This is a genomic window from Rhizobium sp. 01N48 (genome assembly GCF_056399145.1).
Window position 1 is genome coordinate 1 of record NZ_JBFTQT010000007.1, and the last position, 55,620, is coordinate 55,620.

Below are 55,620 nucleotides of genomic sequence, written 5' to 3' on the forward strand. Positions count from 1 at the left end.
AAGACCGAGCCTAGCAAGACCGAGCCTAGCCGCTGCTTCAGTGTATCAAGCTCCTGCTGCCAAGCCACCATTGATCCAGACCAACCCGAAACCGACATCGAATTCCCTCCCGTCAAACACCAGAAGTGAATCACGATTTCGAGGCAAACGCAACTGTAGTACTACTATATCGCGCATCAGACCGTGATCGTCGTTGCGGCCTACTACATTGCGAAGGCAGGCCTCCTCGACATCCGTTCCTTCATACCGCTCGTGGCCATCACGGCGCTCGTCTGCGCGCTTATTGCGGAGACGAAGGGTTTGGCGACCGCGCGCCTCGTGCCCTTCCTTGCCGGCATCGTGGCAATGAGAAAAGGTCTGCGGAAGCCGCTACCCCAGGAACCAGCCTGAGCGATTTTCAGATTGATCTGCCGGTCAGAGCGCTGGCATCTGGTGCGGGCGGCGGGGATCGAACCCGCACAGCCAAAGGCCGAGAGATTTTAAGTCTCTTGCGTCTACCAGTTTCGCCACGCCCGCGCAGGCTTCTCATTCAACGACTGCGGCGATTCAGTCAAGGGCATGCGTGCGCCGGGCAGGCGTCAAGATGCATTCGCCCTGCCGGCGCGAACCCTGTTGAACAGCGATCCGATAGCGACGCCAACCGTGGCGCCCACGGCTTTCACCGCCGCGTCGTGAAGGCGCGCGTGGCGGGTGGGCGACAGATATTGCAGATATTCGATGAATACCGCACCTGCGATGAGCAGCACGGCCACCGTGAGCCAGTGCCTGGGATAAGCCACGGCAAAGGCGAGGCCGACGACCAGATAGGCAAGCGCCCGGTCGATATTGACTGATGTAATCGTATGAGGGCGAAGGCCGATCGGCGAGACCGTTACGAAAATGATGGCGGCGAGGAGGAGCCAGGCGACCGGCTTTGAAAATTTGTCTGCTGTCATAAAACTCACAATATTGATGTCACCGGGCGGTTTAACTGCACGATTGCGTTATCTCCGTGGCGCGGTGCGCGACACGCTGGTGCTTTTTCCAATACGCGCATCACTGGGCGCGACCGAACCGTTGTGGTTGAAAATGGGCTTCTTTCGAGGGTCTGCCTATGGCATAGCGTGGGGCGCAATAACAAGGGATTGAGACCGTGACCAGACAGAATGTCGAAGCTGCCGAGGAGGCTCTGCGCAGCCTATTTCCGGCAACGCCGCTGCAACTCAACGAACATTTGTCCGCCCGCTATGGCGCCGACATCTGGTTGAAGCGCGAAGACCTGTCGCCCGTCCGCTCCTACAAGATCCGTGGTGCCTTTAATTTTTTCCGCAAGCGCATCGAGGAAGGCGCTTCAGGCAAGACCTTCGTCTGCGCGTCGGCCGGCAATCATGCGCAGGGCTTTGCCTTCGTCTGCCGCCATTTCGGCGTTCCGGGCGTTGTCTTCATGCCGGTGACGACACCGCAGCAGAAGATCGACAAGACTCGCATCTTCGGCGGCGAATTCATCACCATCAAGCTGACCGGCGACTTCTTCGACCAGTGCTACAAGGCAGCCCGCGACCACGTCGAGATGATCGACGGCGTCATGGTGCCGCCCTTCGATCATGAGGATATCATCGAGGGCCAGTCGACGGTGGCTTCCGAGATCATGCAGCAGCTGCCCGAGGGCACGGTGCCCGATCTCGTCGTCATGCCTGTCGGCGGCGGCGGTCTGGCGGCCGGCATCAGCGGCTATCTCAAGGACACGGTGCCGAGCACGGGCTTCTTCTTCGTCGAGCCGCAGGGCGCGCCGAGCCTCAAGCGCAGCATCGAGGCCGGTGAGGTCGTGACGCTCTCCAAGGTCGACAACTTCGTCGATGGTGCGGCGGTTGCCCGCATCGGCGACCTCAATTTCGCTGCGCTGAAAGGCTTCCCGAGCAATCAGGTGATGCTGATGCCGGAGAACGCCATCTGCGTCACGATCAACGAGATGCTGAACGTCGAGGGCGTGGTGCTGGAACCGGCAGGCGCCCTGTCGCTGACCGCAATCGCCACGATGGATCCCGAAACGATCCGCGGCAAGACGGTGGTTGCGATCGTTTCCGGCGGCAATTTCGATTTCGAGCGGCTTCCGGATGTGAAGGAAAGGGCCATGCGCTATGCGGGCCTGAAGAAATACTTCATTCTCCGCCTTCCGCAGCGCCCAGGCGCGCTCCGCGACTTCCTCAACCTGCTCGGCCCCGATGACGACATCGCCCGCTTCGAATATTTGAAGAAGACCGCCCGCAACTTCGGTTCCGTCCTGATCGGCATCGAAACCAAGGCGCCGGAAAACTTCGCGGCGCTGTTCGCGAAATTCGAGACATCGGGTATCAGTTTCGAGGACATCACCGAAAACGAGATCCTCGCGAACCTCATCATTTAACTTTCACGGCAACGGCCCTATTTAACCTTGATGGCATCCGCCCTCACGACAAAGGCGTATCATGGCTTCGATTTTTTCCAGCATTTTCTCCATGTTCTCGGGCGGCGAAAAGCAGCCGGGCGCGGCGTCCTCCAGCGCTGCTTCCGATCCGCAACCCTATGCCGACTGCACGATTTACGCCGAGCCGATGAAGGAAGGCGGCCAGTATCGTCTGGCCGGCCGTATCGAGAAGACTGTTGGCGACGAGGTGCTGGTGCGCAATTTCATCCGCGCCGACATGTTTTCGTCGACGGATGACGCGATCGAATGCACCGTGCGCAAGGCGCAGCAGATCATCGATCAGAACGGACCATCCTTGTTCAGCGACGGAGCTAAGGTTCGTCAGGTCTGATCACGGAAGGCTGGCGCGCCCTTGCGTGTTGAGCGGTCGCGCCGCCATTCCCTCATGCTATTTTAAAACATTGCGGCGATCCTGCGCTCAGCAGACATCGCAGGAATATCCAGTGCCTCAGAATGCCCGCCGCACATTCGCTGCCGATACCGCCGACAAAGCGTTCGAGGTGCCGTGGCATGGCAATATTGGCGGGAGGTCGCTGCGTTGATCGCAAACGTCAATCTCATCCTCTTCGTCGTCGAGGCCATCGGCTATTTCGCGCTGATGGTGACGCTGCTACATTTTCGCGCGCGCATAGGCCTCGGCATATTCCTGACGGCGCTCGGCGTCATGCACTTCATGGAGACCTACCTCGCGGCGGTCTTTTATGTCGAATTGCCGTTCGGGATCGTCTCGCCGGGATCATCGGTGTTTTTCACCGGCAAGCTGATGATGATCCTGATGCTCTATCTTCAGGAAGACGCCGCCGTCGTCCGCCAGCCGATCTACGGCCTCTTCATCGGCAATATTCTGACGGTCGCGATCGCCTGGATAGTCCAATGGCATGCGCCGCTTGAGCTTTCGTCCGGCAACGTTCCGAGTGACGAGTTTCTGAAGGAAATGGGCTGGCTGATGCTCTGGGGCACGGCCATCCTCTATCTCGACGCGATCGGCATCATCCTCCTCTACGAGCGGCTCGGCCGCTATCTCCGGCAACGGCCAGTGGTCCGCTTCATGATCTGCGGTTTCGTGCTTTTGACCTTCGACCAGATCGCCTTCTTCGGCGCGCTGCACTATTCGGTCGGCGTCCCGCTCGCCGCCTTTTGGGGTGGGTGGAAGGCGAAGATGTTTGCCGTCTGCATCTACACCGTCCTCTTCGCGATCTACGAGAAATGGATCGGCCGGGCAGTTACTACATCAAGTGCGCGCCCGATCGGCGATATCTTCAGCGACCTGACCTTCCGCGAGCGTTACAACGATCTCCTGAGCCGCACCGGCCGGGACGTCCTGACCGGGCTTTACGACCGCACGCGAATGGAGCTCGAAGCGCCGGTCATGATCCGCGAATCGCTGCGCCAGGGGCAGTCCGCGACGGTAATGATCCTCGACGCCGATCACTTCAAGAACGTCAACGACGTGTTCGGCCACCTGCAGGGCGACGATGTCCTGCGCGCGATCTCAGCGCGCCTGGGCTCGATCCTGCGCGCCGGCGACCGGGTCTTCCGCTTCGGCGGCGAGGAATTCGTGGCGATCTGCCCGGTGACCGATCACGCCGAGGGCCTGCGTCTGGCCGAGAGGCTGCGCTGGACGATCGAGAACAGCGTCGCCACGCCCGATGGCAAGCCGGTAACGATCAGCATCGGCGTCGCGACGGCCAGCGAAGATGGCGACGCCTTCACCGCGATCCTGTCGGCAGCCGACGAGCGGCTTTATTGCGCCAAGAAGAACGGCCGAAACTGCGTCTTCGGCCAGAACGGCGTCCATGGCCTCACGGTCGCCGGCTAACAGTAAGTCTCCACAAACAAAAAGACGGCCGGCAAGCCGACCGTCCTCCTGAACTGACTACCCTTTGAATTAGGCAGCGAGCGCGAGTTCTTCAGCGCGTGCCTTGGCAGCGCCGACAGCCTTCTCGGCTGCTTCAGGACCAAAGGCTAGGCCTTCGACATAGATGGTCTCGACGTCGGTGATGCCCATGAAGCCCAGCACGGTCTTCAGATAAGGCACGGCATGGTTCATGCCGGCAGCCGGGCCCTGCGAGTAGACACCGCCGGAAGCGAGAACGACGTAGACCTTTTTGCCGGTGGCAAGGCCAACCGGGCCATTTTCGGTGTACTTGAAGGTCAGGCCGGCGCGGGCGACGTTGTCGATCCAGCTCTTCAGCGACGAATAGATGTTGAAGTTGATGAGGCCGGTGCCGATGACGATGGTGTCTGCTGCGAGCAGCTCGTTGACCAGTTCGTCGGAGATCTTCGCGGCTTCGTTTTCTTCGGCCGTGCGGGCGTCAGCCGGCTTGCGGATCGCGCCGGTGAAGAGGTCGTTGATATGAGCCAGCGGGTTCGCGGCGAGGTCACGGCGAACGACGACGCTGCCGGCCTTCTGCGACTGGAGCTTGCCAGCGAGGTCTACGGCGATATCGGTCGAAAGCGACTCAGCGCGCGGGCTGGAGGTCAGAAGCAAAATGGACGACATGATTGATAATCCTTTGGTCTTTGCGTTTGCGGCGCGATCGGGGGAAGGTCGAACCGCGTCTTCGAGTGAAGAAATAGGTCTAGCGGCCTATCGAAAAAACTGTGATAATGTCGATCAAGACTATCGATCGATTGGATGGATGTAATGTTGCCCAACCCGACACTGGACCAGCTGCAGGTTTTCCTGACCGTTGCCGAGACCGGCAGCTTTTCGGCCGCCTCGCGCGTGCTCAATCGTGCCCAGTCGGTGGTGAGCTACACCATCGCCAATCTCGAAGCGCAGCTGGAAATGCAGCTGTTCGAACGCTCCGGCGCCCGTCAGCCGAAGCTTACCGAAGCGGGCAAGGCCATGCTCGAGGATGCCCGCCGGCTGATGACCGATCTGCAGGTGATGCGGGCGAGGGTGAAGAGCCTGAAGGAAGGGCTGGAAGCCGAGGTCGATGTGGCGATCAGCGTCATGGTGCCGTCTCAGGCGGTCGTCACCGTGCTGCGTGAATTCCGCGATCGCTTTCCCTCCGTCTCGCTCAATCTCAGCGCCGGCGAGCTCGGCATGGTCATGGAGTCCGTCTTGTCGGGCAAGGCCACGATCGGCATCGGCGGAGCGTTGCTGAAGCAGGACGATTCGATCGCCGTCGAAAAGATCGGCCATTCCTTCATGATTCCGGTCGCCGCGCGTTGCCACCCGCTGGCCAATATCGACAGGCCGCTGACGCTTAGCGATGTTCGCGAGGAGGTACAGCTCGTCGTCACCGACGCCTCGGGGCTGACTAAGGGGCGAGACTTCAACGTGCTGTCCTACAAGACCTGGCGCGTCAGCGACATCGCCACCAAGCATGCGTTGATCCGGGGCGGCCTGGGGTGGGGCGGCCTGCCGGCGTCGATTATCCGCGAGGATCTGGCCAACGGCACGCTCGTCCATCTCGACCTGCCGGCCTACGAGCAGGGGGAGTATCCGATCTATGCGATACGACGCATCGCCAACCCGCCAGGCCCGGCTGCGACATGGCTGATCGAAGCCTTCCATTCGAAACTGTCGTTCTGCCCGAACCACGCCGATTTCACCGCGGCGCTGAACGAGATCAAGGCTCCCGATCTGCCGCTTGCGGCGGAGTAGGCGAGGCTCTAAGCCCCGCCTGTAGCCTGTCTTAGAGAACCAGCCGGAACTTGGCGAAACCATCCGTTCCTTCGCCGGCATCCTCGATCTTCGCGCCCTTGACGTCGGCGATGAACTGCTTCGCCTTCGGCCCGCTCTGGAACGTCGCGGTTGCACCCGTCACCGGCTTGAACGTCCAGTTGCCATCGGCAGCCGGATTGATCGTTCCCTGCTCGTGCACATAGCGTACGATCACGTCGCGGTTCGTGTCGGGCGCCTGGAACACCACCTTGTCGGCCGCGATCTCGGGAAACTTGCCGCCACCGCCGGCGCGGTAGTTGTTGGTCACGACAACGAACTTCTGGCTCGGATCGATCGGCTTGCCGTCAAACGCAAGGTTCTGGATGCGGTTGGATCCGGCGTTGATGGCGTTGCCGTCATTGTCGTATTTGCGCGGCTGCGCCAGATCGATCTGGTAAGTGACGCCGTCGATCACGTCGAAATTGTAGGAAGGGAAGTCGGCGTTCAGAAGCTCGGCGTCCTTCGTGCCTTCCTTGATCTCGTTGAACATCCCCGCAGACATTTCCAGCCAGTTCTTCACCTGCTCGCCGGTGATGACGACGGCCTGCACGGTGTTCGGATAGAGATAGAGGTCGGCGATGTTCTTGATGGCGAGATCGCCGGCCGGAACATCCGTATAGTAATCGGCGCCGCCACGGCCACCCGACTTGAAGGGAGCCGCCGCCGAGAGCACCGGCAAGTCCTTGTATTCGGTATCGGCAAGCATCTGCTTGATGTACCAGGTCTGCGCCTGGCTGACGATCTGCACCGAGGGATCGTCGGCGACCAGAGCGAAGTAGGAGTAGAGCGGCGCCGACGTCTTGCCGACGGGAGTGCGGACATAGGCGAGCGTCGCCTCGTGCTCCGCCTTTGCGGCTTCGACGACTTCCTTCTTGTCGGCGACATCGGCCACGACCTTCTTCTTGTCGTCGCGGTGATAGATCGGCCGCGCCTCGGACGTGAAGTCGACGATCTTCCAGCTCTTGCCGTCCTTTTCGAGCAGCAGATCGATCAGGCCGAGATGCGAACCCCAGAAGCCGGCCATGACGGCGGGCTTGCCATGCAGCGTTCCCTTGACCGGATCGGCGTTCTGAATGCCGTCCCAGGTCTTCGGGCCGGGGAAGACGAGGTGCTGGTGGCCGGTAAAAATCGCGTCGATCCCGTCGACGGCGGCGAGATGAAGCGAGGCATTCTCCATCTTGTCCGTGGGCGCGCTGCCATCGATGCCCGAATGCGAAAGTGCGATCACGATATCCGCGCCCGCTTCCTTCATCGCGGGCACCCAGGCCTTGGCGGCTTCGACGATATCGCGCGTCTGCGCCTTGCCCTCGAGGTTCTTGATATCCCAGAGCATGATCTGCGGCGGAACGAAACCGATGAAGCCGATCTTCACCGGGCTCTCATTGCCGGCCCCGTCCTTGATCATCTTTTCGACGATGATGTAGGGCTTGAAGAACAGCTCGTCGTTTTTCGGATCGGAGGCGAGCTGGCCCTTGGTCAGGTTGGCGCAGACGAGCGGAAAGTTCGCGCCACCAAGCACCTTGAACATGAAATCGAGGCCGTAATTGAACTCGTGATTGCCGAGCGTGCCGACCGTGTAGCCGAGCGTGTTCATCGCCTTGATCACTGGATGGACATCGCCATCCTTCAAGCCACGCTGATAGGCCATGTAATCGCCCATCGGATTGCCCTGCAGAACGTCGCCATTGTCGATCAGCAGCGAGTTTGCCGCCTCGGCGCGGATCGTGTCGATGATCGTCGCGGTGCGCGCCAGTCCCATCGTGTCGTTCGGCTTGTCGGCGTAATAGTCGTAAGGGAAAACGTTGACGTGAATATCCGTCGTTTCCATCAGCCTCAGATGCGCCTGGTTGGCGGCGGCACGCGCGGTGAATGGATGCAGCAGAACGAGCGCTGATGTGGCGGCAATGCCGGAGAGAAGAGAACGACGGCTCATGGATGAAAGATCAAGGTTGGAAGACATGAAAACTCCTTCGAAACATCACGCGACACCCGCCCGGCGGCGAGAGTAGGGTGATTTTCGAAGGAGTAAACCCTGTAAATGACAGGGGAATATCGCTTTTCGCTTTATGCGTGTCGGACGCGACCTACCGCGCCAGAACCGGCTTCACATCCTTGTGGAAGAACCGGAAGTACGAAGCCACCTGCGCGCGGGCGTTGGAGTTCGGGTCGAACTGAATGCCGACGCGGCCATTGTGGCTCCAGCGGATGACGCCGTGCAGAACGCCGAGATCGTCGGCAAGAATCTGCACACGGCTGCCGGAAGCCGCATGTAGAGGCGAGCGCACTTCAAGCGCAATGCCCGAGATGGACATGTTCAGAATGCGCGCATCGACTTCCTTGGTCAGGTAACGAACCTTGCCAAACAGACGGCACGGTTTGCGCTCGGCCTTTCGGGTAATAATGTTGAGATTATGCATGACGCGTCTCCCAAATTGAACTGGAGACAGCATACTTCGCGTAGATTGAAATGAATTTATGCAATTCGCTAAAATTGCACGGTCGATTTTTACTCCCGGGTTGCTTCCCGGCGGCCGACGACATGCTCGCGCCAGATCGTGAAAATGCCGGAGGCGACGACGATCACAGAGCCGATGATCGTGTTGAGGCTTAGTGTCTCTCCGTAGATTGTCACGCCGATGATCGAGGCATAGACGAGCTGCAGATAGGTCAGCGGCTGAACGGCTGCGGCATCGAGCATGTCATAGGCGCGGATCAGGAAATAGTGGCTTGATATGCTGGTCATGCAGACAAGCGCCATCCACACCCAGTCCGTCGGCGCCATCCAGGTCCAGTAGAACGGCCCGACCAGCGTCATCGCGATGGCGCCAACGACACCGGTATAAAAGAAGCTGGTCATCGACGAATCGTCGCGGCTGACCAGCCGGGTGGCGATGACGTAGAAAGCGAAGAGGAAGCAGGAGAGGACGGCCAGCAGCAGTGTGACGTCGAAGAAGCCGCTATCGGGCTTGAGGATCAGAAGCACGCCGACCAACCCCGCGCCGATCGCCGTCCACCGCCGCCAGCCCACCCGCTCGCCGAGCAGCGGCATGGCCAGCAGCGCAATCAGGATCGGCGTCGCCGAGAAGATTGCCTGCGAGTGCGCGAGCCCGATCACCGCGAAGCAACTGATCACGACAACCACCTGAGCGGCGAGAAGCAGTCCGCGGATTACCTGCAGGACGGGCCGCTTGGTGCGAGCCGTGGCGACAATCCCGCCGCGCATCTTCGCGGCCAGAAGGATGGTGAAGAGCCCAAAGGCCCAATAGCGGATCATCGTCACGAAAACGGGCGGGTAGGCGCCGCCCAGATGCTTCGAGATGCCGTCCTGAATGGAAAAGATGGTGATCGCCAGAAGAACGAAAATATAGCCCCGGGTCTTCGATCTCATGGCGTCTTCTTAATGCACCGGCCTCGGCCGTATTCCGGAAACACCCGCGCAGGCAAGTGATTCCGCTCCTCCGTCACAAGCCCACATTGGGCCGGTCCATCACCTCGCGCAAGGCAAAGCTGGAGTTGATCTTGACGACATGGGGCAGGGCCGAGAGCCAGTCGCGATGGATGCGCTCATAGTCCTCCAGATCGCGAGCGGCCACGCGCAGGATATAGTCGTATTCGCCCGACATCAGGTAGCAGACGAGCACATTGGGACAGCGCTTCACCGCGGTCTCGAACTCCGACAGCGTCTTGGCGAACTGGCCTGATAGTGAGATGTGCACGATGGCGATCATCTTGTAGTCGAGCGCCTTGGGCGAGACATGCGCGTGATAGCCGAGAATGACGCCGCTGCGGTCGAGGATATCGAGCCGCCTGGAACAGGCCGACGCGGATAGCCCCACCTTGGCGGCAAGATCGGCATTGGTGATGCGCGCGTTCGATTGCAGCGCTTTCAAAATGGCATGATCGATGGCATCGAGTTCCGACATTCGAAGAACTTTCGACTATTGCGTCAAAAACGCATCTTTCTTCGAAAAATGCTGTATATGCAAATCCTCTTTGCAAGGACATTTCGTGCACGCGGTGATTGGATTCCCCTTGTGAACGCTTCGCTCGACGAGGCTGAAAAAAGCAAATGAGGAGGAGCGCCCCGATGCGCGTCGGTTGTCCGAAGGAAATCAAGAATCACGAATATCGCGTCGGCCTGACGCCTGCAGCCGTTCGCGAGTATATCGCGCATGGCCACGAGGTCTGGATCGAGACAAAGGCGGGTTCCGGCATTGGTGCCGATGACGCGGCCTATGCCGCCGCGGGCGCGAAGATCGCGTCCTCCGCCAAGGACATCTTCGAAAAGTGCGACATGATCGTAAAGGTCAAGGAGCCGCAGCCGTCCGAATGGGCGCAACTGCGCGACGGCCAGATCCTCTACACCTATTTGCACTTGGCGCCGGATCCCGAGCAGACCAAGGGCCTGCTGTCTTCGGGCGTGACCGGCGTGGCCTATGAGACGGTGACCGATGACCGTGGCGGCCTGCCGCTCCTGGCGCCGATGTCCGAGGTTGCCGGTCGTCTGTCGATCCAGGCTGGCGCAACGGCACTGCAGAAGGCCAATGGTGGCCTCGGAATTCTGTTGGGTGGCGTGCCCGGCGTCCTGCCGGCCAAGGTCACCATCATCGGCGGTGGCGTGGTCGGCCTGCATGCGGCCCGCATGGCCGCCGGCCTCGGCGCCGATGTCACCATCCTCGACAAGTCGCTGCCGCGCCTGCGCCAGCTCGACGATCTCTTCTCCGGCCGCATCCATACCCGCTATTCCAGCATCCAGGCGCTGGAAGACGAAGTCTTCTCCGCCGATCTCGTCATCGGCGCGGTGCTGATCCCCGGTGCTGCAGCGCCCAAGCTCGTAACCCGCGAAATGCTCTCGGGCATGAAGAAGGGCTCGGTCATCGTCGACGTCGCCATCGACCAGGGCGGCTGCTTCGAGACATCGCACGCGACGACCCATTCGGACCCGACCTACGAGGTCGACGGCGTCGTGCACTACTGCGTTGCCAACATGCCGGGCGCGGTTCCGGTCACCTCCGCACATGCGCTTAACAACGCCACGCTGGTCCATGGCCTGGCGCTCGCCGATCGCGGCCTGCGCGCCATCGCTGAAGACAGGCATCTCAGAAACGGTCTCAACGTCCACAAGGGACGGGTTACCAACAAAGCCGTTGCCGAGGCGCTGGGCTACGAGCCTTACGCTGCGGAAGCTGTGCTCAACGTAGCGTAAAGTCCATCGCGCTACGTCAACTGAAGCCGGTTGCACTCTCCGCAACCGGCTTTTTTCCGTGATTTAACCGTCGATCCGGCATTGATAGCAATTGTTACGCGCCGAGCGCACATGCACATAGGCGACCTCGGGCTTGCGCAGGAGCTCTGCCGCATAGGCCGGGATATCGGCAACCTCGGTCACCGCGCCGGTGCCGTAGACGATGCGGTTGTTGGTGCCATAGCCGCGCAGGATGAAGGCGGGGCTCGTCATCAGGACAGGCGGCAGCACTTCCTCGGCGGCATAGCGGTCGCAGCGCTTTTGATGCAGGAACACCGGTCCTGTCTCCGCATAAGGCTGCATTTCCGGGAAGGGGCGGTAGGCGAAGACGTAAAGCGTATCGCCTGCGTCTATGTTCTTCAGGCAGTGGCGGCAGGGGTGTCCCGGCCCATCGGAAATCATTGTCTCCGGCAGGTGGCCATAGGCGTCGTTCCCGCCGTTCCAGATCGTCTCGGCGTCGGCAGCGGGCATCGCAGTGAAAGATAGAGCATTCATGGCAAGTCTCCTTTTCGAGCTTGCCTTGAATGCGCTCCAACCCAGGTGGAAGCCACCCGATCCTTGCGCCTCTATGCTCTTGCCAGAAGAAACAGCCGAAACGCGCCGCTAGCTTCTCTTCGCCAGCTCAAGCAACTCCTTGTCGCTGAGCGGCCGCACGATCGCGGTGCCCGTCGAAACCGGAGAAAAGCCGAACATCTGGTAGAGCTGCAACGCCCGGGGATGGTCGAGATTGTTGGTCGTGGTCGTCACGCGCAAAGGGTTCTGCGTCCAGATCGCATAGAGCGCCTGCAGCAGGAACCACTTGCCGATCCCGAGACCCAGCGCGTGCTCCATCAGCCCGAAATGGCTGAGCTCGATCGTATCCTCGTCAATCGTCAGATACTCGTAAAACCCGGCAGGCGCACCGTTCACGTAGAGCACGCAGATCGTGTTGCGCTTGTCATAGAGCGTGGCGGCCAGTTCCTCGTCGCTCATCCTCAGACGATCCACCCACTGCCACCGCGCGCCGACCTGGCGATAGAGATAGCGGTAGAACGGCAGCGGAATTTCCGGCGCGCGCATGATGGCGGTCTGGATATTGACCGGCACCGGCAGGCTCGTCTTCGGCGCCGCCGTCATTTCGAGGCGGGTCACATGGGCCTTCAGCGAGGAGGGAGCTTTTGCCATGGTCAAGCTTTGATCGCTTCTGCGGGGCCGGTAACGATGGGCGTATCCTCACGGCTGCCCCACTCGCTCCAGGAGCCATCGTAAAGTGCGTTGTCGTCGTGCCCCACGCTTTCCAGCGCCAGCATGATCACCGCGGCGGTCACGCCCGAGCCGCAACTCGTCACCACAGGCTTGGAGAGATCGATGCCGGCATCCGATATCATCGTCTTCAGCGTTGCCACATCCTTGAAGCGGCCATTGGCCGAGAGCGAGGTTGCCGGAAGGCTGCGGGCGCCGGGCATGTGACCCGAGCGCATGCCGGCGCGCGGCTCTGCTTCCTCACCGGTAAAGCGGCCAGCGCCGCGAGCGTCGGCGATCTGCGCCGAACCGTCATCGACGATCTCGCGCATGGTCTCGAAGGGGATAACCTTGTCGGCGCGGAACTTGGGCGTGAATACCGCTGGCGCCGGAGCCGCTGTCCCGGTCTCCAGAGCGCGCCCCTCGGCCTTCCAGCCATCGAGGCCGCCATCCAGAACGTAGACGTCCTTGGCGCCCATGGTCCGCAGCATCCACCAGACGCGCGGCGCCGAGAAGAAGCCAATGCCGTCATAGACGACGATCGTGTCCGTCTCTGAAATGCCGAGCTTGCCGACTTCGGCAGCGAAGAACTCCGGCGAGGGGAGCGAATGCGGCAGGCCGGTCGAGTGATCGGCAATCACGTCCTGATCGAAGAACACGGCGCCGGGAAGGTGGCCCGCCACATACTCGTCCTTGGCGACGCGCTTGTGGGCCGGCAGATACCAGGAGGCGTCCACCACCTTGAAACCTGAAGTCCCCAGCTGCTTTTCGACCCAATCGGCCGAAACGACGAAGCGGCTCGTGGTCTCGCTCATACTGCTCTCTCCAATCAATGCTTATGCGTCGTCGCCAGGAGCGCCGAAACGGATACGGAAGCGGCGGTTTTCCTTGCCCTTCTTCTCGATCTTGGCGATGTGAATCTGTCCGACTTCTCGTGTTGTCGCAACATGTGTGCCGCCGCAGGGCTGGCTGTCAATCGCCGAGTTCTCGCCAATGCAGACGAGGCTGACGCGACCGAGCCCCATCGGCGGCCGCACGTTCTTCGATTTGACGATGCCAGGATTGGCCGCTAGTTCCTCGTCGGTAATCCACTGCAGGTAAACCGGATGGTCCTGGTCGACCAGAGCCATCAGCTTGGCCGTCACCTCGTCCTTGTCGATCGTGTCCGTCATGTCGAAATCGACCCGGCTCTCCTCTTCGCCGACAGCCGCCCCGGTGATCGGATAGGAGCAGACGACGGAAAGCAGGTGGCAGGCCGTGTGCATGCGCATCAGCTTGTGGCGGCGCTCCCAATCGACATGCAGCACCACTTTCTCGCCGACCGCAGGGCTTGCCTGTCCCTCTAGCGGAACATGGATGATGATGTCCTTGGCGGCGCCATGCTTGGTCTGCCCCAGCGTGATCTTGCTGCCATCGGCGCGCTCGAGAAAGCCGGTATCGCCCGGCTGGCCGCCCGAGGTCGCGTAGAGGCAGGTCTGATCGAGCTCGATGCCCCCGTCTTCGTGAATGGCGGTGACGATGGCCTCGCAGGTCGAGAGATAGAAGTCGTCACGATAGAGGGCATTAACGGGCATTGGGCCTCACGCTGCGGGTTCGTATGGGATCTTGATATCGACAGGCGAGGTCAGCCATGCCGGCAGCGGCAGCGACTTCGATGTCAGGAAATCAGGATTGAAGAGCTTCGACTGGTAGCGGTTGCCGTAGTCGCACAGAATGGTCACGACCGTGTGGCCCGGGCCGAGGTCCTTGGCGAGACGCACCGCGCCCGCGATGTTGATCGCCGACGAGCCGCCGAGGCAAAGCCCCTCATGCTCGACGAGGTCGAAGACATAGGGCAGGGCTTCCGCATCCGAGATGTTGTAGGCGAAGTCAGGCGTGAAGCCTTCGAGATTGGCGGTGATGCGGCCTTGGCCGATACCCTCTGTGATCGAGGAACCCGCGGACTTCAGCTCGCCGTTCTTGTAGAATTCATAGAGCGCCGCGCCATCCGGATCGGCGATGCCGATCTTGATGTCCTTGTTGAAGCCCTTCAGCCCCATCGCGGTACCGGCGAGCGTACCGCCCGAGCCGACGGAGCAAATGAAGCCGTCGACCTTGCCTGACGTATCCGCCCAGATTTCCTTTGCCGTCGTCTCGACATGCGCCTGCCGGTTGGCGACGTTGTCGAACTGGTTGGCCCAGATCGCGCCATTCGGCTCGGTCTTTGCGAGCTGCTCGGCAAGACGTCCGGAAACCTTCACGTAATTGTTGGGGTTCTTGTAGGGGACGGCAGGCACTTCGACGAGTTCGGCGCCAAGCAGCTTCAGCGCGTCCTTCTTTTCCTGGCTCTGCGTCTCGGGAATGACGATCACCGTGCGGTAGCCGAGCGCCTTGGCGACCAACGTCAGGCCTATGCCGGTGTTGCCGGCGGTCCCTTCGACGATCACGCCGCCCGGCCGCAGCAGGCCCTTCTTCTCGGCGTCGCGAATGATGTAGAGCGCCGCGCGATCCTTGACCGACTGTCCCGGGTTGAGGAATTCCGCCTTGCCGAGAATGGTGCAACCGGTCGCCTCCGACGCTCCCTTGAGCTTGATCAGGGGAGTGTTGCCAATGGCTTCTAGGACGGAGGGATGAACGGTCATGGAATCTGCCTCTTTGAAACACTTAGTTTAGGAACGGTCTTTTCCCTTCACAAGGCTGGGTTGGCAAGAAATCCTATTCCTCGCCTCCAACCAACACGGTAAAATTAGACTTCCCGTCCCAGATTGGCTCGCCACGTGCTGATCCGGGTCGCTATGTGATCCGGAGATTGACATTCATCGTATGGATGATGACAAAGCAATCACTGAAAGCGGAAACGACCGAAACCATCATGGTTCACGAGCATATCGACACGGTCGATGCATTGATGGCGTATTATGTTGCGGGCTCCCTTCCGGAGCCGGCGCGCGTTCTTGTCGAATCGCATCTGGAAATGAAGCCGGATCGTCGGATGCTGGTGCAGGACCTTGAGTTTCTGGCCGGCCAGGAGCTTGAGCAGACCTCCGAAGCAAGTCTCGATGACCGCGATGCCAGATTGGCGCGGATCTTCGCATCCGCCGCGCCGGTCGAGCCCAAGCCATTCATCGCGACTGACAAACCAAGCATCTTCCCGCGCGCCCTGCGCCGCCTTGTCGGCTTCGATGTCGATACGGTGCCGTGGAAGACCAAGCTCCCCGGCTTCAAGGAATATTCGGTCGATATCGACGGCTGCGAAGTCAGCGTCATGTGGATCAAGCCGGGCCGCGCCATGCCGGCTCATACCCACAAGGGCATGGAGCTGACGCTCATCCTCGACGGCGCCTTCAACGACAATCGCGGCCGCTTTGGCCCCGGCGACATCTCCGTTGCCGACGAGACGATCGATCACCGCCCGGTGGCCGAAAAAGATCGTCCCTGCATTGCATTTTCCGTTCTTGATGCCCCCATCAAACTGACCGGGTCCTTCCGCCAGCTGATTGGCGACCTGATCGGCTGAAAGCAGCCACAATAGCGTGATAGAGCCATTATCCCGGAAGGTTGAGAGGAACTTCCGGGCGCGTTTCGACGTTCTTCGATACAACCTAAGGAGTCGCGCCATGAACGATTTTGTAGCCCGCCCCGAACATGGAATTGCCTGGATATCAGGCGCAAGCTCCGGCATCGGCCGGGCATTGGCGCTGAAATTGGCAAGCGAAGGCTACAAGGTCGCCGTGACCGCCCGCGACCACGAAAAGCTCGCCGAACTGCAATCGGAAGCGAATGGTTTGCCCGGCAGCATCATCGTGCTGGATGGCGACGTCACCAATCCCGAAGACATGGAGCATGTGCTCGCATCGATCGAATACGAGCACGGCGCGCTGGCGCTCGCTGTCTTCAATGCCGGCGTCTATCTCCCTGTTCATGCCGAGGAGCTGCGCCGCGAGGATTTCGAGCAGAGCTTTGCCGTCAATCTGCAGGGCGTGGTCAATTGCCTCGTGCCGGCTGTGCGTCACATGAAGCACAAGGGGCAGGGGCAGATCGCCATCGTCTCTTCGGTCACAGGTTACGGCGGCCTGCCCACGGGTGCGGCCTATGGCGCCACCAAGGCTGCCCTGATCAATATGGCCGAGAGCCTGAAATTCGATCTCGACAAGATGGGCATCCGCATCCAGCTCATCAATCCGGGCTTCGTCGACACGCCGGCCACCCGCAAGAACGAATTCCCGATGCCGTCGCTGGTCCCGGTCGACGAGGCCGCCGCCGAGATCTATGCGGGCCTGAAGTCGAAGAATTTCGAGATCACCTTCCCCAAGCGCTTCACCTACACGCTGAAGGCTCTCAACCTATTGCCCTACAGCCTGTACTTCTGGCTGGTGAACCGCGCCACCGGCTGGCAGGAGCGCCCACGGGCCGACGGTCGCCGCCCGGTGACGCCAAGCCCGGCGGAATAGCTCAGGCGCTCACGCGTCATCAGGCCGACAAGCGATCAGGATGTTTATGAGGAGATAGACGAGGCGGGTGGCGACCGGGACAGGAGGTCGACTGTCTGGTCCCGCCACCCGCTCTCGTCAGCTCCGCGAAAAGACGACCTGGCGGACGTCTATGTTTCGGGCGCGGAAACCTGCTTCACAATAAAATAAATAGAACTCCCAGAGCCGCTTGAAGCGCTCGTCGAAGCCCAGTGGGCGAACTCGTTCCCAAACGGACCAAAAACGCTCTCGCCATTCGGCCAGAGTACGTGCGTAGTCTAACCCAAAACCGAAGTCCCGCACCAGTGACAAATTCACTTTTCGCCCAAGTTCGGCCAAATGCTCGCGGGTCGGTAGCATGCCGCCAGGAAAAACGTACTTCTGGATGAAGTCTGGATTGCTCCGGTACTGTTCGAAGGACTCGGGCCGAATCGTTATGATCTGCAGGCCCGCCTTGCCGCCGGGCTTCAGGCACTGCTCGAGCTTGGAGAAATAGGCCGGCCAGTATTTCTCGCCGACAGCCTCGAACATCTCGATCGAAACGATCTTGTCGTAGACGCCGGTTTCGTCGCGATAGTCCTGAAAGCGGAAGTCGACCTTGTCGCTGAGCCCTGCCTTGCGGATGCGCTCCTCGGCGAAGGCCAGCTGCTCGCGACTGATCGTCAGGCCCGTGACCCGACAATTCAGCTCGCTGGCGGCAAATTCGGCAAAACCGCCCCATCCGCAGCCGATCTCCAGCACATGGTCACCCGGCTTGATCCCGGTTGCCTCGGCCAGAGCCCGATACTTGGCGTTCTGAGCCGACTGCAGGTCGTTGGCGCCGGTGGAGTAAAGCGCCGACGAATAGGTCATCGTCGGATCGAGCCACTGCTTGTAGAAGTCGTTGCCGAGATCGTAATGCGCCGAGATGTTCCGCTTCGAACCCTTTCGGGTATTCGTATTCATCCAGTGGCGGATACGCTCGACAAGACGGGGCAGGCCGCGCTTGCCGTTGGCATAATCCTGGATCGCTTCGTCGTTGACGATGAACAGCTCGAGGAAGGCCGCGATATCAGGGCTGTCCCAATCGCCGTCCATGTAGCTCTCGGCCACGCCGATCGTGCCGTTGGAAAGCGCCCGGTAGCAGATGTTCCAGTTCTTAAGATGGATCTCGGCGTGCTGGCCGGGCGTGCTGCCGGTCACCCGCACCACGCGGCCATCGGGAAAGGCGATCGTCAGCGAGCCATGCTCCATGCGAAACAATGCCCTCAGCGCCAGCTTGGCGCGCAGCGGCAGTCCCTTCGAAACCTGTCCGATATTCTGCTGCGTCAGCTGGATCGCGTTGCATTGAGAATCGGTCAAGTCGCTAGCATCACTCATGGTTTTCTCCTCCGGCAAGTTTTAGCCGGTTCAGGACGACGATGCGCTGAAAATCTCCGCCCCCCGGCGATTGCTTTGAACGCTATCGTAAAAATTGGAAAAGCCAAACAATTTTCCAATCCTGTGTTGCGCACAATCGACGCATATATCGAAGCACGCTTATCTTATTCCGCTGCCTCCGCCGTCTCGCGCGGCGCGACCACGCTGACAGGGGCGGGTGGTGCAGGCTTTGCGATGTATTTCGCGCCCTTCAGCCACAATTTCAGCGCCTCCCAATGAATGCCGCCGACGATCTTGATTGGCAGAAACGGAACGGCGGCCGTCAGCCACGCCAGGTTCCTCGTCGTGAGCCCCACCTGTCGTCCGGAAAAGGTCGCCGCAAGCAGCGGGCCATCGGCATCGGTTTCGAGAATACGCCAGCGGATCTCCTTGCCCGGCGGCAGCATGCGGAAATTGTAGCGCATGCCCATCTCGATGAAGGGCGAGACGTGAAAGATCTTGTCGCAGCTCTGCCGAATGCCGGTGTCGCTCATCTCGCCGGGGCCAAGAGGGCAGACGTATGTGTGCCGTTCGCCGAACGTGTTGCGAACCTCGTAGATCATCGCGATCAGCTGATCATGCTTGTCATAGGCATGGTAGACCGAAAGCGGATTGAAGACGTAGCCGAGGATGCGGGGGTAGCAGACCAGCACGACGCGCTGGGCACGCAAGCCCGCCCGCGCCAGCAGTTCGTCGGCATGCGCGCGGACACCCATCTTGCCGCCATGGTCGCTCTCATGAAACGACACGGCGTTGCGCTTGTTGACCGAAAACAGCGCGGACAGCCGATCCGCCTCATCCAGCCGGTCGAGATCGATCGCCATCGAGAATACGCGGTAGCGAAAGCGGTGGCCGAAGGGCTTCATGCGCTGGTGCATGACGTCGCCGACATAGAGCGCGGCGGCGGCCTCGGGCGGTGGCCCGTTGTCGCGCATGCTCACGCCTCGTCCTTCGCGTTCCTGCGTCATGCGACGGCGTCCAGCTCCGGTTCGATATCATCAGTCTTGAGCGTGCTCCACGGCAGCGCCGCGCCGAGCGCTTTGGCGGCAGCAAGGCCCGAGGTCAGCCCATCCTCATGGAAACCATAGCCCGTCCAGGCGCCAGCGAAGTAGCAGCCATTGCGCCCCTGTATATCCGTAAGCGCGCGCTGCGCCTGGACGCTGTCGGCTGAGAACTGTGGATGCTCGTAACTGAACTCGGCGAAGACCTTGCGCGGGTCGGGCTCGCGGTCGGGGTTGAGCGTCACGAACAACGGGAAGCGATCGTCGATCGCCTGAAGCTTGTTCATCCAGTAGGTGACGGCGACATCGGCGTTACCGTTAGCCGAGCTGGAACGAAGATAATTCCAGGACGCCCAGACCTTCCGGCGCTGCGGCATCAGCATCGGATCGCGGTGGAGCACCACCCTGTTCGGCTGATAGGGAACGGCCGCCAGCAGCCGCTTTTCCTGCTCGGTCGCATCAACGAGCATGCGCCGCGTCTGATCGCTGTGCGCGGCAAGGATCACCTTGTCGAAGTGGCGCTGCTCACCGCGTTCATCGACGATGGTGACGCCGCTCTCTGTCCGGATCACGGCGCGCACGCCGAGCCCGAGCTTCAACCGGTCGCCCAGAGGCTCAAGCAGCTTGTCGAGATAGTTACGGCTGCCGCCGGTCACCGTGCGCCACTGGTGCTGCCTGGAATAGATCAGGCGGTGATTGTCGAAGAAGTTGACGAAGTGCTCGGCCGGAAACTGCATCATCTTCGCGGCCGGCGTCGACCAGATCGCCGCTGCCATCGGCACCAGATAATTGTTGGTGAACCCCGGCGAAAAACCGCGCCAATCGAGATAGTCGCCGATCGATCGCGCGGCGAGGTGGCCGGCGGCGCGGTCGATGAGGCAGGTCTTGTTGAAGCGCAGGATCTCGCGGATCATCAAGAGGAAGGACGGGCGCACAAGATTGCGTTTCTGCGCGAAGATCGAAGACAGGCCGCTGCCGCTCCATTCGAGCTTGCCATGGTCGAGCGAGAGCGAAAAGCTCATGTCGCTGGCATGTGTGGCAACGCCGAGCCGCGCAAACAGCGCGGTCAGGTTCGGATAGTTCGGCTCGTTGTAGACGATGAAGCCGGTATCGACGGGAATGCGAGTTCCGTCGTAATCGACGTCCACGGTGGCGGTGTGGCCGCCGGCACGCGTTTCCTTCTCGTAGAGCGTGACGTCATGCAGCGGATTGAGCGCCCATGCCGCTGATGCCCCGGAGACGCCGGAGCCGATGACCGCGATCTTCAAGCGACTGTGCGGGTGGTGAAAATGGGCGTTCATGCTGCGTCCTTTACGGCGTTGTAGGCTTTCAACGCCCGGTCGCGGGCGGTCGCGTGGTCAACGATCGGCTTGGGATAGGTTTCGCCAAGCTTGATATCTGCCTTGTCGAGCACGCTTTGCGGTGCTGCGAAGGGCTTGTGGATGTATTTGGTATCGAGCACGGCAAGCTCGGGAACGAACTCGCGGACATAAGCGCCATCGCGATCGAACTTCTCGCCCTGCAGCACCGGATTGAAGATGCGGAAGAAAGGGGCGGCATCAGCACCGCAGCCCGCCACCCATTGCCAGCTCGCCGCATTGCTTGCCGGGTCGGCATCGACAAGCGTGTCGCGGAACCAGGCTTCGCCGCGCTGCCAGTCGATCATCAGGTCCTTGATCAGGAACGAGGCGACGATCATCCGCACCCGGTTATGCATGAAGCCGTGCTTCCAGAGCTGGCGCATGCCGGCGTCGACGATTGGGTAGCCGGTCATGCCCTTGGTCCATGCGCGGAAATGGGCGGTGCTGTTGCTCCATTCGAACCCGTCGAAACGGTCGTTCCAGTTGGCGTAGGGCAGCTTCGGGAAGTGAAACAGCAGATGGTAGGAGAATTCGCGCCAGGCGAGCTCCTTGCGGAAATGAACGAGATCGTCAGCCGGCACATCCAGTCCACGCGTCTCCTCCCAAATGCGGGCAGGCGAGATCACGCCCAGCGCCAGATAGGGGGACATCATCGAGGTCGATTGCTTGGCCGGAAAATCACGGTCGGCCTTGTAGCCCTCGAGGCTCTGATCGAGAAAATCGGCAAGCCGCTCGCGCGCCGCCTCTTCGCCGGCAGTCCAGACCTCGGCGAAATCCTTGGCCCAGTCCGGCTTGGTCGGCAGGAGCTTCCAGGATTTCAGCGCCTCGCTTGCGGGAAGCTCCGTCGCGAATTTGATCTTCTTCGGCGCATCGACGGGGTGAGACGGCTCGCCTGCACCCTCAAGCGCCCGCCAGAACGGCGTATAGACGCGGTAGGGCGTCCCGCCGCCTGTCTTCAGCCGCGACGGCTCATGCAGCAACTGGCCGGCGAAGCTCTGCGCATCGAGGCCCTGCTGCTCGAGCTCCCGCTTGATGCGCGTATCGATGGCGATGCCCGGCGGATCGTAGCGGCGGTTCCACATGACGGTGTCCGCACCCGTCTTCTTGATCAGGTCGACGAGCACATCGAGCGCATCGCCGCTCACAAGATTGAGCGAGCCGCCAAGCGCTTCGATCGATGCGGTGAGCGACATCAGCGAATGATGCAGCCACCACTCTTGCGCGCCGCCCAGAGGCCCGGTGCCGGAGGAGGAGGGCTCGCGGATATAGAGAGGAATGATCGGGCGTCCGGTGCGGCAGGCAGCATGCAGCGCATGATTGTCGTCGAGGCGAAGATCCTTGCGAAACCAGAGGATAAGCGGCTTTGCGGCATCGTCGGACAATGAATGTGATCCCCTTGTTCCTGTGTTGCTTCTGTTACGAAGCTACGGGGAGTGTGGATCAAAAGTTTCAGCCTGCATAAAGATTTAACACGGCACATCGGTAAATTATCCGACAGCATCGGTGGTTGCGCGCGTCGCGGGTCGCCTGGCGGGTTGATCGTCGCCCTCAGGCGAGATCGGCATGCCGATTTTTTCCCTCGTTCGCGCATGCAGGGATGCTCATTCCTTTAATCCACTAAAAAGATAGAGAATACTGCTCTCATCAGATGGCGGCCGGAGAATGCGGTCGCACAGGAGAGACGACGATGAGTATCATCAGGCATTTCGATCGCCTTTGCACCATCCGCGACCAGCTGGAAGCGAGGCTAGAGCTGCACGAGGCACGATACTGCTTTGGTAGTGAGGACATCGAGGATGGAACGGGCGCTGATCTGCGCGAGCGCATCATGCAGATGACGGACGAAATCTCTGCGCTCATGCACAGCCCGCGCTATTCCGATTTCTAGGAGAGGGCGATGACAGCGACACTGATCATTCCCGGGCTCAACGGCTCCGACCAGGGCCACTGGCAGCGATACTGGCTCCGCGACCACCCCGACAGCGTTCTGGTGGAGCAGGATGACTGGGACGATCCCTTGGTCGATCGCTGGGCCGACCGGCTCGAAGAGGCGCTCATCGAGCACGGCGAGGCCTATATTGTCGCCCATAGTCTCGGCTGCCTGCTGACGGCGAAGTTCGCCGACCGGCCATCGGCGCGCCGCATCAAGGGCGCGCTCCTTGTCGCCCCTTGCGATCTGCGCCCCACGGAACGGCGACACCCGGATGCCGCTATCCGTTTCGGGCCGATGCCCACAAGGGCGCTGCCGTTCCCCAGCATCACCGTCGGCAGCCTGAACGACCATTACATGGAGCTCGACCGCCTGACGCTCTACGCGCGTCTGTGGAAGACCGAGCTCAGGAACATCGGCCTTGCGGGCCACATCAATATCGCCAGCGGCTTCGGTCGCTGGACTGGCGGCTATGCGCTATTCGACAATCTCAGGGAGAAGGCGAAGGCGCCGCGGCGATACGTACCGGAACACGCGTCGCACACCTCGCTTGGCTGATCGCCATTGCCGTTCGATGTAATCGTCGGCGCCCATATCCCCCGAACGGTGAAGAGCCGAGCCTGTCGTAATGCTGTAATGTGGTCTTCATCGATAGCATGTGACGGATGGGAGGCCGGATATGTGGTATGAAGTTGCCTTGGCCATGACACTCGTGGCGTTTACGCTCAGCAGTTGCCAGACGGTGGTGACAAATACGCCGACGCAGATGTCGACGGCGAAAATGAACTGCGATCCCGCCACCAACCGCTGCCAGACCCCCGAATTCGGCATCAAGCAGAAGGCCCGCAAGGGCCAGAGGGTGTCATGGACGATGCAGCCGGCCGAGGGCTGGCGTCTGACGGGCAATCCCAAGACCACCTTCGCCGGCAAGGGCGTCTATGACGTGACCGTCACCGCATGGGACCCCAACTCGCTGACCTGCCAGTGGCACGCCGAGGGTGATTCCAAGCTCTTCGCCAGCGACGGCTGGGTCGCCGGATATTGCTACGCCGACGCCGAACTGATCCCGCCGCCGGCGCCGGTCAAGGTGCGTTCGACCAAGAAGAAGAGATAACGTCTTTGAGCTGACGGCTGTCGGCGGTCACGATCACGTGTTTTAGCGGGGCCGAACGGAAAGCGGCCCCGATGCCATTGACAAGCACGACTGTCCGGGCGGAAACGGTTGCAGCAACAACCCCCAGAGGCGCGCTGTCGGCAGCGGGCCGGACAGTCTTCTCATGGATGCATCAGCACTTCACCAGGATAGCGTTCTGCGCCATCCCGGCTATCTCAATTTCGCGGCTTCCCGCGTCTTTTCCTCTCTCTCCTTTCAGTGCGTCGCCATCGCCATGGGCTGGATGATCTACGATCAGACCCATAGCGCCTTTGCGTTGGCCATGGTTGGACTCTGCCAGTTCCTGCCGATGGTGGTTCTGACCTTCGTGGTCGGCCACGTCGCCGATCGTTTCGACCGAAGGCGCATCGGCCTGATCTGCCAACTGATCCTCGCCACCGTGTCGGCCGCACTTGCCGTCGCCACCTGGCAGAACTGGCTGACGCCGGCGGGCATCCTGACGGCGGTGACGATCATGGGCGCGACCGTCGCCTTCGAGCGTCCGACGATGGCAGCACTTCTCCCCAGCATCATGCCGCCCTCGCTGCTCCAGCGCGCGGTGGCGACCTCGACCTCGATGATGCAGACGGCGCTGATCGTCGGCCCGTCGCTGGGTGGCCTGCTTTATGGCGTCGATGCCGTCGCCCCCTTCGCCGTGGCCGCCGTCCTGTTTGCCGTTGCAAGCGTCAACGTCATCTCGATCCGCATGGAATGGACGCCGAGCAAACGCGAACCGGTCACGCTCGCCTCGGTCTTCGCCGGCGTTTCTTTCATCAAGAGCAAGCCCGTGATGCTCGGCACGATCTCGCTCGACCTGTTTGCCGTTCTGCTGGGCGGCGCCACGGCACTGCTGCCGATGTTCGCCAGCGATATCCTGCATGCCGGCCCTTGGGGACTGGGCATGCTGCGCGCGGCCCCGGCCGTCGGCGCGCTCACTATGTCGATCGTTCTGGCAAGACGCTCGCTGACCAGCAAGGTCGGGGCGAAGATGCTCGCGGCGGTCGCCGTGTTCGGCGTCGCGACGATCATCTTTGCCGTATCGACGAATATCGCGCTGTCCATCATCGCGCTGCTGGTGGTGGGGGCTGCCGATACGGTCAGCGTCGTGGTGCGCAGCTCGCTGGTTCAGCTCCTGACCCCGGATTCGATGCGCGGACGTGTGAACGCCGTCAACTCGCTCTTCATCGGCACTTCGAACCAGCTTGGCGAATTTGAATCGGGCATGCTGGCCGGCATGATGGGTCCCGTCGCCGCCGGCGTTATCGGCGGGGTTGGAACCATCGTCGTGGTGCTTCTGTGGACGCGGCTGTTCCCGGATCTTCGCAAGGTCGACACGCTGCAAGGGTAGGGTGCCAAACCGCGACAAGCATTCGCCAATCGTGACCCAAGAAATTTACGTGGCGTTTGGCGGATGCGCGCTAGCTTAATAGCAGAGACAGTTTCGAGGAGAGGTGCATATGAAGCGAATTTCAAACGTCGTGGCCGCGATCGCGCTGATCGGCCTTTCGGCGCTCACCGCAGGGTGTGCGGGCTACCCGACCTCCGCGGGGTCGGCATCCGGCTATGTGCCTGGCGATTCCATGAACCGCGCCTGCTCCGATGGCTTCAGGCCGAACGAAGGACGCTCCTGCGGCTATTGATATCGCCGCTTCGTCTTTATCCCCGTGGCTCGATCGCCCACGGGGATGAAACAATCGCACCGCCGCCGAGAGAACCTCGGTGCTAAACCTATCGCTTTGATTTCGGAAAAGAAAAAGGCCTGCATTTTTCAACGCAGACCTTTTAGAAACTGGCTCCCCGGGCCGGATTCGAACCGGCGACCTGTCGATTAACAGTCGAATGCTCTACCGCTGAGCTACCAGGGATCACCGCTCGCCGCGGTGTGAGTGGGCTAATACAAATGCTTGCTCGATTTGCCAAGCGGTTTTTTCAAAAAAATGACATCTCCTTGCAATCATTCAGGTTATCCCCACATGCTGTGGATGACCGAGACCCCGAAAAACACCGCCAAACGCTTTGGCATCGATCACACCACCGGCCACATCGTCATGGGGCCGACCCGCATTCCGCTGCCGAAGTCGCGCATAGCAAGGCTTTTGATCGGCGGACTGCTGATTTTTGGCGGATGTCTGGGCTTTCTTCCGATTCTCGGCTTCTGGATGATTCCCCTCGGCGTGCTGGTGCTGTCGCACGACCTGCATGTCGCGCGGCGAATGAGACGACGATTTTCGGTTTGGTGGCACAGGAGGCGGAATTCCGCCTCCTGATATCAATCGCTCAGGCGAAGAGACCGGCGATCCAGTAGAAGGCTGCCGCAATCAATGCGGCGGCCGGCAGCGTCACTACCCAGGCGACGACGATATTGCCTGCAAGTCCCCAGCGCACGGCAGACACCCGCCGCGCCGCGCCGACGCCGATGATCGCGCCGGTGATGGTGTGTGTGGTCGAGACGGGGATGCCGAGCCAAGTGGCGCCGAACAGCGTCAGCGCGCCGCCGGTCTCCGCGCAAAAGCCCTGCATCGGGTTCAGCCGGGTGATCTTCGATCCCATCGTATGCACGATGCGCCAGCCGCCGAACAGCGTGCCCAGCGCCATCGCCGACTGGCAGGAGAGCACCACCCACAGCGGCACATGGAAGCTGCCGCCGAGATAGCCCTGCGAATAAAGCAGGATGGCGATGATCCCCATGGTCTTCTGTGCATCATTACCGCCGTGTCCGAGCGAATAAAGCGACGCCGAGACGAACTGCATGATGCGGAAGGTGCGGTCGACCGCGAACGGCGTCTGCCGCACGAAGAGCCATGAGACGATCAGAACCAGGAACAGCGCCAGGAGGAAGCCGATCATCGGCGACATGACGATCGCGCCTGCGGTCTTCAAGAGACCGCTCCACACGATCGAGCTGAAGCCGACCTTGGCGAGCCCAGCGCCGACCAGCCCGCCGACCAGCGCATGCGACGAACTCGACGGTATGCCGAACACCCAGGTGACGATATTCCAGATAATCGCGCCCATGAGCGCCGCGAAGATCACCATGGGCGAGACGATGGCCGGATCGATGATCCCGGTCCCCAGCGTCTCGGCGACATGCAGCCCGAAGAACAGGAAGGCGATGAAATTGAAGAAGGCCGCCCAGGCAACGGCGAACTGCGGCCTCAGAACGCGCGTCGAAACGATCGTTGCGATCGAGTTCGCCGCATCATGCAGGCCGTTCAGGAAGTCGAAGAACAGCGCGACCGCGATCAGCCCGACAAGCAGCGGGAAGGCAAGGGTGGCGTCCATCAGACGTTCTCGATCACGATGCCGCTGATCTCGTTGGCGACGTCCTCGAAGCGGTCGACGACCTTTTCGAGCTCGCCGTAGATCTCGCTGCCGATGATATAGGCCATCGGGTTGGTGGCGCCGTGCTTGTGGAAAAGGTCCTTCAGCCCCTGATCGTGCAATTCGTCCGACCGTCCCTCGATCCGCGTTACCGCCTCGGCGATCGCCGTCAGGCGAGGGGCGTTGGCGTTGATTCGATCGAGCAGCGGAATGGCCTCGGCGATCATATGCGCGGCCTCGACGATCGTCTTACCCATCTCCTGCATCACGGGATCGAAACTCTTCTGCTCGAACAGGCGGATGGTCTTGACCGTCTTGTGCATCATGTCGATCGCGTCATCCATCGACTGGATGAGGTCCTTGATGTCGACCCGATCGAACGGCGTGATGAAGCTGCGGCGAACGGCGAGCAGCACATCGCGGGTGATATCGTCAGCTTCATTCTCAAGCGTGACGATGCGGGCGCAGTGCTTTTCGGTGTCGTTTCCGGAAAGCAGTTCATTCAGCGCTTCGGCCGCACCCACGACTGTTTTCGCGTGCTGCGCGAAGAGATCGAAGAACCGGTCTTCCCGTGGCATGAGTTTCCGAAACCAGCTCAGCATAGTATCCATCCATGAAAGGGTATTGTCATAAAACTGTCATAAAGCAGCGACCAGACCAAAGAAAGTGCCGGGCGGTCATTCGGGCGCGCAGGGTTAACCCTCACGAAATCGCCGTATTCGCTGACAAATTCTGAGCAAAACCAAACGATTGGAACGAGTTGCCGGAATGCGCGTTATCCCGCCATGAGACAACGAACAAAGCATCTCTGTGGATTGTGAGGTCTGAAATGAAGAAACTGGCCATTATCGCCGTGGCGTTGATGACATGTCTGGGAGGCATATCTCCAGCCAGCGCGTTCGACGTCAGGGGAAAGCAATATGACTCTATCTTGGGAGCGAACCCTGCGGACGTGAACCGCCGCAATTGGGATCGATGCGGCCCGTATCGTAATTGTAACGGCAACCGTGATCGCTATCGCTACAGCGATCGTGGTCGTGACCACTATCGCCGCGACTACAACCGCTACGACGACCGCTATTATCGCCGTCATAGCGACAACACCGGCGCTATCATCGGTGGCCTGGCCGCAGGCGCCATTATCGGCGGCGCACTCGCGGCTCAGCCTCGCTATCGTTCCGGCGGTTCGCATGTGGACTATTGCTACAGCCGCTACCGCTCCTATCGCGCCTCAGACAACACCTACCAGCCCAACTACGGCCCCCGCCGTCAATGCGTAGGCCCGTAATGGAGCTAAGTCGAAGATTGGACGACAATGATGAACCTGATCGCTAGATAGCGGTCAGGTTTTTTAGTGCTGAGCGCGCGGGTTTGGACGTGCGAGCGCGCATCGGCCGTGCACGGCTAGAGCGTCACATATGAGCACATCATTTTTCGGTGAGAATTTGGAGGCCTCGCCCGGAATTGAACCGGGGTGCAAGGATTTGCAGTCCTCTGCGTCACCACTCCGCCACGAGGCCTCACGACGCTTACTTTCGAAAGCGTGGGCGGCATTTAGAATGAATAGAAAACAAGCGCAAGGGGGTTGTTCAAAATCCTGGGGGATTTCAGGCGCCAAAGTGAGGTATGGGACATCACCCGACGAACGGCCATCCAAGAATGGGCACCAATGCCCGTTTTGACGCGGTTGGCTTCTGTCAGTTGCCGCGCTGCAAGGAAACGAGCGGCGATACGCCATTGGTCGCTACACCAGGCACACTGGCATGCACGAGCGGTATCATCACGACAATTGCAAGCAGGCCTCCGATAAAGAGACCGCCCAAGAGAGCTGACTTCGCCATGATACCCCGCTGGCTTCGTTCTTAGTGGTTCAAGTCATCGCTAATAAAGCTGACGACCACCTGAACGTCGTGGTTGCGGGAGGCGATCTCCAAATCTCAGCTTGTCTCTTTTCCGAGCAACCCGCAGCACATGATCGCGATCAGCGCGGCGACGATGAAAAAGTCGAACAGCGAGAAATATTCAGCTATGACTGACATGGTCTTCTCCTCCTTATTCCTCCGGTTGCAATATTATCACAATCTCATGAACGTTTCCATGGATTGTTCTTGAGTCATTGAGGGATTGGGTTCGCCGTCCGAAATCTTGCTGCAGTCGCTAAGGAAGCCTTGAAAGCCGGTTCCCCTGCGATTAAGACACGGGTGAGCAATAAGCGCTTTTCATTGGGCGAGAGGACACTATGAATTTCGAGACGGCACGCGCCAACATGGTCGACAACCAGATCCGCACCACGGATGTCACCTCTCATTCCGTTCAGGCCGCTTTCCTTGCCGTGCCGCGTGAGGCTTTCGTCCCGGAAAAGTCCAAGGCGATCTCCTACATCGACACCGACGTCGAAATCTGTCCGGCCGCAGCCGGCAAGCCGGCGCGTTTCCTGATGCAGCCGTCGCCGCTCGCCAAGCTGCTGCAGCTTGCAGCCGTGACCAAGGATGACGTCGTTCTCGATGTCGGCTGCGGCACGGGTTATGTTTCTGCACTGTTCTCCAAGCTCGCCGGTTCGGTCGTCGCTCTCGAAGAAGACGAAGCGCTTGCCGCTGAAGCAACGGCAAACCTTGCCGATTATGCCAACGTCTCCGTCGTAACGGGATCGCTTGAAGCCGGCAGCGCCAAGGGCGCGCCCTACGACCTGATCTTCGTCAACGGCGCGGTGGAGGAAGTTCCGGCTTCGCTGTTCTCGCAGCTGCGTGAAGGCGGTCGCCTTGTCACCATCAAGGGATATGGCGGCTCGGCGCGCGCGACGGTGTTCGTCAGCGAGCGCGGCGCGGTCTCCGAAAACGTCTTCTTCAACGCTTCCGTCAAGCCGCTGCCGGGTTTCGCCAAGGCACGCGAATTCGTGTTCTAAGCGACACGCGACATGGGTTGTTTACGATGCGGGCGCCACTGGCGCCCGTTTCTGTTTCAGGCGAACCGTCGAAGCAGTCATTGACCTTTGAGAAAACTGTGCAAAGCGGCAGTCATTTGATTCGCGATGATTTTTTTCCCCGATCGGCTATCCTACAGTCTGGGTGATTCGGATGCCGACACCTCGCAATCCGGTCGTTGTTTGAGAATAACGGGGATAGATATGGCTCAGCCAAGCGTAGCGCGTGAACCGTCCATGGAAGAAATCCTGGCGTCGATCCGCCAGATCATCGAAAGCAATGAGCCGGGCGCGGGCAGGGCACTCTCCGCATCGCTGCCGCCTGTTTACGGTGATGATGAAGACGACCACGGCTCCGACATTCATCTGACTGTTGATCAGGCCTATGCCGGCGTGGAATTCCCCGATCCCGCACCGCAGCAGACCGATCCGCGCTTCGTAGCCGCCAATTCCGCAGGCTCGGCGCCCGCGCAGGAAGCACCGCGCGCCGCCATGTCGCTCGCCGATGTCGCCGCCCGCGTTCGCGCCGCCTCCGAGCGCAACACGCTGCAGCCGCAGCGCGAACCGCCCCTCGAGTTCCGCCAGCAGCCGGCGCCTGTCGCACCGGCTCCCGTCATGGAAGCGCAGCCGCAGCAGGCAGTCGAGGAGCATTCGGTGATCCACCACGCCGCCCCGGCGCCTCAGCATGCGCCCGAGCCCGTGCCTGTCGAAGAGCCAGCCGCAGTGGCGTTCGAGATGCCGCCTCAGCAGCCGGTCGCAGAGTTTGAAACCGCTCGGCCCGCTGCAGCGCCGGTTCAGGAGCAGGTTGCCATCGCTCCGCCCATGGCCGCCTCGCCAATGGCTGCAGCACAGCCGCTCTACGCCGAGCCGGTCTCCGCGCCGCTCTCGGATCGCCTTCTGCCGAGCCTGATGGAAGAGACCCAGCAGTCGCTGCTGTCGCAGGATGCCGGCCTGCAGATCGCCCGCTCCTTCGAGGAACTGGCCGCCGCCATCGATGGCGCCGAGCGCCGCTCGCTGGACGAGATCGCCGAAGACATGCTGCGCCCGATGCTGCGCGACTGGCTCGACGACAACCTGCCGACCCTGGTCGAGCGCCTCGTGCGCGAAGAGATCGAGCGCGTGGCGCGCGGCCCGCGCCGCTGATCGGATCCGTCGCTTTTTACAAAGAGCCGCTCCGGTCACCGGGGCGGCTTTTTTATTGACTTGCTGGCGGGCATCCTATTTACAACCCGCATCCAGAAAACCTCCAGATTTGGTCCAAAAATGCTCGAAAAGACCTACGATTCCGCAGCCGTTGAACCGAAGATCGCCGCGAAATGGGACGAGGCGGACGCTTTCCGCGCGGGCGCCAACGCCAAGCCGGGCGCTGAAAGCTTCACCATCGTGATCCCGCCGCCGAATGTGACGGGTTCGCTGCACATGGGCCATGCGCTGAACAACACGCTGCAGGACATCATGGTCCGCTTCGAGCGCATGCGCGGCAAGGACGTGCTGTGGCAGCCGGGCATGGACCATGCCGGCATCGCCACGCAGATGGTCGTCGAGCGCAAGCTGATGGAACAGCAGCTTCCGGGCCGCCGCGACATGGGCCGCGAAGCCTTCATCGAAAAGGTCTGGGAGTGGAAGAACGAGTCGGGCGGCCTGATCTTCAATCAGCTGAAGCGCCTCGGCGCCTCCTGTGATTGGTCGCGCGAGCGCTTCACCATGGACGAGGGTCTCTCGGAGGCCGTCCTCGAAGTCTTCGTCAGCCTCTACAAGGAAGGCCTGATCTACAAGGACAAGCGTCTCGTCAACTGGGACCCGAAGCTGCTGACCGCGATTTCGGACATGGAAGTCGAGCAGCTGGAGGTCAAGGGCAATCTCTGGCACTTCCGCTATCCGCTGGAAGCGGGCGTCACCTATCAGTACCCGATCGCTTTCGACGAGGAAGGCAAGCCGACGGAATTCGAGACGCGCGACTACATCGTCGTCGCAACGACCCGTCCGGAAACGATGCTCGGCGATACCGGCATCGCGGTTAATCCTGAAGACGAGCGCTACAAGTCGATCGTCGGCAAGCATGTCATCCTGCCGATCGTCGGCCGCAAGATCCCGATCGTCGCGGATGATTACGCCGATCCGACCGCCGGCACCGGCGCCGTCAAGATTACGCCTGCGCACGACTTCAACGACTTCGAGGTCGGCAAACGCGCTGGTTTGCGCGCCATCAACGTCATGGACATCGATGCCTCGATCTCGATCAAGGAGAACGAGGACTTCCTCGAAGGTCTCGATCATCCGGCAGCACTCCATGGTGCCTGGGACCGCTTGGAAGGCCAGGATCGTTTCACCGCCCGCAAGATTATCGTCGAGATTTTCGAAGAGGCAGGCCTGCTCGACAAGATCGAGCCGCACAAGCATGTGGTCCCGCACGGTGACCGCGGCGGCGTGCCGATCGAGCCGCGCCTGACCGACCAATGGTGGGTGGACAACAAGACGCTGGCCCAGCCGGCGATCGCGTCCGTCCGCGAAGGCCGCACCAATTTCGTGCCGAAGAACTGGGAAAACACCTATTTCCAGTGGATGGAAAACATCCAGCCTTGGTGCATCTCTCGTCAGCTGTGGTGGGGTCACCAGATTCCTGCCTGGTACGGTCCCGATGGCCAGGTCTTCGTCGAGAAGACCGAGGAAGAGGCCCTGCAGGCCGCCATCCAGCACTACATCGCTCATGAAGGACCCTGGAAGGCTTGGGTCGAGGAAAAGCTCGAGAATTTCCAGCCGGGCGAAATTCTGACGCGCGACGAAGACGTGCTCGACACCTGGTTCTCGTCCGCTCTGTGGCCGTTCTCGACCCTCGGCTGGCCGGAAAAGACGCCCGAGCTTGCGCGCTACTACCCGACCAACGTTCTGGTCACCGGTTTCGATATCATCCCGTTCTGGGTTGTTCGCATGATGCAGATGGGTCTGCACTTCATGAAGGACGAGGACGGCGTTCCGGTCGAGCCGTTCCACACGGTCTACATCCACGCGCTGGTTCGCGACAAGAACGGCCAGAAGATGTCGAAGTCGAAGGGCAACGTCATCGACCCGCTGGAACTCATCGATGAGTACGGCGCCGACGCGCTGCGCTTCACGCTGGCGATCATGGCGGCCCAGGGTCGCGACGTGAAGCTCGATCCGGCCCGCATCGCCGGCTACCGCAACTTCGGCACCAAGCTTTGGAATGCGACGCGCTTCGCCGAGATGAACGGCGTCGTCAACGACCCGCATTTCATTCCTGAGGCAGCCGAGCTCACGGTCAACCGCTGGATCCTGACGGAACTGTCCCGCACCGAACGCGATCTTACCGAGGCGATCGAAGCCTATCGCTTCAACGATGCCGCCGGCGTGCTCTATCGCTTCGTCTGGAACCAGGTCTGCGATTGGTATCTCGAACTGCTGAAGCCGATCTTCGGCGGCACGGACGAGGGCGCCAAGAAGGAGGCGCAGTCCTGCGTCGCCTACGTTCTGGAAGAGATCTACAAGCTGCTGCATCCCTTCATGCCCTTTATGACCGAAGAGCTTTGGGCGCATACGGCAGGCGAGGGCCGCGAGCGTGGTGGCCTGGTCTGCCACGCCGAATGGCCGTCGCCGTCCTATGCCGACGACGCGGCAGCCGACGAGATCAACTGGCTGATCGACCTCGTCTCCGATATCCGCTCGGTTCGCTCCGAAATGAACGTACCGCCGTCGGCCGTAGCCCCGCTCGTCTTCGTTAACGCCAACAGCCTGACGCGTGACCGCCTGTCGCGCCACGATGCGGCGATCAAGCGCCTCGCGCGTGTCGACGGCATTTCGCTGGCCGAGCAGGCGCCGAAGGGTGCTGCCCAGATCGTGGCCGGCGAAGCGACGGTCTGCCTGCCGCTCGGCGCGCTGATCGATCTCGGCGCCGAGAAGGCCCGCCTCGAAAAGGCGATCGCCAAGACCGAGGCCGAAATGGCAAGGATCAACGGCAAGCTCTCCAACGAGAAGTTCGTCGCCAACGCCAACCCGGAGGTCGTGGCAGCCGAACGGGAGCGTCTGGAAGAGCTGACGGTCCAGCTTGCGAGCCTCAAGATCGCGCTCTCGCGTGTAGACGAAGCCTCGTAAAATCAACTTTCAATAGTATTTCATTCCAAGGCGCCCGATGAAGAATCGGGCGCCTTTTTTCGAAAAATTAACCGTAATCAGGCCCTACGCCGCCACAACTTGGTCGGAGCGGCACCATTTTTCAGCTTTTCCATGAAGTTTTTCCTAAAAATCGAACTGTTGTCAGAAGGTAACATAACTGTGCTCGTATAGAACGATCACTCTATCGGGTGATCGATTCCAAGATTTTTTGAGATATTTTTTCTAAGATGGGGAAATTTTGACGTGCCCGTCAATTTTTTACGTAAAGCATCCATTAGCTCACTTTTCAATCGCGCCCGGTCACGAAGTTGCCATTTTAACCTCTCGCCGTCACAGTCCCCCCATCGCAATTGCCTCAGTGGGGGAGACACCTTGGCATCTCGTAAGGTTCTGGCGGCAGCCCTGCCGCTTGTTATGATTTCGACGCTTACCCAGCCTGCCTTCGCGGGAGGTCTGGATCGTGGCGGCTATAATATTGATCAGTTGTTCGATGCATCGCAGTTCTCCGTCCAGTCGGGCGTGATCTATGTCATGCCGCAGCGCAAGCTGAAGAACGTGCAGGATGTTCCGACGAGTGGCGGCAACCTCAATTCGCGCCCTAACTATGCCGATGACACGACCAATTACGCCGTCCCTTATGTCGGCTTGAAGGGTGGCGTCGGCGATGTCGATTGCTTGCTGGATTACTCCGAGCCTTTCGGTGCGCATACAAACCCGGGCGTAAACTGGGCTGGTGCAAACAACAATATCGAGACGAAGGTTGAGAGCCACAACTACGGTGCGACCTGTTCCTATAAGTTCGATGTTGGACCCGGTCAGCTGCGCGTGATCGGCGGTGTCTCCTATCAAGAGATCGAAGGTTTTCAGGAAAAGCTGGTTTCGTTGATTCCGGCTCCGGCATCTGCGCTTTACAGCGGCGTGGGGCGCCTCGACATTTCCGATGAGAGCTGGGGGTGGCGCGCAGGCGTAGCCTACGAGATCCCGGAATATGCGCTGCGGGCCAGCCTCGTGTACAATAGTCGCGTCAAATACGACAATCTGACCGGCACCGTGGACCTGACGCAGGTACCGAGAACGCCTGGCAACCCTGCCAACATTTACCTTCAGGGCGTAACGCCTGTATCCGGTTCCGCTGAGGCGCCTGACTCGCTTGAGTTGAAGCTCCAGAGCGGTATCGCACCGGATTGGCTGGCTTTCGGTTCGGTGAAGTGGACGAACTGGAGCGTTCTTCAGTCCATCCCGTTCTGCCCGACAAACGGTCTTCCATGTCCGAAGGGTGGATTGACCTCGCTCGACCTAGGCTATCGTGATGGCTGGACGGTTAGCGGCGGCATCGGCCACAAGTTCAACGACCAGTGGAGCGGCGCGGTCAGCGTCACCTGGGATCGCGGCACCAGCGATGGTTACGGCTCCCAGACCGATAGCTGGCTGCTCGGCGTCGGCGCGGCCTACAGCCCAACCGAAAACATCGAATGGCGCCTTGCGGGTTCAGTCGGCATCCTCACCAGCGGTGAATCAGGAACCTTCACGCGTGACGGCGTGACTTACGGCGACGATGTCACGTATTCCTTCGGCAACGATCTCGTGGCGGCCATCTCCACCAGCATCAAGGTCAAGTTCTGACCAGCCAAGATCAGTGCAAGTGAAAGCCCGGCAAACTGTCGGGCTTTTCTTTGTCTGGGCGCCATTAAGCATGCTCTCGTCACGTGTCATTTTGTGACGATTCAGCAACAGTTTTTTTTGAGTGTTGGCGTATGATGGGCTCCATCACGAATTGTCCATTTCCCGCCACAAACTAGGCGCAGCGGTAATCTCGGGCGAGGGAATGACAGGCATAGGGTGCGCGTAAAAGAGTAAGATGGGTCGTTTTTCGGTGAGTGTGAAAAAGACGGACATGAGGTGTAGCGCAGTTGCCGCCGCTTTGCTTGTTTCGCCTGTTTCACAGGGTGTTTCAGCCGGAACGCGCCGTTCGATCGCAGCCTTCTCAAGCCTTTCAGTTTCCTCACGTTCGACGGTGTTGCCGCTTTCCGAACTGGCTTTCGGTAACGACGTCTCGCGTTTTGTCACAATTGGTGACTACGACATTTCTGAAGGCGAAATGCCGCTCCGCGGGCTCGCCGAAATGAGGTTGAAGGCATCGCCATCAGTTCGCGCCGGGAAGCGGGCGGATGCGGCCGGTGCGAAGAAAATGATGGCTCTCTTTGGAGAGCAAAAGGCTGGATGCGACGCGGGCAAGCGGGTCTTGGAACCCACCGCGGGATCGCTCGCCGAAGGGACTTTATCTGCGGGCCGAACGGGCGGGATGTTCGAGATGGCGCGTATGGGTGGAAACGAAAGAAATCGAGTGAAATGCTGACGTTCGAGTTCAGACCTTTCAGATTGATGCTTATGGGGCTCTCCGTCGCCTGCTGCGCGGCGATGAGTTGTCCGGCAAGCGCGTTCGACATCAAGTCGGGCGTCAACAAGGAATCCGGTCCTTTCGATCTCTTCAAGTTCGGTTTCAAGGCCTATAAGAACGGCCAGAAGGAAGAGGCTGTCGAAGCCTACAAATACGCCGCCGAAAAGGGCCACACTGGCTCGCGCTGGGCGCTTGCCAACATGTATGCCGATGGCGACGGTGTCGCGCAGGATGATTTCGAAGCCTTCAAGATCTATAGCGAGATCGCCCAGCAGGGCGTCGAGCCCGGTTCCGAGGATACTGGCTTTTTCGTCAACGCGTTGCTGTCGCTCGCCGGCTATTACAAGCACGGCATTCCGGGCAGCCCCGTGAAGACCGATCTCACCCAGGCGCGGCAGATCTACTTCCAGGTCGCCTCCACCTTCGGCGTTCCCGAAGCGCAATTCCAGCTGGCGCAGATGATGCTTGCCGGCGATGGCGGCGCCACCAGCACGCAGCAGGCCAAGAAATGGCTGAACCAGGCCCGCAAGGCCGGTCACCCTGGCGCCATGTCCGTCTTCGGCAATATCCTGTTCCAGGAAGGTCAGTCCGCCAACGGCTTGGCGCTGATGACGGCGGCGCTCGATCGCTGCAAGCCGAAGGATTGCAACTGGATGGAATCGCTGCAGGAGCAGGCCTTCTCGGTTGCCAGCGAAAGCGACCGCCGCAACGCCATCGCCCTCTCTCACAAGATCGCCAGCAGCAACACCGACTGAGCGATGTAAGACCGGATCGCCGAGATCCGGCCTCGATTTGTGCCGCCTAGCCCTTAGGCCGCGAAATCGAAATAGGCGACCACAGGCACGTGGTCGGAAGGCTTCTCCCACGCACGCACATGTTTTTCGATCGCCGTCGAGGTCATCCGGTCGGCGGCCTCGGGCGACAGCATCAGATGATCGATGCGAATGCCGTTGTTCTTCGGCCATGCGCCGGCCTGATAATCCCAGAACGTATAGGCGGGCACCGCATCCGTCGTCGCGCGTACCGCATCGGTCAGCCCCAGGCTCTCAAACCTGCGAAACGCCTCCCGCGTCTGCGGTAGGAACAGCGCGTCGTTCTCCCACACCTTGGGGTCGAAGCAATCATGCGGCTCGGGGATGACGTTGTAGTCGCCAGCAAGTATCAGGATTTCCTCGTAAGCCAGCCGCTCGGCCGCGAATGTGCGCAGCCGCTCCATCCATGCGAGCTTGTAGCTGTACTTCTCGGTGTCGACGGGATTGCCGTTCGGCAGATAGAGGCAGCAGACGCGGGCAACGCGATTGCCGGGAATGGAGAACACCGCCTCCAGAAAACGCGCCTGCTCGTCCAGCGGATCGCCCGGCAGGCCGCGTGTCACTTCGTCCGGCTTGGTCTTGGAAAGAATGGCAACGCCGTTGAAGCCCTTCTGCCCATGCGTTTCCACATGATAGCCGAGAGCCTCGATCTCCAGCCGCGGAAAGCCTTCGTCGACCGACTTGATCTCCTGCAGGCAGGCGATATCGGGGTTCGAATCCTTCAGCCACTGCGTGAGATTGTCGATACGCGCCTTGACGCCGTTGATGTTCCAGGTCGCGATCTTCATTCTTTTGTCCCGTTCCGCTTTGACGTCTTCTTCTAGCGTGGTCTTGAGACAAGCGACAAGACGTTAAACCGGCCGGAAGACAATCTTCGGCCGGTTCGGTGTGGATAGCGGAAGAGGGTGGTCAGATCGAGAAGCTGGTGCCGCAGCCGCAGCTGGCAACCGCGTTCGGGTTCTTGATCTGGAAGGACTGGCCAAGCAGGTTGTCGACGAAATCGATCTCAGAGCCCGCCATGTAGATCAGCGACATGCTGTCGATCAGCACCTTCGCGTCGTTCTTCTCGACGACCACGTCGTCGTCCTGGATCCCATCCGTCAGGTCGAACTTGTAGGAGAAACCCGAGCAGCCGCCGCCTTCGACGGAAACGCGCAGCGCGCTCTTGCCGGGGTCGCTGCCGACGATGGTGGCGATTCGCTTCGCAGCCGCGTCGGAAAGGGTTACACTTGCTTCGGTCATGTCTGCTCCTGCCGGGGTCAAGATCCGGAGAGAATAGTGGTCCAGCCATCAATATAAACGGCTGTTTTTCAATGCTATCGCGCCTTATATCATGAAAGCGCGGCCCGCGGCAAAGTGGGCGATAAGTCGTCTCTTTGCCGTTTATGCTCTCTATAGGTATGAAGAGCATATGGCGGCGTCAATGGGCGTGAGCCGGGACATGGCGAGTGACGGTGAAGAATGACGATCGACAGACGTGCATTAGGCTTCGGTAACAGCGACAGGGCAATCTACGCGGCTGACCCGTGGACGACGCGTGGGCGGCTCTATCCCGAGAATTCCAGCCCGACCCGCTCGGACTTCCAGCGCGACCGCGACCGCATCGTCCACACGACAGCCTTCCGGCGCCTCAAGCACAAGACCCAGGTCTTCATCGCACAGGATGGCGATCACTATCGCACGCGGCTCACGCATACGATCGAGGTCGCCCAGATCGCCCGCGCGCTCGCAAGGGCGCTGAAGCTCGACGAGGATCTGGCGGAAGGCGTCGCCCTTGTGCACGACTTCGGCCACACGCCCTTCGGCCACACCGGCGAGGACGCGCTGCACGAGGTGCTGCTGCCCTATGGCGGCTTCGACCACAATGCCCAGTCGCTGCGCATCGTCACCAAGCTCGAGCGCCGTTACGCCGATTTCGACGGCATTAACCTGACGTGGGAGAGCCTGGAAGGCCTGGTCAAGCACAACGGCCCGCTGCTCACCAAGGAGGGAACCGGCACGCGCGGCCCGGTGCCGCAGCCGATCCTCGATTACTGCGAGATCCACGATCTCCAGCTCGACACCTTCGCCAGCCTCGAGGCGCAGGTTGCCGCGATCGCTGACGATATCGCATACAACACCCACGATATCGATGACGGCCTGCGCTCGGGCTATCTCACCTTCGACATGCTGGAGGATATTCCGTTCCTGGCAGGCCTGATGGCCGAGGTGAGGGAGCGCTACCCCACGCTGGAGCCGAGCCGCTTCACCCACGAAATCATGCGCCGCCAGATCACCCGTATGGTCGAGGACGTGATTTCGGTTGCGCAGGAACGTCTGGCCGAGATCCGCCCCGAAAGCGCCGACGACGTCAGGCACGCCAGCCGCGTGATCGCGACGTTCTCCGAGGGGATGGCCGAGACGGATAGGCAGATCAAGGCGATGCTCTTCAAGCGCATCTACCGCCATCCCGACATCATGCGCATCAGATCAGGCGCCGCGCAGATCGTCACCGACCTGTTTTCGGCCTACATGGCCAACCCCAAGGAGATGCAGAGCCACTATTGGGTGGATCACATCGCGGGGCTGGCCGAGGCGCCGAAGGCGCGCCATGTTGGCGATTATCTCGCCGGCATGACCGATACCTACGCCATCAGCGCCCACAGGCGATTGTTTGACCAGACTCCCGATTTGCGCTAGGCAGCGGTCGCTCGGCAAAGGCCGGGCGGATGCCGTGTGGCACAGCCTATGCATGGAAGAGTGCGATGAACCTTTTTACCGATTTCGAAGCCAGGATTAAAACCGCCCTTGAACAGATCGATCTGGTCAAGGAAAAGCGATCCGAGCTGGATTTCGGACGCATTGCCGTCGAGCCGCCGCGTGATGCGAGCCACGGCGATGTCGCGACCAATGCGGCGATGGTGCTTGCCAAGCCGCTCGGCACCAATCCGCGCGCGCTGGCCGAAATCATCACCGAAAAGTTGAAGGAAGACCCGGATGTCGCCGAAGTATCGGTCGCGGGCCCTGGCTTCATCAACGTCAAGATTGCCGTCGGCTACTGGCAGCGCCTGCTGGCTTCGATGATCACTGCTGGCACCGACTACGGTCGCTCGACGATGGGTGAGGGCCGCAAGGTCAACGTCGAATACGTCTCGGCCAACCCGACCGGCCCGATGCACGTCGGCCATTGCCGTGGCGCCGTCGTCGGCGACGCGCTGGCCAACCTGTTGTCCTTCGCCGGCTTCGACGTCACCAAGGAATACTACATCAACGATGCCGGCTCGCAGATCGACGTCTTGGCGCGCTCCGTCTTCCTGCGCTACCGCGAGGCGCTCGGCGAAAAGATCGGCGAGATTCCGGCTGGCCTCTATCCGGGCGATTATCTCGTGCCGGTTGGCGAAGCGCTGGCGCGTGATTACGGCGTCAAGCTGCACAACATGCCCGAGGATCAGTGGATGCCACTGGTCAAGGATCTCACCATCGATGCGATGATGGTGATGATCCGCGAGGATCTGGAGGCGTTGAACGTCCATCACGACGTGTTCTTCTCCGAGCGCACGCTGCACGCCAATGGCGCTGCCGCCATCCGCACGGCCATCAACGACCTGACCTTCAAGGGCCACGTCTACAAGGGCACGCTGCCGCCGCCGAAGGGCCAGCTGCCGGAAGATTGGGAAGATCGCGAACAGACGCTGTTCCGCTCGACCGAGGTCGGCGACGACATGGACCGTCCGCTGATCAAGTCCGACGGCTCCTACACCTATTTCGCCGCCGACGTGGCCTACTTCAAGAACAAGTTCGATCGCGGCTTCAGCGAGATGATCTACGTGCTCGGCGCCGACCATGGCGGCTACGTCAAGCGCCTGGAGGCGGTCGCGCGTGGCGTGTCGGAAGGCAAGGCCAAGCTTACCGTTCTGCTGTGCCAGCTGGTCAAGCTGTTCCGCGATGGCGAACCGGTGAAGATGTCGAAGCGCTCGGGCGACTTCGTGACGCTGCGCGATGTGGTCGAGGAAGTCGGTCGCGATTCGGTGCGCTTCATGATGCTGTATAGAAAGAGCTCGGAGCCGTTGGACTTCGATTTCGCCAAAGTAACGGAACAGTCGAAAGACAATCCGGTCTTTTACGTACAGTACGCGCACGCCCGTTGCATGTCTGTCTTCAGGCAGGCGAAAGAGGCGTTTCCGGATCTCGACGTGTCGCCTGAGATTCTCGCCAAAGCCGTGTCCGGAATCTCGGATCCTGCGGAATTACAATTGGTTGCGAAGGTTGCCGAGTTCCCTCGGCTGGTCGAGGCGGCGGCTCAATCGCAAGAGCCGCATCGTGTCGTATTCTACCTCTATGATCTTGCCAGTTCTTTCCATGCTCATTGGAATAAGGGCAAGGATCAGGTAGACTTACGATTTATTAACGATAAGAGCCGAGAGTCTAGTATTACCAGACTAGGGCTGGTGTACGCCGTTGCGTCCGTTTTGAAGTCGGGTCTTGCCATCGCAGGAACGGCTGCGCCGGAAGAGATGCGGTAGCGTCACCATTTACCCACAATGCGCTGGCACGAAACCTTTGCATTTGCGAGTGGATGAGTATGGCAGATAAACAGCGGGCGTATGACACGCGTAACGATGCGAACCTCTTTGCTGACGACGATCCCCTTGCGGAGCTTGCGCGTATCGTCGGTTTTGAGCCCCGTGTAGCGGCAAACACCGTCGAAGCGGCGCCAAGGCAGGAGCCTGCCTTCAATCTCGAAGACGAACTGCTGCGCGAGTTCGAGCGTTACGACGCTCCGACCGCGCCTGCAGTCGTCTCTCATCCGATCGAGACGGCTTACGCTCAGCCTGAGCCCGTAGTCTATGCCGAGCCGGAGCCCGTCACTTATGACGAGCCCGAGCCGCACTACGAGCCCGCACAGCACTACGAGCCTGCGCAGCACTACGAGCCTGCGCCGCGCTACGAAGCCGAGCCGGTTCATTACGAGGCGCCGGTTGTCTCGGAACGGGTCGAAGACGAGGCTCTGCCTGTCGTCGAGCAGTCGTCTGTCATCGAGCAACCCGATGCCCGCGCGATCCTCTCGTCCGTCGATTGGGCGGCCAGCGTCTCGCGTCCCGCCGAGCCTGTCTCCGGCGGCGCCCGCGATCTGATCGAGGAGCTTGAGCTTTCGATCAGCGCCGCGCCGACGCCGGTTCAGCCTGCCAAGGCCCCTCAGTGGTCGGCCGCAAGCATCCGCTTGCCGATCGCCAACTTCCATACGGCTCGCCGCGAAGAGTCGGCCGCAACGCCTGTTGCTGCCCCAGCACCTGTCGTCGAGCCGGTAGCTGTCGCGCCGCGCTTCGAAGCGCCGGCCGCCGCAAGCTTCCCCGCTGAAATCGACCGTCATGAGCCGTCGTTCGTCGTCGAGCAGCCCGTCGCTGAGCCGATCGTCGAACATGTCGTCGACCACAGCGCCTTCGATCTGGCCGCTGCCGCCAAGGATGGCGACGTCAAGGCCGATGCCGCACTGACGGAAGCCGTCACCGAAGTCGACGATATCGCCTTCGATATCGATGACCTCCTGGCCGATGTTTCGCAGTATCCGGTTACCGCTCGCGAAGCTGCGCCCGTGGAAGCCCAGCCGGTCGCCCCGGTCGTCCAAGCGCCGATCCCTGCACCGGCCTATGTGCCCGAGCCGCCCGTCGCCGTCGCTCCTGTAGCGGCAGCGCCCGTAGCGCCTCGCTATGCACCCGAGCCGCAGCCGGTCGCCGCCAAGGCCGCACCTGACGCGGAAGACCCGTTCGCCGGCCATGACTTCGAGCTGGATCTCGAAGGCATCGAGCTTGAACTCGCCGACCTCGATTTCGTCGAGCCCGTCGTGGCCGAGGAAATCGAACGGCCGAAGCCCCAGCCTGTAACAGCACCGGTGGCCTACCAGCCGGCAGTCCGCCAGCCGGAGCCTGCCGCGCAGCCGGCACCCGCACCGTATCAGCCATCCGCCCCGGCACAGGCTTATCAGGCACCGGCCTACCAGGCGCCCGCCTATCAGGCAGCCGCACCGGTCTACCGTTCGCCTGAGCCCGCAGCGCCGTCCTACCGCGCGCCGGCACCTGCCGTCGATACCACGGAAGAGCTGCCCTTCGATCCGTCGATGATCTCCGATGCGGAGTATCAGATGGAAGCGGTCGAGATGCATGTCCCGACGCTGCCGCCGGTCGAAAAGCACGAACCCGTTCCCGCGATGTCGGATTTCGATTTCGACGTCGATTCGGAAATCGCCAACCTTCTGACGCCAGCCAAGCCGGTCGAAGCGCCGGCAAAGCCGGCTCAGGACATCCGTGCCCGCGCCCAGGCTTCTGTCGCCGCCGTGGCATCCGTTGCACGGCCGCAGCCGTCGCAGCCGCAGGCCCAGAGCTTCGATGAATTCGAACGCGCGCTGGAGGAGGATTTCCGCCGCAGCGTCAACGAGCCCGTACAGCAGCGTCGCGAGACGGTGTCCGAAGTTCAGATCCAGTCGGCGAGCGACGCCGAGGATATGAGCCGCGCCCGCTCGATGAAGCGCATGCTGGCGGCAGCCGCTGCCATTGTCATCTTCGGCGGCGTCGCTTATGCCGGCTATTCCTTCCTGGCGCGCGACGGCGGCCTCGGTATCGCCAGCGGCGAACCGCGCGTCATCGTGGCAGACAAGGACCCGGTCAAGGTCGTTCCGGAAAACCCGGGTGGCAAGACCGTTCCGAACCAGGACAAGGCTGTCTACGACAGCGTTGGTGGTGCTGCCACCGAAGCCCCGAAGCAGAAGTCGCTGGTCTCGAGCGACGAGCAGCCGGTTGATGTCGTTCAGCGCACGCTGACGCCGGAAACGCTGCCTGAAGACAACGACGCGCCGATGCCATCCATGGCAACGCCCGTCGGCGACACCGAGGATCCGCGCCTGCTTCCGAACGACAGCGCCACCGATACGGCAGTAGCCGCTCCGTCGGATGCCGATCGTTCGCCGTCGGTCTCGGCCCGCAAGGTCCGCACCATGATCGTCAAGCCGGATGGCACGCTGGTCGCCCGCGACGAGCCGGCGCCGGAGCCTGCTGCATCCTCGCTGCCGAAGCCCACCTCGGTGCAGACGCAGAAGATCGCGCCATCGTCGGCTCCGACGATCGAACAGCTGGCCTCCGCCGACATTCGCTCGACGCCGGTCGAAGGCGCGACGCCGACCGCAAAGCAGACTTCCGAGAACGTGCTTGCCAAGGCCGCGGCGGCAACGCCTGACAGCGTCAACCCGCCGGTCCGTGCCGTAACCAGCACCAAGACCGACACCGCGCCGACCCCGGCATCGCGTCCGGGTGCTTCTGCCCTCGCACCCGCGACGGCCGCACCGGCACCAGCCGCCCAGGCACCGAAGGAAGTCGCGGCGGTTCCGCCGGCAGCGGCACAGGCCCAGCCGACCACGGCCGCTCCTGGCAGCTACGGCGTCCAGATCGCATCGCTGCCGTCTGAAGCTGAAGCCAAGAAGTCCTATGCAAGCCTGTCGAAGAAGTTCGGCGGCGTGCTGGCTGGCATGCCTTACGAAATCCGCAAGGCCGACATCGCAGGCAAGGGCACCTACTACCGCCTGCGCATCACTGCCGGTTCCAAGGACGAAGCGGCCGCGATCTGCGAAAAGTATCGCGCGGCTGGTGGCTCCTGCCTGATTTCGAAGTAAGGCTCGAAAACGGAATGATCGAAGAGCGGCGGGGCCCACCCGCCGCTCTTTTCGTTTGTGGAGCTCCCTTTGTGCCCTTCTTTTTTGTGAATGGCAGTTGACGCTGCTCGCATTTCGCCAAGGCGTGTCTATGATTCGGGTATGACCGAATCAAAAGCGATGATCCTTGGCTGTAGCGGCCTTTCCCTGACGCCCGAAGAGAAGGCCTTCTACGCGGGCGAGCGCCCCTGGGGCTTCATCCTGTTCGGCCGCAATATTTCCGAACCGCAGCAGATAACGGACCTCGTGGCCGAGATGCGCGAAAGCGTCGGCTGGCACGCGCCAGTACTGATCGATCAGGAGGGCGGTCGCGTCCAGCGCATTCGCCCGCCGATCCTGCCGCACTATCCCTCCGGCCAGCAGCTCGGCGACCTCTATCGAGAGAACCCGGAAAAGGGCAAGCGCGCAGCCTGGCTGATGTCGCGCCTGCACGCCTTTGACCTTTCGAAATTCGGCATCAACGTCGATTGTCTGCCCGTGCTGGACGTTCCCGTTGAAGGCAGCAGCAACGTCATCGGCAACCGTGCTTATGGCATGGACCCGAAGACGGTGACCGACATGGGCATCGCCGCCTCCGAGGGCCTGAAGGCCGGTGGCGTTCTCTCGGTCATGAAGCACATGCCCGGCCACGGCCGCGGCTTTGCCGATTCCCATCACGAGCTTCCGGTCGTCCGCGTCTCGCGCGAAGAACTCGAAGCCCACGATTTCCCGCCATTCATCGCCATGAAGGACGAATTGATGGCGATGACCTGCCATCTCGTTTTCACCGCGATCGACCCCGATAATCCGGCCACCACCTCGCGCAAGGTCATCGACGGCATCATCCGCGAACACATCGGCTTCAAAGGCCTGTTGCTTTCCGATGATAGTTCGATGAACGCGCTGAGCGGCACGCTTGGCGAGCGCGCGGCGAATATCATTGCGGGCGGGTGCGATATCGTGCTGCATTGCAATGGTCATATGGATGAGATGCTTGAGGTCGTCGCCAACGTGCCGCTGCTGCAAGGTGGAGCGCTCGAACGTGCCAAGCGCGTGGAGCAGGGGTTCCCGACGGCCGATGGCGCCGACGAGGCCGCGATCCGCGCCGAATTCGATGCGATGTTTGCGACGGTCTGATCGCGAAAGGAACGAGACGACGTGACGACGACGACAAAGGCTCAGGAGCGCCCACAGACATCGGCAACGCCGATGGACAAGCTGTGGCAGGATGGCGGCGCCGACCGCGCCTCGACCGATCCGGCGCTGTTGATCGATGTCGCCGGCTTCGAAGGCCCGCTCGACCTGTTGCTGCATCTCGCCCGCACGCAGAAGGTCGACCTGTCCCGCATTTCAGTGCTGGCGCTCGCCGAGCAATATCTGCTGTTCATCGACAGCGCCCGCCGCATCCGCATTGAGCTTGCAGCCGACTATTTGGTCATGGCGGCATGGCTCGCCTACCTGAAGTCGCGCCTGCTCATTCCGCAGCAGGTCAAGGACGACGGCCCGTCCGGTGAAGAGATGGCGGCGTCGCTGGCGTTTCGCCTGAAGCGCCTGGAAGCGATGCGCGAGGCAGCCGGTGGCCTCGTGAACCGCAATCGCCTCGGCCGCGACGTGCTTGCCCGTGGCGCGCCGGAGCACATCCCCGATCGGCACCAATCCGCCTACGACGCCAGCCTTTACGATCTGCTGACCGCTTATGCCTCGCTGCGCCAGCGCCAGGCGGTGACGCAGGTCACGATCGCGCGCCGCACCGTCTGGTCGCTCACCGAAGCGCGTGAGTTGCTGACCCGCCTGATCGGCGAGATCGGCGATTGGACGGCGCTCGAGCAGCATATCCTGACCTACATGGTCTCGCCCGAGGACCGGGTGACGGCGATCGCCAGCGCCTTTGCCGCGTCGCTCGAGCTCGCGCGTGAAGGCAAGATCGAAATCCGCCAGGAAGGCGTCTTCGAGCCGATCTACATGCGGCGCGGGCCAAATCATGCGACACTGCAGGTCGTCGAACAGGAGCTGCCGGCTTGAGCGATCTGGAAGACACCGATCTGGAAAATGGCGACAACGAACCCGACAACGACGGCACCGGGGATGAGACCGTCCACGACGAGAGCGAGGCCGCGCGCATAGCCGAGGCTTTGGTCTTCGCCTCCGCCCAGCCCGTGTCGGAAGCCTTCATCAGCGACCGCCTTCCTAAAGCATTCGACGTGCGCGCCATCATGCTGCGGCTGCAGGAGGAATACGCCCATCGCGGCGTCAATCTGGTGAGGGTTGATGATGCCTGGGCGTTCCGCACCGCCGCCGACCTCTCCTTCGTCATCCGCCGCGATGAAAACGAGGTGCGCAAGCTCTCGCGCGCCGCACTCGAGGTTCTCGCCATCATCGCCTATCACCAGCCGGTGACGCGCGCCGAGATCGAGGATATCCGAGGCGTGCAGACCTCGCGCGGCACGCTCGATGTGCTGATGGAAGCGGGTTGGGTGCGCTTTCGCGGCCGCCGCCGCACGCCGGGGCGTCCGGTAACGCTCGGCACCACCCGTGACTTCCTCGATCACTTCGGGCTGGAAGAACTGCGCGACCTGCCGGGTATCGAGGAGTTGAAGGGGGCAGGGCTGCTCTCCGGCCGCATTCCGGCCAATTTCAATATTCCGTCGCCGTCGATGAACGACGAGCTGACCGAAGACGAAGACCCCATCACGCAGATGGATCTTGAGGAACTCGGCCTTCTGGCGCCCGGCGGCGCGTCCGAGGAATAGCCGGCTCCGTGTCTTTGTTTCGCCACGCCGAGCGAAAACAATTGTCTTCACGACTTTTCGACCGGGGACTATCTTGTCACGATGGTCGATACCGTGACATTAAGCGTCTATCTACGGGGAATTAGATGTTGGATTTGATGTTGGGTATTCTTACATCAATAGGGCATCACAACAGGAGTTAGCGTAATGGGTTCTTTTAGCATGTGGCACTGGCTGATCGTTCTGGTCATCGTGCTGTTGCTCTTCGGTCGCGGCAAGATTCCGGAACTGATGGGCGATGTTGCCAAGGGCATCAAGAGCTTCAAGAAGGGCATGAACGACGAGGACGCGCCCGAAGCTTCGAGCACGACCACCGCAGGCAAGACCGTCGATCACAAGGCCGACGAAACGAAGTAACCACGTCCGGGCAGCGCCGCCCCCGCGTTTCCCGTTCAGGAGCCTTGAATGTTCGATATTGGCTGGACCGAGCTGCTTGTCATCGCGGTCGTATTGATTGTCGTGGTGGGTCCCAAGGATCTGCCCCCGATGCTTCGTGCTTTTGGCAAGATGACGCAGCGCGCCCGCAAGGTCGCCGGCGAATTCCGCGCCCAGTTCGACGAGGCGCTGCGCGAAGCCGATATGGACGACGTGCGCCAGACGCTGAGCGACGCGCAGAAGCTCAATCCCGTCAACACGCTGCGCGAGGCAATGAACCCGCTTCGCCAGATGGGCAACGAGATCAAGGCCGATCTCCAGCGCTCGACAACGGTCGATAGCAAGACGGAAGCGCCGCTCGGCCTGATGCCGGCGCCTGAAGTCGCACCGACCGAGACGCCCGCAGTCATGCCGGCGCCGACGCCGGTGCCTGCAGCATCGGCTTCCGTGCCTGAGGCTGCAGCGGCAAAGCCCGCCCGCAAGCCCCGCGCCAAGGCCGCCGACAAGGCGGACGCTGTAGCCGCTGTTGCGGTGACGCCGGCCGAAAAGCCGAAGCGTGCTGCTGCCAAGCCAGCTGCCATCAAGGCGGCGCCGGCTCCGGCGCCTGCAAGGGCTGCGCCAGCCAAGGCTGCTCCCGCAAAGAAGACGGCCGCCGCCAAGCCGGCAGCTGTCGCCACGGCCGCGCCGAAGAAGCCGGCAGCGAAGAAAAAGAAAGATGAAGCATGAGCGGTGATATCGAAGACAAGCCGCAGCCGTTGATCGAGCACCTGATGGAGCTGCGCACGCGGCTCATGTGGTCGATCGGCGCCTTCTTCGCTGCCTTCATCGTCTGCTTCATTTTCGCCAAGCATCTCTTCAATGCGCTGGTCTTCCCCTACAAATGGGCCGTCCAGTGGGCGCATCTCGATGTCTCCAAGGCGCAGCTGATCTATACCGCGCCGCAGGAATTCTTCTTCACGCAGGTGAAGGTGGCCATGTTCGGCGGTCTCGTGATTGCCTTCCCGATCATCGCCGCCCAGATCTACAAGTTCGTGGCGCCCGGCCTCTACAAGAACGAGCGCTCGGCCTTCCTGCCGTTCCTGATCGCCTCTCCGATCCTCTTCCTGATGGGCGCGGCACTCGTCTATTTCTTTTTCACGCCGATGGTCATGTGGTTCTTCCTGACCATGCAGCAGGCGCCGGGCGAGGGCGATGTCGCCATCTCGCTCCTGCCGAAGGTCTCTGAATATCTCAGCCTCATCATGACGCTGGTCTTCTCCTTCGGCTTGGTCTTCCAGCTCCCCGTCATCACCACGCTGCTCGCTCGCGTCGGCCTGCTGACCTCGGACTGGCTGCGCGAAAAGCGCAAGTTCGCGATCGTCATGGCCTTCATCGTCGCAGCGGTGCTGACTCCGCCCGATCCGATGTCCCAGATCGGCCTTGCGCTGCCGACCATCATTCTCTACGAGATTGCCATCTACGCGGCGCGACTCGTGGAACGCCAGCGTGCTCGCGATGCGGCCACCGAGGCTGAAGGGTCCCAGGACGTTGCCAAGACGGACAACGTCTAGCGTCACCGCAATTCCTCGATGAGCGCTTTCTAATATCCGGTCGAGGCCCGGTCAGGCTTTGGCCGGGTCATCCTTTTTGTAACGACCTGGAACGACGATGCTCGATATCAAATGGATCCGTGAGAATCCCGAAGCCCTCGACGCGGCACTTGCCAAGCGTGGTGCCGAGCCCCTGTCCGAAAGCCTGATCGCGCTGGACGAAAAGCGCCGCACGGCCGTTCAGAAGGTCCAAGACATGCTGTCCCGCCGCAACGCCGCCTCCAAGGAGATCGGTGCTGCCATGGCGCAGAAGAATACCGAGCTGGCCGAAAAGCTGAAGGCCGAGGTCGCCGACCTCAAGGTCCTGCTGCCGGCCGCCGAAGAAGACGACCGCGCCTTCTCCGAAGAGCTGAACGACGCCCTCTCGCGCATCCCCAACGTTCCCCATGACGACGTCCCAGTCGGCAAGGACGAGGCCGACAACGTCGTGACGCGTGTCACCGGCGAGAAGCCGCGTTGGAACCATACGCCGAAGGAGCACTACGAAATCGGCGAAGCGCTCGGCTACATGGATTTCGAAACCGCCGCCAAGCTCTCCGGCTCGCGCTTCACCGTCCTGACCGGCCCGCTGGCAAGGCTGGAGCGGGCGCTCGGCCAGTTCATGATCGACCTGCACACCAGCGAGCACGGCTACACCGAAGTGAGCTCGCCGCTGATGGTGCGCGCCGAAGCACTGTTCGGCACCGGCAATCTGCCGAAGTTCGAGGAAGACCTCTTCAAGACGACCGACGGCCGCTACATGATCCCGACCGCCGAGGTCACGCTCACCAACCTCGTGCGCGAGGAAATCCTTGAGCATGACAAGCTGCCGCTGCGCTTCACCGCGCTCACCCCGTCCTTCCGCTCGGAAGCAGGATCGGCCGGCCGCGACACCCGCGGCATGCTGCGCCAGCACCAGTTCTGGAAGTGCGAGCTGGTCTCGGTCACCGACGCCGAAAGCTCGATTGCCGAGCATGAGCGCATGACTGCCTGCGCCGAGGAAGTATTGAAGCGCCTCGGCCTGCATTTCCGCACGCTGACGCTCTGCACCGGCGATATGGGCTTCGGCTCGCGCAAGACCTACGATCTCGAGGTCTGGCTGCCCGGTCAGAACACCTACCGCGAAATCTCGTCCTGCTCGGTCTGCGGCGATTTCCAGGCGCGGCGCATGAACACGCGCTATCGCGGCAAGGAAGACAAGACCAACCGCTTCGTTCACACGCTGAACGGTTCCGGCACCGCCGTCGGCCGCTGCCTGATCGCGGTTCTGGAAAACTATCTGAACGAGGATGGTTCGGTGACCGTCCCCGACGTGCTGGTGCCCTACATGGGCGGCCTGACGAAGATCGAAAAGGCGGCTTGAGACCATGCGCATTCTGCTTACCAACGACGACGGCATTCACGCGGAAGGCCTTGCGGCGCTGGAGCGGATTGCGCGCACACTCTCCGACGATGTCTGGATCGTCGCGCCCGAGACCGACCAGAGCGGTCTCGCCCATTCGCTGAGCCTGTCGGAGCCGCTGCGCTTGCGCAAGATCTCCGACAAGCACTTCGCGTTGCGCGGCACGCCGACCGATTGCGTCATCATGGGCATCAAGCAGGTGATGGAGATTAAGCCCGATCTCGTGCTGTCAGGTGTGAACGCCGGCTCGAACGTCGCTGACGACGTCACCTATTCGGGCACGATCGCCGGCGCCATCGAAGGCACGATGCAGGGCGTACGCTCCTTTGCGTTGAGCCAGGCTTACATTCGCGAAGGCGACCAGCGCATCCTTCCCTGGGAAGTCTGCGAGACACATGCGCCGGCGCTGCTCAACAAGCTGATGTCGGTCGATCTGCCCGAGGGCACCTTCCTCAATCTCAACTTCCCGAACTGCGCGCCTAACGAAGTCGAGGGCACGGAAGTGACCGCGCAGGGCAAGCTCGCCTTCAATCTTGAGGTCGATGCCCGCGCCGATGGTCGCGGCTTCCCCTACTACTGGCTGAAGTTTGGCGAGCGCGCCGGCTCCTTCGTTGAAGGCACCGATGTCAACGCGCTCAAGAATAGCAAGATTTCGGTAACACCTTTGAAACTGGATCTGACCGATTATTCCGTACAGGACCGCGTGGCGCGGGCGCTTTCGGGTACGGAGTAAATCGCATTGGCGGCACGTCTGGTGGAGAAGGAAGAGTTTGCGGCACTCGTCTTGAGGCTGCGGGCCGAAGGCGTGTCCGATCTTGATCTGCTGACGGCGGTCGAGCAGGCGCCGCGCTCGCTCTTCGTGCCGCCGCAGTTCGCCCAACAGGCCTATTCCAGCCGCACCATTCCGATCGAATGCGGCTCCTTCCTCGAGGGCGTCGATTTCGCCGTCCGCGTCCTGCATCACCTGAGGGTGAAGCCCGGCCAGCGTGTGCTGGAAGTCGGCACCGGCAGCGGTTTCATGACGGCTGTCATCGCGCGAATGGCCGAGCGTGTGCTCACCATCGACCGCTACAAGACGTTGACCTCGAACGCCCAGAAGCGTTTCGAGACGCTCGGTATCCGCAACATCATCGTCCGCCAGGCCGATGGCAGCGCCGGCCTGCAGGGCGAGGGCACCTTCGACCGTATCCTTGTTACCGCCGCCTTCGAGAGCATGCCGCGCTTTTATGCCGACCAGCTGGTTTCCGGCGGCTCGATGATCGCGCCGTTGATCATCTCCGAGACCGAATGTCGTCTCGTGCGCCTGACGAAGACTGGCAGCCGCTTCGAGCGCGAGGAGCTATTTAACTCCCCATACCTGCCGATTGTTCCGCGCGTCGCCTCGCAGCTCTGATCGTGTCGTCGCTATGGTTAGCGATTTGTCAAAAAACGCAAGCTGATGTTTCCGCCTTAACCGGTTGGTAATGCTAACGCGCTTTAATCATACCCACAAATGGTTGCGTTATTCAGTGGGTCGAGTGTCATGCGTTTCAGCGTTTCGCCTAAGTTCGGGAAGTCTGCCGGTAATGCCCTGATCGTGGCTCTCCTGGCGAGTGCTGCATCAGGTTGCAGTTCCGATGTGACACGTTTCGGCGGTCTGTTTTCTTCGTCCGGTCAGGACCAGATGACGACAAATTCCATTCCTCGGCGGAGCATGAGCGGCCTTCAGGCTGATCCCGTGCCGCAGGCGGACATGCAGGGCGGCGCGATGCAGCCCAACTATGCCAACAACAATCAGGCGATGAACCAGCCCTATCCGAGCCAGCAGTCGACCTACGGCTCGAGCGCTCGCATGGCATCGGCTCCGGTTTCCGTCCAGCGCTCCGAGCTTGCCGCTCCCGGCGCCGTGTCGCAGGCCCCCATGGCTTCCGGCAACGTATCTGCCGCTCGCGAAAAGCAGGTCGCTCTCGCTCAGCCGTTCCCGGCCGCCAACGCGCCGCAGCATTCCAGCCAGGTCATCGTTCCGCCGAAGCGCAACGCCGACAACATCGTCACGGGCTCGACCCCGAAGGTCTCCGGCTGGTCCTCGACCAACGCTCCCTCGGTCACCATGCGTCCTGGCGAAAGCGTCGCGATCCTCGCCAACCGCTACGGCGTTCCGGAAAAAGAAATCCTGCGCGCCAACGGCCTGAAGAGTGCCGCCGCCGCGAGACCCGGCCAGACCATCCTGATCCCGACCTTCAACGGCGGCAATGCCGCCAAGGCGGCTGCGCAGTCGAACGACCTCGCCAAGGGTGGTCAGGCGCCGCAGCCGGCTCGTGGCCAGGAACAGAACCTCGCGGTCATCCCGAATGGCTCCAACGCCTCGCGTGACAAGTCGATGGCGAGTGCTGACCAGTCCGGCAAGGCGCCCGTCGGCGCCGGCCCGAAGGGCGCTGGCGGCACTTACGTCGTCAAGTCGGGTGACTCGCTTGCCAAGATCGCCAAGGCGACCGGCAACAGCATCGACGACATCAAGGCCGCCAACAACCTCACGGCCGGCTCGATCCGCATCGGTCAGGAACTGAACATCCCGAACGGCAGCGGCTCCGCCGACACCATGAAGACGGCGTCGATCCAGCCGAAGGCGGAGCCCAAGCCCGCCGCACAGCCGGCATCCGCGCCTGAAACGGCCGCAGCCCAGCCCGCGACCTACAAGGCGCCGGTCGCCACCGAAAGCGTCAGCGACGCAGCCAAGAAGGAAGTGGCATCGGCAGCACCTGAAGCCACCGGCATCGGCAAGTATCGCTGGCCGGTCCGTGGTGCCGTGATCGCCGCCTACGGCGCCAACGTCAACGGCAGCCGCAACGACGGTATCGACATCTCGGTTCCGCAGGGCACGGCCATCAAGGCAGCTGAAAACGGCGTCGTCATCTACGCCGGCAACGGCCTGAAGGAACTCGGCAACACGGTCCTCGTTCGCCACGACGACGGTACCGTCACCGTCTACGGCAACGCCGACACGCTGAGCGTGACGCGCGGCCAGAAGATCCAGCGCGGCCAGACGGTCGCGGTGTCAGGCATGAGCGGCAACGTCAAGCAGCCGCAGGTTCACTTCGAAGTCCGCAAGGACGCGACGCCGGTGAACCCGATGACTTTCCTCGAGTAGGTTGGGCCTCGAGTAGGTCAGAAGTTTCCTCGAATAGGTATTGTGTATCGAGGACAATGCAAAAGCCCGGCGGATGCCGGGCTTTTGTCGTTTCAGGCAATTGTAAAAGCAGCCATCAGGCTCTGTCGAGCGCGATCCGCTTCCGGCCCGCGAGGTCCTGGATATACTGCCAGGCGACGCGGCCCGAGCGGGCGCCGCGCGTCGTTGCCCATTCCAGCGCTTCCGCATGCAGCGTCTCGCGGTCGAGCGGCAGCTTGAAGTGTGCGGCATAGCCGTCGATCATCGTCAGATAGTCGTCCTGGCTGCACTTGTGGAAGCCGAGCCACAGCCCGAAACGGTCCGACAGCGACACCTTCTCCTCGACAGCCTCCGACGGGTTGATCGCCGTCGACTGTTCGTTCTCCATCATGTGGCGCGGCAACAGGTGGCGACGGTTTGAGGTCGCATAGAACAGCACATTGTCCGGCCGTCCCTCGACGCCGCCGTCGAGCGCTGCCTTGAGAGACTTGTAGGCCGTGTCGTCATGGTCGAAGGAGAGGTCGTCGCAGAAGACGATGACGCGGTGCGGCGTATCCTTCAGAAGGTCGAGCAGTGCGGGCAAGCTGGCGATATCCTCGCGATGCACCTCTACGAGTTTCAGCGAAACGCCGCTTTCGCGTCTGACATCTTCGTGAACGGCCTTCACCAGCGACGACTTGCCCATGCCCCGCGCGCCCCACAGAAGCACGTTGTTGGCGGCATAGCCTTCGGCGAAGCGCACGGTATTTTCATGCAGGATATCGCGTACGCGATCGACGCCGCGGATCAGCGCCAGCGCCACGCGGTTTGGGCGCTGGACAGGCTGCAAATGCTGGCGGGCAGGGGCCCAGACGAAGCAATCGGCCGCGTTCCAGTCGTTGATGGCGGGCGGCGGTCCCGCCAGCCGTTCCACGGCATCGGCAAGACGGCGCAGTTCGCCGAGAATGATGCTGTTGACGTCTTCGGCCATGGCGTTTCCTCCTTGGGGCGTAAGCGGCTGTGTGCCAATTGCTTTTCCTAGCCGGGTAGCATGGCCTTTTATAAGCGGAAAGGTTATGAGGCAGCGGAATCGGTACGGTTTTCGGCTGTTTCAGTTGCAATCGCAAAGACCATAATTATAGTCCGGCCACCGAGAAAAAAGGCGACAATCCGCCTCCGGAAAAGTTTGAGGAGATTAGCATGTTCATCACCCCGGCATTCGCCCAGGCCACCGACAGCGCGGCGTCGCC

Annotated in this window: 54 protein-coding genes and 3 tRNA genes (1 of these 57 only partly in view); 34 read left to right on the forward strand and 23 right to left on the reverse strand. The window is 61.3% G+C overall.

What is annotated here, in order from left to right; all coding sequences use genetic code 11:
• Positions 1-430: 430 nt before the first annotated feature.
• Positions 431-516, reverse strand: a tRNA-Leu gene (locus AC1DOG_RS14655).
• 62 nt (positions 517-578) lie between these two features.
• Positions 579-935, reverse strand: coding sequence for a VanZ family protein (locus tag AC1DOG_RS14660; RefSeq protein ID WP_477928983.1), 357 nt, complete (start codon positions 933-935; stop codon positions 579-581).
• A gap of 197 nt (positions 936-1,132) precedes the next feature.
• On the opposite strand from AC1DOG_RS14660, the gene ilvA reads away from it, so the two are divergent.
• From ilvA to AC1DOG_RS14675, 3 genes are all read left to right on the forward strand, one after another.
• Positions 1,133-2,383 (forward strand): threonine ammonia-lyase, encoded by a 1,251-nt coding sequence (ilvA, locus tag AC1DOG_RS14665; protein ID WP_477928985.1) that lies wholly within the window; start codon positions 1,133-1,135, stop codon positions 2,381-2,383.
• Between the two features lie 61 nt (positions 2,384-2,444).
• Positions 2,445-2,774, forward strand: a complete 330-nt coding sequence (locus AC1DOG_RS14670; protein ID WP_112979568.1) for an HlyU family transcriptional regulator — start codon at positions 2,445-2,447, stop codon at positions 2,772-2,774.
• 267 nt (positions 2,775-3,041) lie between these two features.
• The gene (locus AC1DOG_RS14675) at positions 3,042-4,262 is read left to right on the forward strand and encodes a GGDEF domain-containing protein (protein ID WP_477929355.1); all 1,221 of its coding nucleotides are present in this window, start codon (positions 3,042-3,044) and stop codon (positions 4,260-4,262) included.
• Positions 4,263-4,331: 69 nt separating this feature from the next.
• On the opposite strand, the gene AC1DOG_RS14680 is transcribed toward AC1DOG_RS14675, so the two are convergent.
• Positions 4,332-4,946, reverse strand: a complete 615-nt coding sequence (locus AC1DOG_RS14680; RefSeq protein ID WP_018900127.1) for an FMN-dependent NADH-azoreductase — start codon at positions 4,944-4,946, stop codon at positions 4,332-4,334.
• 144 nt (positions 4,947-5,090) lie between these two features.
• Here AC1DOG_RS14680 and AC1DOG_RS14685 point away from each other — a divergent pair, with 144 nt between their 5' ends.
• Positions 5,091-6,059 carry a LysR family transcriptional regulator gene (locus tag AC1DOG_RS14685; RefSeq protein ID WP_113012244.1) on the forward strand — a complete coding sequence of 323 codons (969 nt, stop codon included), beginning with the start codon at positions 5,091-5,093 and terminating at the stop codon, positions 6,057-6,059.
• A 31-nt stretch (positions 6,060-6,090) separates the two neighbouring features.
• Here AC1DOG_RS14685 and AC1DOG_RS14690 read toward each other — a convergent pair whose 3' ends face one another.
• The 4 genes from AC1DOG_RS14690 to AC1DOG_RS14705 form a co-directional block, all read right to left on the reverse strand.
• The gene (locus AC1DOG_RS14690) at positions 6,091-8,079 is read right to left on the reverse strand and encodes a bifunctional 2',3'-cyclic-nucleotide 2'-phosphodiesterase/3'-nucleotidase (RefSeq protein ID WP_477928988.1); all 1,989 of its coding nucleotides are present in this window, start codon (positions 8,077-8,079) and stop codon (positions 6,091-6,093) included.
• Positions 8,080-8,203: 124 nt separating this feature from the next.
• Positions 8,204-8,536: a PilZ domain-containing protein gene (locus AC1DOG_RS14695; protein WP_477928989.1), complete on the reverse strand. Its 333-nt coding sequence runs from the start codon at positions 8,534-8,536 to the stop codon at positions 8,204-8,206.
• A gap of 89 nt (positions 8,537-8,625) precedes the next feature.
• Positions 8,626-9,507 carry a DMT family transporter gene (locus AC1DOG_RS14700; RefSeq protein ID WP_477928991.1) on the reverse strand — a complete coding sequence of 294 codons (882 nt, stop codon included), beginning with the start codon at positions 9,505-9,507 and terminating at the stop codon, positions 8,626-8,628.
• Between the two features lie 73 nt (positions 9,508-9,580).
• A complete protein-coding gene (locus AC1DOG_RS14705) occupies positions 9,581-10,042 on the reverse strand; it encodes an Lrp/AsnC family transcriptional regulator (RefSeq protein ID WP_112425295.1) in 462 nt (153 codons plus the stop codon).
• Between the two features lie 164 nt (positions 10,043-10,206).
• Here AC1DOG_RS14705 and ald point away from each other — a divergent pair, with 164 nt between their 5' ends.
• On the forward strand, positions 10,207-11,325 hold the full coding sequence (gene ald, locus AC1DOG_RS14710) for an alanine dehydrogenase (RefSeq protein WP_111561353.1): 1,119 nt from the start codon (positions 10,207-10,209) through the stop codon (positions 11,323-11,325).
• A gap of 63 nt (positions 11,326-11,388) precedes the next feature.
• Here ald and AC1DOG_RS14715 read toward each other — a convergent pair whose 3' ends face one another.
• From AC1DOG_RS14715 to AC1DOG_RS14735, 5 genes are all read right to left on the reverse strand, one after another.
• Positions 11,389-11,859 carry a DUF1203 domain-containing protein gene (locus AC1DOG_RS14715; protein WP_477928994.1) on the reverse strand — a complete coding sequence of 157 codons (471 nt, stop codon included), beginning with the start codon at positions 11,857-11,859 and terminating at the stop codon, positions 11,389-11,391.
• 108 nt (positions 11,860-11,967) lie between these two features.
• Positions 11,968-12,528 (reverse strand): GNAT family N-acetyltransferase, encoded by a 561-nt coding sequence (locus tag AC1DOG_RS14720; protein WP_477928996.1) that lies wholly within the window; start codon positions 12,526-12,528, stop codon positions 11,968-11,970.
• A gap of 2 nt (positions 12,529-12,530) precedes the next feature.
• Positions 12,531-13,400, reverse strand: coding sequence for a 3-mercaptopyruvate sulfurtransferase (gene sseA / locus AC1DOG_RS14725; RefSeq protein WP_477928998.1), 870 nt, complete (start codon positions 13,398-13,400; stop codon positions 12,531-12,533).
• Between the two features lie 21 nt (positions 13,401-13,421).
• Complete coding sequence (locus AC1DOG_RS14730; protein WP_477929000.1) at positions 13,422-14,159, reverse strand: alanyl-tRNA editing protein; 738 nt, start codon at positions 14,157-14,159, stop codon at positions 13,422-13,424.
• Between the two features lie 6 nt (positions 14,160-14,165).
• Positions 14,166-15,206, reverse strand: coding sequence for a cysteine synthase A (locus AC1DOG_RS14735; RefSeq protein ID WP_477929001.1), 1,041 nt, complete (start codon positions 15,204-15,206; stop codon positions 14,166-14,168).
• 230 nt (positions 15,207-15,436) lie between these two features.
• Here AC1DOG_RS14735 and AC1DOG_RS14740 point away from each other — a divergent pair, with 230 nt between their 5' ends.
• A complete protein-coding gene (locus tag AC1DOG_RS14740) occupies positions 15,437-16,081 on the forward strand; it encodes a ChrR family anti-sigma-E factor (protein WP_026283300.1) in 645 nt (214 codons plus the stop codon).
• A 100-nt stretch (positions 16,082-16,181) separates the two neighbouring features.
• Positions 16,182-17,015, forward strand: a complete 834-nt coding sequence (locus tag AC1DOG_RS14745) for an SDR family NAD(P)-dependent oxidoreductase (protein WP_477929003.1) — start codon at positions 16,182-16,184, stop codon at positions 17,013-17,015.
• Positions 17,016-17,132: 117 nt separating this feature from the next.
• Here AC1DOG_RS14745 and AC1DOG_RS14750 read toward each other — a convergent pair whose 3' ends face one another.
• From AC1DOG_RS14750 to AC1DOG_RS14765, 4 genes are all read right to left on the reverse strand, one after another.
• Entirely contained in the window at positions 17,133-18,392 is a 1,260-nt protein-coding gene (locus AC1DOG_RS14750; protein ID WP_477929005.1) for a class I SAM-dependent methyltransferase, read from the reverse strand.
• A gap of 164 nt (positions 18,393-18,556) precedes the next feature.
• The gene (locus AC1DOG_RS14755; protein ID WP_477929007.1) at positions 18,557-19,399 is read right to left on the reverse strand and encodes a DUF1365 domain-containing protein; all 843 of its coding nucleotides are present in this window, start codon (positions 19,397-19,399) and stop codon (positions 18,557-18,559) included.
• Positions 19,396-20,733, reverse strand: coding sequence for an NAD(P)/FAD-dependent oxidoreductase (locus AC1DOG_RS14760; RefSeq protein ID WP_477929009.1), 1,338 nt, complete (start codon positions 20,731-20,733; stop codon positions 19,396-19,398). Before AC1DOG_RS14760 ends, AC1DOG_RS14755 begins: the two co-directional genes overlap by 4 nt.
• On the reverse strand, positions 20,730-22,175 hold the full coding sequence (locus tag AC1DOG_RS14765; RefSeq protein WP_477929011.1) for a cryptochrome/photolyase family protein: 1,446 nt from the start codon (positions 22,173-22,175) through the stop codon (positions 20,730-20,732). Before AC1DOG_RS14765 ends, AC1DOG_RS14760 begins: the two co-directional genes overlap by 4 nt.
• A 305-nt stretch (positions 22,176-22,480) precedes the next feature.
• Between AC1DOG_RS14765 and AC1DOG_RS14770 the strand changes: the two genes are divergently transcribed.
• The 5 genes from AC1DOG_RS14770 (at position 22,481) to AC1DOG_RS14790 (ending at position 25,516) form a co-directional block, all read left to right on the forward strand.
• Positions 22,481-22,681: a hypothetical protein gene (locus AC1DOG_RS14770; protein ID WP_112941478.1), complete on the forward strand. Its 201-nt coding sequence runs from the start codon at positions 22,481-22,483 to the stop codon at positions 22,679-22,681.
• A gap of 9 nt (positions 22,682-22,690) precedes the next feature.
• A complete protein-coding gene (locus AC1DOG_RS14775) occupies positions 22,691-23,281 on the forward strand; it encodes an alpha/beta hydrolase (protein ID WP_289727287.1) in 591 nt (196 codons plus the stop codon).
• A gap of 121 nt (positions 23,282-23,402) precedes the next feature.
• A complete protein-coding gene (locus tag AC1DOG_RS14780) occupies positions 23,403-23,837 on the forward strand; it encodes a hypothetical protein (protein WP_112941476.1) in 435 nt (144 codons plus the stop codon).
• Positions 23,838-24,000: 163 nt separating this feature from the next.
• Positions 24,001-25,224 carry an MFS transporter gene (locus AC1DOG_RS14785; RefSeq protein WP_477929014.1) on the forward strand — a complete coding sequence of 408 codons (1,224 nt, stop codon included), beginning with the start codon at positions 24,001-24,003 and terminating at the stop codon, positions 25,222-25,224.
• A 109-nt stretch (positions 25,225-25,333) separates the two neighbouring features.
• Positions 25,334-25,516, forward strand: coding sequence for a hypothetical protein (locus AC1DOG_RS14790; RefSeq protein WP_477929016.1), 183 nt, complete (start codon positions 25,334-25,336; stop codon positions 25,514-25,516).
• A 150-nt stretch (positions 25,517-25,666) separates the two neighbouring features.
• Here the strand turns inward: AC1DOG_RS14790 and AC1DOG_RS14795 are convergent.
• Positions 25,667-25,741 (reverse strand) — tRNA-Asn (locus AC1DOG_RS14795).
• A 108-nt stretch (positions 25,742-25,849) separates the two neighbouring features.
• Here AC1DOG_RS14795 and AC1DOG_RS14800 point away from each other — a divergent pair.
• Positions 25,850-26,143 carry a hypothetical protein gene (locus tag AC1DOG_RS14800; RefSeq protein ID WP_018900104.1) on the forward strand — a complete coding sequence of 98 codons (294 nt, stop codon included), beginning with the start codon at positions 25,850-25,852 and terminating at the stop codon, positions 26,141-26,143.
• A 10-nt stretch (positions 26,144-26,153) separates the two neighbouring features.
• Here AC1DOG_RS14800 and AC1DOG_RS14805 read toward each other — a convergent pair whose 3' ends face one another.
• Both AC1DOG_RS14805 and AC1DOG_RS14810 read right to left on the reverse strand, forming a co-directional pair.
• Complete coding sequence (locus AC1DOG_RS14805) at positions 26,154-27,158, reverse strand: inorganic phosphate transporter (protein ID WP_113237007.1); 1,005 nt, start codon at positions 27,156-27,158, stop codon at positions 26,154-26,156.
• Positions 27,158-27,799, reverse strand: coding sequence for a DUF47 family protein (locus AC1DOG_RS14810; RefSeq protein WP_026283297.1), 642 nt, complete (start codon positions 27,797-27,799; stop codon positions 27,158-27,160). The genes AC1DOG_RS14805 and AC1DOG_RS14810 overlap by 1 nt, the downstream gene beginning before the upstream one ends.
• A gap of 227 nt (positions 27,800-28,026) precedes the next feature.
• Here AC1DOG_RS14810 and AC1DOG_RS14815 point away from each other — a divergent pair, with 227 nt between their 5' ends.
• Positions 28,027-28,485, forward strand: a complete 459-nt coding sequence (locus tag AC1DOG_RS14815; protein ID WP_113199554.1) for a BA14K family protein — start codon at positions 28,027-28,029, stop codon at positions 28,483-28,485.
• Positions 28,486-28,643: 158 nt separating this feature from the next.
• On the opposite strand, the gene AC1DOG_RS14820 is transcribed toward AC1DOG_RS14815, so the two are convergent.
• A tRNA-Cys gene (locus AC1DOG_RS14820) sits at positions 28,644-28,717 on the reverse strand.
• A 719-nt stretch (positions 28,718-29,436) separates the two neighbouring features.
• Between AC1DOG_RS14820 and AC1DOG_RS14825 the strand changes: the two genes are divergently transcribed.
• The 6 genes from AC1DOG_RS14825 (at position 29,437) to exoR (ending at position 37,398) form a co-directional block, all read left to right on the forward strand.
• On the forward strand, positions 29,437-30,099 hold the full coding sequence (locus AC1DOG_RS14825) for a protein-L-isoaspartate O-methyltransferase family protein (RefSeq protein ID WP_289726281.1): 663 nt from the start codon (positions 29,437-29,439) through the stop codon (positions 30,097-30,099).
• 222 nt (positions 30,100-30,321) lie between these two features.
• Positions 30,322-31,260 carry a PopZ family protein gene (locus tag AC1DOG_RS14830; protein ID WP_477929019.1) on the forward strand — a complete coding sequence of 313 codons (939 nt, stop codon included), beginning with the start codon at positions 30,322-30,324 and terminating at the stop codon, positions 31,258-31,260.
• A gap of 120 nt (positions 31,261-31,380) precedes the next feature.
• Entirely contained in the window at positions 31,381-34,224 is a 2,844-nt protein-coding gene (locus tag AC1DOG_RS14835; protein ID WP_477929021.1) for a valine--tRNA ligase, read from the forward strand.
• Positions 34,225-34,617: 393 nt separating this feature from the next.
• Positions 34,618-35,868 (forward strand): OmpP1/FadL family transporter, encoded by a 1,251-nt coding sequence (locus AC1DOG_RS14840; protein ID WP_477929023.1) that lies wholly within the window; start codon positions 34,618-34,620, stop codon positions 35,866-35,868.
• A 235-nt stretch (positions 35,869-36,103) separates the two neighbouring features.
• On the forward strand, positions 36,104-36,601 hold the full coding sequence (locus tag AC1DOG_RS14845) for a hypothetical protein (RefSeq protein ID WP_477929025.1): 498 nt from the start codon (positions 36,104-36,106) through the stop codon (positions 36,599-36,601).
• Entirely contained in the window at positions 36,595-37,398 is an 804-nt protein-coding gene (gene exoR, locus AC1DOG_RS14850; RefSeq protein ID WP_018900092.1) for an exopolysaccharide production regulator ExoR, read from the forward strand. Before AC1DOG_RS14845 ends, exoR begins: the two co-directional genes overlap by 7 nt.
• A gap of 53 nt (positions 37,399-37,451) precedes the next feature.
• Here exoR and xth read toward each other — a convergent pair whose 3' ends face one another.
• Both xth and erpA read right to left on the reverse strand, forming a co-directional pair.
• Complete coding sequence (xth, locus tag AC1DOG_RS14855) at positions 37,452-38,243, reverse strand: exodeoxyribonuclease III (protein ID WP_477929027.1); 792 nt, start codon at positions 38,241-38,243, stop codon at positions 37,452-37,454.
• A 121-nt stretch (positions 38,244-38,364) separates the two neighbouring features.
• Positions 38,365-38,697 (reverse strand): iron-sulfur cluster insertion protein ErpA, encoded by a 333-nt coding sequence (erpA, locus tag AC1DOG_RS14860; RefSeq protein WP_111561376.1) that lies wholly within the window; start codon positions 38,695-38,697, stop codon positions 38,365-38,367.
• 219 nt (positions 38,698-38,916) lie between these two features.
• Here erpA and AC1DOG_RS14865 point away from each other — a divergent pair, with 219 nt between their 5' ends.
• The 13 genes from AC1DOG_RS14865 (at position 38,917) to AC1DOG_RS14925 (ending at position 54,373) form a co-directional block, all read left to right on the forward strand.
• Positions 38,917-40,134: a deoxyguanosinetriphosphate triphosphohydrolase gene (locus tag AC1DOG_RS14865; RefSeq protein ID WP_477929029.1), complete on the forward strand. Its 1,218-nt coding sequence runs from the start codon at positions 38,917-38,919 to the stop codon at positions 40,132-40,134.
• A gap of 65 nt (positions 40,135-40,199) precedes the next feature.
• Entirely contained in the window at positions 40,200-41,957 is a 1,758-nt protein-coding gene (argS, locus tag AC1DOG_RS14870) for an arginine--tRNA ligase (protein WP_477929031.1), read from the forward strand.
• A 59-nt stretch (positions 41,958-42,016) separates the two neighbouring features.
• Entirely contained in the window at positions 42,017-45,094 is a 3,078-nt protein-coding gene (locus tag AC1DOG_RS14875; protein ID WP_477929033.1) for an SPOR domain-containing protein, read from the forward strand.
• Positions 45,095-45,235: 141 nt separating this feature from the next.
• The gene (nagZ, locus tag AC1DOG_RS14880) at positions 45,236-46,249 is read left to right on the forward strand and encodes a beta-N-acetylhexosaminidase (RefSeq protein WP_477929035.1); all 1,014 of its coding nucleotides are present in this window, start codon (positions 45,236-45,238) and stop codon (positions 46,247-46,249) included.
• Between the two features lie 72 nt (positions 46,250-46,321).
• On the forward strand, positions 46,322-47,134 hold the full coding sequence (locus AC1DOG_RS14885; protein WP_112979592.1) for a segregation and condensation protein A: 813 nt from the start codon (positions 46,322-46,324) through the stop codon (positions 47,132-47,134).
• Positions 47,135-47,154: 20 nt separating this feature from the next.
• Positions 47,155-47,862, forward strand: a complete 708-nt coding sequence (gene scpB / locus AC1DOG_RS14890; protein ID WP_477929358.1) for an SMC-Scp complex subunit ScpB — start codon at positions 47,155-47,157, stop codon at positions 47,860-47,862.
• Between the two features lie 186 nt (positions 47,863-48,048).
• Positions 48,049-48,258: a twin-arginine translocase TatA/TatE family subunit gene (locus AC1DOG_RS14895; protein WP_047510174.1), complete on the forward strand. Its 210-nt coding sequence runs from the start codon at positions 48,049-48,051 to the stop codon at positions 48,256-48,258.
• A 48-nt stretch (positions 48,259-48,306) separates the two neighbouring features.
• A complete protein-coding gene (gene tatB / locus AC1DOG_RS14900; RefSeq protein ID WP_477929037.1) occupies positions 48,307-49,002 on the forward strand; it encodes a Sec-independent protein translocase protein TatB in 696 nt (231 codons plus the stop codon).
• Positions 48,999-49,826, forward strand: coding sequence for a twin-arginine translocase subunit TatC (tatC, locus tag AC1DOG_RS14905; protein WP_018900081.1), 828 nt, complete (start codon positions 48,999-49,001; stop codon positions 49,824-49,826). The genes tatB and tatC overlap by 4 nt, the downstream gene beginning before the upstream one ends.
• Positions 49,827-49,923: 97 nt before the next feature.
• Positions 49,924-51,207 carry a serine--tRNA ligase gene (gene serS / locus AC1DOG_RS14910; protein WP_477929040.1) on the forward strand — a complete coding sequence of 428 codons (1,284 nt, stop codon included), beginning with the start codon at positions 49,924-49,926 and terminating at the stop codon, positions 51,205-51,207.
• 4 nt (positions 51,208-51,211) lie between these two features.
• On the forward strand, positions 51,212-51,979 hold the full coding sequence (surE, locus tag AC1DOG_RS14915) for a 5'/3'-nucleotidase SurE (protein ID WP_477929042.1): 768 nt from the start codon (positions 51,212-51,214) through the stop codon (positions 51,977-51,979).
• Positions 51,980-51,985: 6 nt separating this feature from the next.
• On the forward strand, positions 51,986-52,639 hold the full coding sequence (locus AC1DOG_RS14920) for a protein-L-isoaspartate(D-aspartate) O-methyltransferase (protein WP_113199541.1): 654 nt from the start codon (positions 51,986-51,988) through the stop codon (positions 52,637-52,639).
• Between the two features lie 129 nt (positions 52,640-52,768).
• Positions 52,769-54,373 carry a peptidoglycan DD-metalloendopeptidase family protein gene (locus AC1DOG_RS14925; protein WP_477929044.1) on the forward strand — a complete coding sequence of 535 codons (1,605 nt, stop codon included), beginning with the start codon at positions 52,769-52,771 and terminating at the stop codon, positions 54,371-54,373.
• A gap of 115 nt (positions 54,374-54,488) precedes the next feature.
• Here the strand turns inward: AC1DOG_RS14925 and AC1DOG_RS14930 are convergent, their stop codons facing one another.
• Positions 54,489-55,361, reverse strand: a complete 873-nt coding sequence (locus AC1DOG_RS14930) for an ATP-binding protein (RefSeq protein ID WP_113237028.1) — start codon at positions 55,359-55,361, stop codon at positions 54,489-54,491.
• 209 nt (positions 55,362-55,570) lie between these two features.
• Here AC1DOG_RS14930 and yajC point away from each other — a divergent pair, with 209 nt between their 5' ends.
• Positions 55,571-55,620: the 5' portion of a preprotein translocase subunit YajC gene (gene yajC, locus AC1DOG_RS14935; protein ID WP_047510188.1), read on the forward strand. Its footprint extends 295 nt past the window's final position; only the first 50 of its 345 coding nucleotides appear in the window; its start codon is at positions 55,571-55,573; its stop codon lies beyond the right edge, outside the window.

Excerpts from the sequence above, each read along its gene's own strand:
- AC1DOG_RS14730 (WP_477929000.1), bottom strand. The coding sequence starts at position 14,159 with ATGCCCGTTAATGCCCTCTATCGTGACGACTTCTATCTCTCGACCTGC.
- tatC (WP_018900081.1), top strand. The coding sequence starts at position 48,999 with ATGAGCGGTGATATCGAAGACAAGCCGCAGCCGTTGATCGAGCACCTG.
- AC1DOG_RS14740 (WP_026283300.1), top strand. The coding sequence starts at position 15,437 with ATGGTTCACGAGCATATCGACACGGTCGATGCATTGATGGCGTATTAT.
- sseA (WP_477928998.1), bottom strand. The coding sequence starts at position 13,400 with ATGAGCGAGACCACGAGCCGCTTCGTCGTTTCGGCCGATTGGGTCGAA.
- AC1DOG_RS14670 (WP_112979568.1), top strand. The coding sequence starts at position 2,445 with ATGGCTTCGATTTTTTCCAGCATTTTCTCCATGTTCTCGGGCGGCGAA.
- AC1DOG_RS14700 (WP_477928991.1), bottom strand. The coding sequence starts at position 9,507 with ATGAGATCGAAGACCCGGGGCTATATTTTCGTTCTTCTGGCGATCACC.
- AC1DOG_RS14705 (WP_112425295.1), bottom strand. The coding sequence starts at position 10,042 with ATGTCGGAACTCGATGCCATCGATCATGCCATTTTGAAAGCGCTGCAA.
- AC1DOG_RS14830 (WP_477929019.1), top strand. The coding sequence starts at position 30,322 with ATGGCTCAGCCAAGCGTAGCGCGTGAACCGTCCATGGAAGAAATCCTG.
- AC1DOG_RS14750 (WP_477929005.1), bottom strand. The coding sequence starts at position 18,392 with ATGAGTGATGCTAGCGACTTGACCGATTCTCAATGCAACGCGATCCAG.
- AC1DOG_RS14885 (WP_112979592.1), top strand. The coding sequence starts at position 46,322 with ATGGACAAGCTGTGGCAGGATGGCGGCGCCGACCGCGCCTCGACCGAT.
- AC1DOG_RS14845 (WP_477929025.1), top strand. The coding sequence starts at position 36,104 with ATGGGTCGTTTTTCGGTGAGTGTGAAAAAGACGGACATGAGGTGTAGC.
- AC1DOG_RS14685 (WP_113012244.1), top strand. The coding sequence starts at position 5,091 with ATGTTGCCCAACCCGACACTGGACCAGCTGCAGGTTTTCCTGACCGTT.
- xth (WP_477929027.1), bottom strand. The coding sequence starts at position 38,243 with ATGAAGATCGCGACCTGGAACATCAACGGCGTCAAGGCGCGTATCGAC.
- erpA (WP_111561376.1), bottom strand. The coding sequence starts at position 38,697 with ATGACCGAAGCAAGTGTAACCCTTTCCGACGCGGCTGCGAAGCGAATC.
- AC1DOG_RS14785 (WP_477929014.1), top strand. The coding sequence starts at position 24,001 with ATGGATGCATCAGCACTTCACCAGGATAGCGTTCTGCGCCATCCCGGC.
- AC1DOG_RS14675 (WP_477929355.1), top strand. The coding sequence starts at position 3,042 with ATGGTGACGCTGCTACATTTTCGCGCGCGCATAGGCCTCGGCATATTC.
- AC1DOG_RS14800 (WP_018900104.1), top strand. The coding sequence starts at position 25,850 with ATGCTGTGGATGACCGAGACCCCGAAAAACACCGCCAAACGCTTTGGC.
- AC1DOG_RS14690 (WP_477928988.1), bottom strand. The coding sequence starts at position 8,079 with ATGTCTTCCAACCTTGATCTTTCATCCATGAGCCGTCGTTCTCTTCTC.
- AC1DOG_RS14805 (WP_113237007.1), bottom strand. The coding sequence starts at position 27,158 with ATGGACGCCACCCTTGCCTTCCCGCTGCTTGTCGGGCTGATCGCGGTC.
- AC1DOG_RS14875 (WP_477929033.1), top strand. The coding sequence starts at position 42,017 with ATGGCAGATAAACAGCGGGCGTATGACACGCGTAACGATGCGAACCTC.
- AC1DOG_RS14810 (WP_026283297.1), bottom strand. The coding sequence starts at position 27,799 with ATGCTGAGCTGGTTTCGGAAACTCATGCCACGGGAAGACCGGTTCTTC.
- AC1DOG_RS14695 (WP_477928989.1), bottom strand. The coding sequence starts at position 8,536 with ATGCATAATCTCAACATTATTACCCGAAAGGCCGAGCGCAAACCGTGC.
- AC1DOG_RS14775 (WP_289727287.1), top strand. The coding sequence starts at position 22,691 with ATGACAGCGACACTGATCATTCCCGGGCTCAACGGCTCCGACCAGGGC.
- AC1DOG_RS14815 (WP_113199554.1), top strand. The coding sequence starts at position 28,027 with ATGAAGAAACTGGCCATTATCGCCGTGGCGTTGATGACATGTCTGGGA.
- surE (WP_477929042.1), top strand. The coding sequence starts at position 51,212 with ATGCGCATTCTGCTTACCAACGACGACGGCATTCACGCGGAAGGCCTT.
- AC1DOG_RS14925 (WP_477929044.1), top strand. The coding sequence starts at position 52,769 with ATGCGTTTCAGCGTTTCGCCTAAGTTCGGGAAGTCTGCCGGTAATGCC.
- AC1DOG_RS14780 (WP_112941476.1), top strand. The coding sequence starts at position 23,403 with ATGTGGTATGAAGTTGCCTTGGCCATGACACTCGTGGCGTTTACGCTC.
- AC1DOG_RS14755 (WP_477929007.1), bottom strand. The coding sequence starts at position 19,399 with ATGACGCAGGAACGCGAAGGACGAGGCGTGAGCATGCGCGACAACGGG.
- AC1DOG_RS14660 (WP_477928983.1), bottom strand. The coding sequence starts at position 935 with ATGACAGCAGACAAATTTTCAAAGCCGGTCGCCTGGCTCCTCCTCGCC.
- exoR (WP_018900092.1), top strand. The coding sequence starts at position 36,595 with ATGCTGACGTTCGAGTTCAGACCTTTCAGATTGATGCTTATGGGGCTC.
- AC1DOG_RS14825 (WP_289726281.1), top strand. The coding sequence starts at position 29,437 with ATGAATTTCGAGACGGCACGCGCCAACATGGTCGACAACCAGATCCGC.
- AC1DOG_RS14735 (WP_477929001.1), bottom strand. The coding sequence starts at position 15,206 with ATGACCGTTCATCCCTCCGTCCTAGAAGCCATTGGCAACACTCCCCTG.
- AC1DOG_RS14745 (WP_477929003.1), top strand. The coding sequence starts at position 16,182 with ATGAACGATTTTGTAGCCCGCCCCGAACATGGAATTGCCTGGATATCA.
- AC1DOG_RS14930 (WP_113237028.1), bottom strand. The coding sequence starts at position 55,361 with ATGGCCGAAGACGTCAACAGCATCATTCTCGGCGAACTGCGCCGTCTT.
- nagZ (WP_477929035.1), top strand. The coding sequence starts at position 45,236 with ATGACCGAATCAAAAGCGATGATCCTTGGCTGTAGCGGCCTTTCCCTG.
- AC1DOG_RS14895 (WP_047510174.1), top strand. The coding sequence starts at position 48,049 with ATGGGTTCTTTTAGCATGTGGCACTGGCTGATCGTTCTGGTCATCGTG.
- AC1DOG_RS14720 (WP_477928996.1), bottom strand. The coding sequence starts at position 12,528 with ATGGCAAAAGCTCCCTCCTCGCTGAAGGCCCATGTGACCCGCCTCGAA.
- AC1DOG_RS14715 (WP_477928994.1), bottom strand. The coding sequence starts at position 11,859 with ATGAATGCTCTATCTTTCACTGCGATGCCCGCTGCCGACGCCGAGACG.
- AC1DOG_RS14760 (WP_477929009.1), bottom strand. The coding sequence starts at position 20,733 with ATGAACGCCCATTTTCACCACCCGCACAGTCGCTTGAAGATCGCGGTC.
- argS (WP_477929031.1), top strand. The coding sequence starts at position 40,200 with ATGAACCTTTTTACCGATTTCGAAGCCAGGATTAAAACCGCCCTTGAA.
- serS (WP_477929040.1), top strand. The coding sequence starts at position 49,924 with ATGCTCGATATCAAATGGATCCGTGAGAATCCCGAAGCCCTCGACGCG.
- ald (WP_111561353.1), top strand. The coding sequence starts at position 10,207 with ATGCGCGTCGGTTGTCCGAAGGAAATCAAGAATCACGAATATCGCGTC.
- tatB (WP_477929037.1), top strand. The coding sequence starts at position 48,307 with ATGTTCGATATTGGCTGGACCGAGCTGCTTGTCATCGCGGTCGTATTG.
- AC1DOG_RS14835 (WP_477929021.1), top strand. The coding sequence starts at position 31,381 with ATGCTCGAAAAGACCTACGATTCCGCAGCCGTTGAACCGAAGATCGCC.
- AC1DOG_RS14770 (WP_112941478.1), top strand. The coding sequence starts at position 22,481 with ATGAGTATCATCAGGCATTTCGATCGCCTTTGCACCATCCGCGACCAG.
- AC1DOG_RS14680 (WP_018900127.1), bottom strand. The coding sequence starts at position 4,946 with ATGTCGTCCATTTTGCTTCTGACCTCCAGCCCGCGCGCTGAGTCGCTT.
- AC1DOG_RS14790 (WP_477929016.1), top strand. The coding sequence starts at position 25,334 with ATGAAGCGAATTTCAAACGTCGTGGCCGCGATCGCGCTGATCGGCCTT.
- AC1DOG_RS14865 (WP_477929029.1), top strand. The coding sequence starts at position 38,917 with ATGACGATCGACAGACGTGCATTAGGCTTCGGTAACAGCGACAGGGCA.